Source organism: Streptomyces sp. JLYT201 (assembly GCF_059448825.1).
Map to the genome: position 1 here is coordinate 9,036,811 of NZ_CM182551.1, position 57,671 is coordinate 9,094,481.

General features: G+C 76.4%; 9 protein-coding genes (2 of these 9 only partly in view). 8 read left to right on the plus strand and 1 reads right to left on the minus strand.

All coding sequences use genetic code 11. From position 1 onward, the window contains the following. Positions 1-201, plus strand: partial view of a thioesterase II family protein gene (locus AC5WAM_RS38185; RefSeq protein WP_495520421.1) — the end only. The gene continues 558 nt to the left of window position 1, outside the view; the window shows 201 of its 759 coding nt (coding positions 559-759); its start codon lies beyond the left edge, outside the window; its stop codon occupies positions 199-201. Between the two features lie 78 nt (positions 202-279). On the opposite strand, the gene AC5WAM_RS38190 is transcribed toward AC5WAM_RS38185, so the two are convergent. After that, positions 280-906: a helix-turn-helix transcriptional regulator gene (locus AC5WAM_RS38190; protein ID WP_495520422.1), complete on the minus strand. Its 627-nt coding sequence runs from the start codon at positions 904-906 to the stop codon at positions 280-282. Positions 907-1,780: 874 nt separating this feature from the next. Between AC5WAM_RS38190 and AC5WAM_RS38195 the strand changes: the two genes are divergently transcribed. The 7 genes from AC5WAM_RS38195 to AC5WAM_RS38225 all read left to right on the plus strand — a co-directional run. Continuing rightward, the gene (locus tag AC5WAM_RS38195; protein ID WP_495520423.1) at positions 1,781-2,752 is read left to right on the plus strand and encodes an ACP S-malonyltransferase; all 972 of its coding nucleotides are present in this window, start codon (positions 1,781-1,783) and stop codon (positions 2,750-2,752) included. An 88-nt stretch (positions 2,753-2,840) separates the two neighbouring features. Then, positions 2,841-3,860: a class I adenylate-forming enzyme family protein gene (locus AC5WAM_RS38200; RefSeq protein ID WP_495523739.1), complete on the plus strand. Its 1,020-nt coding sequence runs from the start codon at positions 2,841-2,843 to the stop codon at positions 3,858-3,860. Positions 3,861-4,061: 201 nt separating this feature from the next. After that, positions 4,062-18,329, plus strand: coding sequence for a type I polyketide synthase (locus AC5WAM_RS38205; protein WP_495520424.1), 14,268 nt, complete (start codon positions 4,062-4,064; stop codon positions 18,327-18,329). Positions 18,330-18,348: 19 nt separating this feature from the next. Then, positions 18,349-33,249, plus strand: a complete 14,901-nt coding sequence (locus tag AC5WAM_RS38210) for a type I polyketide synthase (protein WP_495520425.1) — start codon at positions 18,349-18,351, stop codon at positions 33,247-33,249. 165 nt (positions 33,250-33,414) lie between these two features. Further along, positions 33,415-45,060 (plus strand): SDR family NAD(P)-dependent oxidoreductase, encoded by an 11,646-nt coding sequence (locus AC5WAM_RS38215; protein ID WP_495523740.1) that lies wholly within the window; start codon positions 33,415-33,417, stop codon positions 45,058-45,060. Further along, complete coding sequence (locus AC5WAM_RS38220) at positions 45,057-55,241, plus strand: SDR family NAD(P)-dependent oxidoreductase (RefSeq protein ID WP_495520426.1); 10,185 nt, start codon at positions 45,057-45,059, stop codon at positions 55,239-55,241. Before AC5WAM_RS38215 ends, AC5WAM_RS38220 begins: the two co-directional genes overlap by 4 nt. Before the next feature lie 46 nt (positions 55,242-55,287). After that, positions 55,288-57,671, plus strand: partial view of a type I polyketide synthase gene (locus AC5WAM_RS38225; protein ID WP_495523741.1) — the beginning only. The gene runs 3,745 nt beyond the window's last position; only the first 2,384 of its 6,129 coding nucleotides appear in the window; it begins with the start codon at positions 55,288-55,290; its stop codon lies beyond the right edge, outside the window.

Below are 57,671 nucleotides of genomic sequence, written 5' to 3' on the forward strand. Positions count from 1 at the left end.
CTCGGCTGCCCGATCACCGCCCTGGTGGGCGACGACGACCCGAAGTCGACGGTCGGGGAAGCCGACGCGTGGCGCGCCCACACCACGGCCGCGTTCCGGCTGCGGGAGTTCCGCGGCGGCCACTTCTACCTCAGCTCGCGCGCGCCGGAGGTGATCGCGGTGGTGGGCGAGGCGCTGCGCGGGGCCGTGGCCGTCGGCTAGCGGAGCGGGGGAACGGGAGCGGGGGCCGGACGAGCGAGTCGTCCGGCCCCCGTTCGGCCTCGGGCGCGGACCGGGGCCTCAGATGTAGCCCGCGCGCAGCGCGTAGGCCACCGCGTGGGTCCGGTTGCGCAGCCCCAGTCGCGAGGTCAGATTCTGCAGGTCGTTCTTCACGGTCCGCTCGGAGTACGCGAGTTCGGCGGCGACCTCGGCGGTGTCGAGGCCGTCCGCCACCAGGCGGAGGATGTCGACCTCCCGCGGTGTCATCTCCGCCGGGGTGAGGTGCGCGGGGCCCTGCGCGGTGCTCTGGAGCCGTCCCATCTGGGCGATGAGCCTGCCTAACAGATCGGGCGGCAAGTGACCGTGGCCGCGGTGGGCCGCGAGGACCGCCCGCAGCAGCCGCGCCGGTGTGGCCTCCCGCCGCCGCACGATCGAGGTGACACCGCAGCCCGCGACGTCCAGCACGTCCGCCCCGCGCATCCGGTCCACCACCAGGACCACCCGGGCGCTCTGCGCGTGCACGAGTCTGCGCAGACTCACCAGCGTCGCTTCGTCCACGGCGCCGACGACGAGCAGGGCGACGTGGCCCCGGTCGTGCTGCGTGCCGTCCGTCAACGCGATCTCCGTGCACTGCCGGAGCTGGCTCACCACCCCGGCCTGGGAGATCGGGTCCGACGCGTGCACGGTGACCAGCACCGGCCGTGTCATGGGAACGCTCTCAACGGGTGGCTGCATGGGCTAGAGCACCTCCAGGTTCCACGGTGGTCCAGAGGTGCGACGGTGGCGGGAGCCACCTGCGTCCACCGCTCGCTCCTCCGCTGTCAGGTAAGCAGCTGCCGCGTTCGCGCACCAAGCGGCGCCACGTGGTGTCGCCCACCAGGTTGGAGCCCGCCGCTCACGTCCGGCTGATGTTCCGCTGACGCCCCTGGCACCACGATGTGAGCGCGTCGACGATGCGGCCCCCTGTTCGAAGGCGAGGGTGGGTGCGGACGTCCCGCCGGGCCGGGGGCAAGTGGCTTTGCGTCACCTCGCGAAGACGGTGGGTATAGACCAGCGGTCTCGATGGGCGTCGCGAGGCACACTCGGCAACTGTGCGCAGCACATGCCAGAGGCGGGTTTCGGCCTCCCGGACGAGGGCCCCGAATGCCGCGGAGCCCGGTGTTTCAGCGGCGGGTGAGTGCGCGCGGTGGCGTGTGGAACGCGGGGCGCTGGCTTGTTTGTCGCATCGCATTGCCGAGAGGCGTCAAAAGCACGCTGTGGCCGGATCTGAAAGGCACCCTTTCGACGCCGTGGCCCCGGTGTTAAAGTCGCTGCCTCAAACGTTAATCGCGATCCTGTGAAACCAGCCCCCGTCGGGGCGGCCCTCGATTTCTTGGTAAGGGCTTTCAACCCGCCCGTCTCCAAAGTGGTTCGTTTCTCAAATTTTGAAGATCAAGCCACTTGATGGTGGCGTGTGCCTTATTTCTTGGGTGTTGTGGATTTCCTCCCCCGGGTCTGCGAGGGTCATGGCGACGGAGGAAGTCGGTGCTGATTTCGTGCGGCACCTGCGGCAAGAGATGTTCAAAGCGCAACAGGAGTGAGCATGGCTCTGGGGTACTTATTCGGTGGCGGTGTGGGTTCCGAACCGCAGGGGATCGAGCTGTATGAGTCGTCAGCTCCTGTGCGGACGTTGTACGAAGAGATATCCGAGTGGACCGGACTGACCCCCGAGCAGATCCTGCGCGCGGAACTGCCCGAGGGGCGCGAGCGGCGGCAGAGCGCGGGGACGATCCGCGAAGCGGCGCTCGCCGTCGCCGTGCACGATCTGCTCGCGGCGGCCGGACTGCGCCCGGACGTGGTCGGAGGCCTGAGCCTGGGAGCCATGACGGCCAGCTGCCTGGCCGGGGGCCTGGACCGCAGGTCCCTGTTCACGATGCTGGCCCGGACGGCGAACGCCCCAGGTCCACGTCCCTCGGACCCCGAAGAGGGCATGGCTCTCGCCTTCGTGCCCACCGAGGACGCGGAGTCCGCGCGGCCCTGGCACGGGCGCGCCCACCTCCACCTCGCCGGTGACTTCGGCCCCGTCGCCGACGGGTCGCAGCGCATCATGATGCTCGCCGGGCACCGCACGGCCATCGAGGAACTGGCCGCCGACGCTCCGCCCGGCACGATCGTGCCGCTGCCCGACCGCGCCATCGGCGTGCACTCCCCGCTGCGCCGGCCGTTCCGCGACTTCATCGCGCCCTATCTGGCGGAGCTGCCGTTCACCGCCCCCAGAATTCCCCTGCTCTCCTGTCTGGAGCGCCGGGAGCTGAGAACAGCGGACGACGTGCGGCACATGTTCGAGCGGAATTCCACGGACCCGATCAGCCTCGTCGACGTCTACGAGGGTATGCGGGAGCGCGATGTGCGCCTGGGCATCGTAGTGGGCCCGTCCATTCCTGAAGGCATCCTCGCCTTCCCGTTCCCTGTCGTTCACGTGGATTCAACGGAGCACATTCGACTCGCCGTCAGCCAGGCCTACGACTTGGGGATCGACTTCTCCTTCGCCGACTCCGGCATGCAGGGAGTCTGATATGTGGACGGCCGTACAAGGAGGCGTGCGGGAACAACCGTGCGAAGTCGACCCCGACTTAGTCGTCCAGGAGTGGCTCGGCATCGACATGGACGAATGGACCCGCAGGGTCGTCCGGCGAACCTTCCACCCCGACCACGGCAGCCCGTACTGGCTGCGCCGCCGTGAGCGGCTCGACTTCGAGCCGCTCGACATCACGCGCTACGCGGACCTCACGGCCTTCGGCCCCTTCCCGCTGGCGGAACTGCGCACCCTGGACCCCGCGGACCTCGTGCCGCGGTCCGTGCCCCGGCCGCTCGCCGGGCGCGTCTGGGACACCGGCGGCACCACCGGCACACCCTGCCGCGTCTTCTACACCCCCGCCATGATCCGCCACCGCGCGCTCTGGCGCCGCTGGTCCTTCGTCCACGAAGGCTTCGCGCCCGGCCGCGCCTGGCTCCAGGCGACACCCACCGGGCCGCACCTCATCGGGCACGGCGTCTGGGAGGTCGCCGACCTGTACGCGGGCCGGGTGTACGCCATCGACATGGACCCCCGCTGGGTGAAACGCCTCATCCGCGAAGGCCGCATGGCCGACGTCCAGCAGTACACCGACCACCTCCTCGACCAGGTCGTGGACGCCCTGGACCAAGGCGCCGTCGACTACGTGAACACCACCCCCGCACTCTTCGCGGCCCTGTGCCGGCGCGCCCCTGAGCGCGTCGGCGCCCTCGCCGGAGTGCGTCTGAGCGGCACCCAGATCAACACCGCCATGTACCGCGACTTCCGCACCGCCCTCAACGGCGGCCTCTGCGGCATCAGTTACGGCAACACCCTCGGCAACGCCGCCTGCCTCGGCGTGCCGGACGACGGCGGCACGATCCCGTACATGCCGAACTACCCGCAGGTGACGATGGCCGTCGTGCGCAAGGACGACTGGCGGGCCGTCGTCGCACCCGGTGCGGGCGGACAGGTCCGCCTGACCGTCCTGCACGACGACCTCTTCCTGCCGAACGTCCTGGAACGCGACCAGGCCGTCCGGCACATCGACAGCCAGTGGCCCTGCGACGGCGTCGCCGACGTCCGTCCGCTCCAGGTCACCAACTCCGCCCCCGAGGGCCTGTACTGACGCAGCGCCCCGACCGACCCCCACCCCGTCACCCCGCCCGGGTCCACTGAGGTGCCCGCGCGCCGTGCCCGTACCCGCGTGCGGATCCACCGCGCCCCGGCGGGCCCTGCACGGCCGTGCCGCACCGGCGCGCGCCCTCCTTCCCCGTCCCGTACGTCCTGACCCGCCGTCCCTGTCCCGTACGTCCTGAGGAGCCATGGCGTGAACGTGCCCGAGTCCCCTGCCGGGACCCCCCTCCTGTGGACCCTGTCCGCCGCACGGCGGGGCGCCCTGACGGCACAGGCGCGGCGGTTGCGCGACCACCTGCGCGCCCTGCCGGAGTGGAGCCCGGCGGACGTCGGCCTCACCCTCGCCCGCGCCGCGACCGCCACCGGGCATCGCGCCGCCCTGGTGGCGGGTGACCGCGACGCGCTCCTGGAGCGCCTCGACGCCCTCGCCGACGGGCGCGGCGCCCCCGGCCTCACCGAAGGGCCCGCCGGACCCGGCGGCGGCATCGCCTTCGTCTTCCCCGGACAGGGCTCCCAGTGGCCCGCCATGGCCGCACGGCTCCTCGACTCCGCACCCCGGTTCAGAGCGCGCGTGGACGCCTGCGCGCAGGCCCTCGAACCCTTCGTCGACTGGTCCCTCATGGACGTGCTGCGCGCGGCCGACGGCGCGCCCCCGCTGGAGCGGCCCGACGTCGTCCAGCCCGCCCTGTTCGCCGTCGGCGTCGGCCTGGCCGGACTCTGGCGCGACCACGGCGTGGAGCCCACCGCGGTGCTCGGCCACAGCTGCGGCGAGATCTCCGCGGCCGTCGTCGGCGGCGCCCTCTCCCTGGACGACGGCGCCCGAGTCGTCGCCCTGTGGAGCCAGGCCCAGGCGACCCTGTCCGGGCACGGCGACATGGTCTCCGTGATGGCACCCCTCGCCGACGTGGAAGCCCAACTAGGCCACCATGAAGGGAAGTTGGGGGTCGCCGCCGTCAACGGCCCGCGCTCCGTGATCGTGTCCGGCGACACCGACGCCGCCACCGAGCTGACCGCCCGGCTCACCGCCGCGGGCCTGCACGCGCGCCGCATCGCCGTCGGGCTCGCCGCCCACTCCCCGCACATCGACGCCATCGTGCCCCGCCTCCACGCCGACCTCGCCCCCGTCCGGCCGCTCACCGCCCACCTGCCGTACTACTCGGGCCTGACCGGCGACCTCCTCCCCGAACCGGCCCTGGACGCCGCCTACTGGGCCCGCAACCTGCGCCGCACCGTCCGGTTCGACCGGGCCGCGGCCGCCCTGCTCAGGGACGGCCACCACACCCTCCTGGAGATCAGCCCGCACCCGGTCCTCACCACCGCGCTCCAGGCGATCGCCGCCGAGCACGGCGTCACCGCCCACGTCGGCGCCACCCTCCGCCGCGACCACGGCGACCGCACCCAATTCCTCACCGCACTCGCCGAGGCGTACGTCCACGGCGGCGCGACCCCCGGCCCCGAAGCCCTCTACGAAGGGCTCGACGCCCAGCCCACGGACCTCCCCGCGGAACTGCTGGAGGCGGACGACGACACCGGCACCGAGGACCCGCGCACGGCCCTCCGCGACGAACTGGCCCCCCTCACCGCGCCGGGGCAGCGCGAACGGCTGCTGCGTCTGGTGGGCCACGAGGTCGCCGCCGTGCTCGGCGAACCGGGCCCCGTCGACCCCGACGCCACCTTCACCGGCCTCGGCCTGGACTCCGTCACCGCCGTGGAGATCCGCAACCGCGTCGCCACCGCCACGGGCGCCGCGTCGCTGCCCGTGACGGCCGTCTTCGACCATCCGACGCCGCGCGCGCTCGCCGAGGCGCTGCGGGACGAACTCCTCGGCGACACCCTGCAGGAAGCACCCGCCGAGGCGCCCGCGACGGCCGCGTACGAAGACCCCGTGGCGATCGTCGCGATGGGCTGCCGCTTTCCCGGCGGCGCCGACACCCCCGAGCGGCTGTGGCGCCTCCTCGCCGACGGCACCGACGCCGTGACGGACTTCCCCGGCGACCGGGGCTGGAGCACCGCGGGCGCCTGCACGCCCGAGGACACCGGGCCGGGCCGCCACTACCAGCGGGAGGCGGGCTTCCTGCACGACGCCGACCGCTTCGACGCCGAGTTCTTCGGCATCTCGCCCCGTGAGGCGCTCGTCATGGACCCGCAGCAGCGGCTCCTCCTGGAGACCTCCTGGGAGACCCTTGAGCGCGCGGGGCTCGACCCGCACACGCTGCGGGGCAGCCGCACTGCTGTCTACGTCGGCGCGATGACCATGGACTACGGCCCCCGCCTGCACGAGGCGACGGACGGCAACGGCCACCTCCTCACCGGCAACACCGGCAGCGTCGCCTCCGGCCGCATCGCCTACGCCCTCGGCCTGGAGGGTGCCGCGGTCACCGTCGACACGGCCTGCTCCTCCTCCCTGGTGGCCCTGCACCTCGCCGTGCAGGCACTGCGGCGCGGCGAGTGCGCGCTCGCGCTCGCGGGCGGAGCGACGGTGATGCCGACGCCCGGCATGTTCGTGGAGTTCAGCAGCCAGGGCGGCCTGGCCCCCGACGGCCGCTGCAAGGCGTTCTCGGCACAGGCCGACGGCTTCGGCCTCGCCGAGGGCGTCGGCGTACTGCTCCTGGAGCGTCTGTCGGATGCCCGGCGCAACGGTCATCCGGTGCTTGCGGTGGTGCGGGGCAGTGCGGTGAATCAGGACGGTGCGAGCAATGGTCTGACGGCTCCGAACGGTCCTTCGCAGCAGCGGGTGATTCGTGCGGCTCTCGCGGATGCGGGGTTGTCGGCGAAGGACGTGGACGCGGTGGAGGCGCACGGCACGGGCACGCGTCTGGGTGATCCGATCGAGGCGCAGGCGTTGCTGGCGACGTACGGTCAGGGACGTGTGGAGGAGCGGCCGTTGTGGCTGGGCTCCCTCAAGTCCAACATCGGCCACACTCAGGCCGCCGCAGGTGTCGGCGGCGTCATGAAGATGGTCCTGGCGATGCGCCACGGCCTGCTGCCCCGGACCCTCCACCTCACCGAGCCGACACCGTACGTGGACTGGAACGCGGGCGACATCCGCCTCCTCGCCGAACCGACACCCTGGCCCGAGAGCGACCGGCCGCGGCGGGCCGGAGTGTCCGGCTTCGGCATCAGCGGGACGAACGCGCATGTGATCGTGGAGGAGGTGCCGCGGGAGTCTGTGGTCGCGGGGGTTTCCGGGGTGGTTGGGCCGGTGGTGTGGGTGGTGTCGGCGCGGTCGCCGCAGGGGTTGCGGGCGCAGGCGGAGCGGCTTCTTGAGGTGTGCGGCAAGCAGGACGTGCGGGTCGGTGATGTCGCGCTGTCGCTGGCCATGACCCGCTCGCGGTTCGAGAGCAGAGCCGTTGTGGTGGCTGGTGGTCGTGAGCAACTCCGTGCGGGGTTGCGGGCGTTGGTGGTGGGTGAGCCGTTGTCGTGTGTGGTGTCGGGTGGGGTGTCGGTAGGTGGGGGGACGGTGTTTGTGTTCCCGGGGCAGGGGGCGCAGTGGGTGGGGATGGCGCGTGAGCTGTTGGATGAGTCGTCGGTGTTTGCGGGGTTGATGGGGGAGTGCGAGGCGGCGTTGGGGCCGTATGTGGAGTGGTCGTTGGTGGAGGTGGTGCGTTCGGGTGTGGGGCTTGAGCGGGTGGATGTGGTGCAGCCGGTGTTGTTTGCGGTGATGGTGTCGTTGGCGCGGTTGTGGCGGGTGTTTGGTGTGGTGGCGGATGCGGTGGTGGGGCATTCGCAGGGGGAGATCGCGGCGGCGGTGGTGGCGGGTGGGTTGTCTCTTGCGGATGGTGCGCGGGTGGTGGCGTTGCGGAGCCGGGCGATTGTGGGGCTTGCGGGCAGTGGCGGGATGGTGTCACTCGCTCTGTCTTCGGATGAGGTGGCGGAGCGGCTGGCTGTGTGGGGTGGCCGGTTATCGGTCGCGGCTGTCAATGGTCCCTCTGCGGTGGTGGTGTCGGGTGATATCGATGCTCTGGATGAGTTGGTGGAGGGTTGTGAGGCGCAGGGGGTGCGGGCGCGTCGTATCGACGTGGACTATGCCTCGCACTCGGCTCATGTGGAGCGCATCGAGACAGAGCTCCTGGAGGCCTTGAAGGGGATCTCACCGTCCTCGTCAGAGGTGCCGCTGTTCTCCACGGTGACGGGTGAGTGGCTGGACACGTCGGTGATGGATGCCGGGTACTGGTACGCCAACCTCCGTCGCACGGTGGCCTTCGAGCCCGCTATCCGTGCCCTGGCGGAGGAGGGTTTCGGTGCGTATGTGGAGGTCAGTCCGCATCCGGTGTTGACGATGGCGGTCGAGGCGACCTTGGAGTCGGCCGAGAGCACCGCGGTGGTGCTGGGCACCCTGCGCCGGGACGAGGGTGGCTTGGAGCGCATGCTCCTTGCGCTCGGGCAGGCGCATGTGCAGGGGTTGCCCGTGGACTGGTCGCCGCTGTTCGAGGGCACCGGTGCCACCCGCGTCGAGCTGCCCACCTACCCCTTCCAGCGCGAACGCTACTGGCTGGGCCCTCAGGAAAGTGCGGCCCCGGCGCCCGACACGGACGGCCTCTGGGAAGCCCTCGTACGCGAGGAGCCCGCCCGGCTCGCGGAGACGTTGAAGGTGACCCCGCAGGCCCTGGACGAGGTGTTGCCCGCGCTCTCGGCGTGGCGTGCCGAGCGTGCGCGGGAGCGGAGCGTCGACGCGTGGCGCCACCGTGTCGCGTGGCAGCCGCTCGAACTGCCGCCCGGCTCGGTGCCCGAGGGGCGGTGGCTCGCGGTGTGCCCCGAAGCCGTGTGCCCCGAAGCCGTGCGCCCCGAAGGTGTGCGTCCCGAAGCCGTGCTCCCCGAAGAGGCCGCCTACGCGGAAGGAGCGGCAGCCTCCGAAGCAGGGGCCGCCGACGCCGTCGTGCGCGGGCTCCGCGCGCTCGGGCTCGACCTCGCCGTGGTCACCGCCCAAGGGCCCGGGGAGGACCGCGCGGGGCTGGCCGCCGCGCTCGCGGACGCCGTGGCGGAGCGGCCCGTCGCCGGAGTCCTGTCTCTGCTCGCGGACGAGCACCGCCCGCACCCCGACCATGCCGACCTGCCCGGCGGGCTCGCCCTGACCCTCGCGCTCGTGCAGGCCCTCGGCGACACCGGGATCGACGCGCCGCTGTGGTGCGTGACCCGGGGCGCGGCCGTGGTCGGCGCGGGGGAGCGCCCTGGGCCGTCCGTCCACGCGGCCGTCGCCGGTCTCGGCCGGTGCGTCGCCCTCGAACACCCCGACCGCTGGGGCGGGTCGGCCGACCTGCCCGCCGAGCCGGACGAGCGGGCCCTGCTACGGCTGTGCGCGGTCCTGGCATCGGTGACCGACGAGGACCAGGTCGCGGTCCGCTCGACCGGGGTGCTCGGCCGTCGGCTGGTGCCCGCGCCCGTCACGCGCGGCGGCACCCCCGCCGTCGAGGAGGGCTTCGGGACCGGCACCGTACTGATCACCGGAGGCACCGGAGGCGTCGGCGCCCATGTGGCGCGCTGGCTGGCCGCACAGGGCGCCGGACAGCTGCTGCTCGTCAGCAGGCGCGGGCCGCGGGCGCCCGGGGCCGCCGCACTGCGGGCCGAACTGGCCGACGCGGGCGCCGCGGTGACGGTCGCGGCGTGCGACGTCGCGGACCCCGGCCAGGTGGCGGCGCTGCTCGACGCGCTGCCGCGGGACCGCCCGCTGACCGCGGTCGTGCACGCGGCGGGCGTCCTCGACGACGGCACGGTCGACGCCCTCACCCCGGCGCGGCTCGCCGTGTCGCTGCGCGCCAAGACGACCGCCGCCCGCGTCCTGCACGAGGCGACCGCGGGCCTGGACCTCTCCGCCTTCGTCGTCTTCACCTCCGTCATGGGCGTCGTCGGCAACGCCGGGCAGGGCAACTACGCGGCGGCGAACGCGGCGTTGGAGTCCCTCGTCGCCGCCCGGCGCGCCGCCGGACTGCCCGGCACGGCCCTCGCCTGGGGCGCCTGGGCCGCGGGCGAGGGCATGCTCGACGACGACGTCGCCGGACGCCTGCGCGACCGGGGCCTGCCCTCCATGGACCCCGCGGCGGCCGTGACGGCCATCGGCCGCGCCCTCGCCGAGGGCGACGGGCACGTGGTCGTCGCCGACGCGGACTGGCGGCGCTTCGCCGCCGCCACGGGGCCGCGTGCGACCGCGCTGCTCGCCGCGTACACCGGCCGGGACGGCGACGGCGGCGAGCGCGCGCCCGGCTCACCGGAAGGGACGCTGCGCGACCGGCTCGCCGCCGTGCCCGCCGCGGAGCGCGAGAGGTTCGTCACCGACCTCGTCCGTACGCATGCCGCGGCGGTCCTGCGGCACCCCACCCCCGACGCCGTACGGCCCGAACGGGCCTTCAACGACATGGGGTTCGACTCCCTCACGGCGGTCGAGCTGCGCAACCGCCTGGCGGCCGCCACCGGTGTGCGCCTGCCCGCCACCGTGCTCTTCGACCGGCCGACGCCGGCGGTCCTCGCCGCCCACCTCCTGGGCGAACTCGGCGAGGCGGACGCGGGAAGCGGGGCCGACGGCGCCCGGGAGCCGGGCTCCGCGCCGTCCGCGTACGACGCGGAGCCCATCGCGGTCGTCGGCATGGGCTGCCGGTTCCCCGGCGGTGTCGAGCGCCCCGCCGATCTGTGGCGGCTGCTCGCCGAGGGCCGGGACGCGGTCACGGACTGGCCCGCGGACCGGGGCTGGGACGCCGCCGGGCTCTACGACCCGGACCCGGACCGGGCGGGCACCACCTACTGCACGCGGGGCGCGTTCGTCACGGACGCCGCCGGGTTCGACGCCGAGTTCTTCGGGATCTCGCCGCGCGAGGCCCTCGCCATGGACCCGCAGCAGCGCCTCCTCCTGGAGACCTCCTGGGAGGCCCTGGAGCGCGCGGGACAGGACCCCGAGGCGCTCCGGGGCCGCCGCGTCGGCGTGTTCGTGGGCACCAACGGGCAGGACTACATGGCCCTCGCCGGAGCCGACCCCGAGGTGTCCGAGGGCCACCTCCTCACAGGGAACACGGCCAGCGTGCTGTCCGGCCGCGTCGCCTACGTCCTCGGCCTCGAAGGCCCCGCCCTCACCGTGGACACGGCCTGCTCCTCGTCGCTCGTCGCCGTGCACCTCGCCGCGCAGGCGCTGCGGCGCGGCGACTGCGACCAGGCCTTCGCGGGCGGCGTCACGGTGATGAGCACGCCCCGGCTCTTCGTCGAGTTCAGCCGTCAGCGCGGCCTCGCCCGCGACGGCCGCTGCAAGGCCTTCGGGGCGGGCGCCGACGGCACCTCCTGGGGCGAGGGCGCCGGAGTCCTGCTCCTGGAACGCCTCTCCGACGCCCGCCGCAACGGCCACCCCGTCCACGCCGTGCTGCGCGGCTCCGCCGTCAACCAGGACGGCGCCAGCAACGGCCTGACCGCCCCGAACGGCCCCGCCCAGCAGGACGTCATCCGGGCCGCGCTCGCCGACGCGGGGCTCCGCGCCGACCAGGTGGACGCCGTGGAGGCACACGGCACAGGCACCGTGCTCGGCGACCCGATCGAGGCCCAGGCGCTCCAGGCCGTCCACGCGGGGCGGCCCGCCGAACGGCCGCTGTGGCTCGGCTCGGTCAAGTCCAACATCGGGCACACCCAGGCCGCCGCCGGAGTGGCCGGGCTGATGAAGATGGTGCTCGCCCTCCAGGCCGGGGAACTGCCCGGCACGCTCCATGCCGAGGAGCCCAACCCGCACGTCGACTGGGCCACGGGCGACGTGCGCCTCCTGACCGGGCGCACCCCGTGGCCGGAGACGGGCGAGCCGCGCCGGGCCGGGGTCTCCTCGTTCGGCATCAGCGGCACCAACGCCCACGTGATCGTGGAACAGGCACCGCCCGCCGACACCCCGGAGGCGGCGGGCACGCCGGACGTCCCCGCCGCCCAAGCCTCCCGCGCCGACCTGCCCGGCCCCGCCGCCGAAGCCTCCCGCCCGGAGCCGCCCGGCCCCGGCGCCGAAGCCTCGCCCTCCGACGCCTCCCGCACCGGAATCGCCGTCCCGCTGCTCCTTTCCGCCCGTACGCCGGACGCCCTGCGCGCGCAGGGCGCACAGCTGCGTACGTATCTCGGCGGCCACCAGACGGGCCACCGGCCGCCGGACGACGGGCCCGCCCCCGGCGCCCTCGCCGACACGGCCCACGCCCTCGCCACCCGGCGCGCCGCGCTCGACCACCGCGCCGCCGTCCTCGGCCGGGACCCCGACGCCGTGCTCGCCGCCCTCGCCGCGCTGGCCGAGGGGAACTCCTCCGGGCGCCTCGTCACCGGTCACGCGGGCGCGGCAGGGCGCACGGCCTTCCTCTTCCCGGGGCAGGGCAGCCAGCGGGCGGGCGCGGGCGCCGAGCTGTACCGGTGCGAACCGGTCTTCGCCGACGCGCTCGACGCCGTCCTCACGCACCTGGCCCCCCACCTCTCGCCGGATCTGGAACGGCCGCTGCGCGACGTCATGTTCGCCGCGCCCGGCACCGACGCGGCGGCGCTCCTCGACCGCACCGGCTGCACCCAGCCCGCGCTGTTCGCCCTCCAGGTCGCGCTGTTCCGGCTCACGGAGCACTGGGGCGTACGGCCCGACCTGCTGCTCGGCCACTCCATCGGCGAACTCGCCGCCGCGCACGTGGCCGGGGTCCTCGACCTGCCCGACGCCTGCGCCCTGGTCGCCGCGCGCGGCCGGCTCATGGACGCGCTGCCCGGCGGCGGCGCCATGGCCGCCGTGGAGGCCGACGAGGACGAGGTGCGCGCCCTGCTCGCCGAAGCCGGGGAGCCGGGCGTCTGCGTCGCGGCCGTCAACGGGCCGCGCGCCACCGTCCTGTCCGGCGACCGCGCCCCCGTGCTGCGCCTGGCCGAGGCCTTCCGGGCGCGCGGCCGCCGCACCAAGGAGCTCGCCGTCAGCCACGCCTTCCACTCGGCGCGCGTGGACGGCATGCTCGACGCCTTCCGGGCCGTGGCCCGGCAGATGACGTACGCGCCGCCGCGCATCCCCGTGATCTCGAACCTCACCGGGGCGCGCGCCACCGCCGACGAACTGTGCGACCCGGAGTACTGGGTGCGGCACGTGCGCGGCACCGTCCGCTTCCTCGACGGCGCCCGCACCCTGCTCGCCGAGTCCGCCACCAGCTGCCTCGAACTCGGCACGGGCGGCGTCCTGTCCGGCCTCGTCGAGGCGTGCGGGACCGACGGCGACGCCTGCCGCGCGGTGCCGCTGCTGCGCGACGGCAGGACCGAGACAGAGGCGTTCACGGGCGCCCTCGCCGCGCTGCACGTGCGGGGCACGGCCGTCGACTGGTCCGTGGGCTGCCCTGACCGGCTGCCCCGCATCGACGACCTGCCCACCTACCCGTTCCGGCACCGCAGGTACTGGCCGACGCCGCGCCCCGCCGAGGCCGTCGACGCGGCGGACGCCCGGACCTACCGCGTGGCCTGGCGCGCCCTGCCCGAACCGGCCGCCACGCCCACGCTCACCGGCACCTGGCTGCTCGTCGTGCCCGAGGCCGCCGCGAGCACGGCGCTCGCCGACGCCTGCCGGACCGCGCTCGCCGAGCACGGCGCCGCCGTGTCCGTCCTCACCGTCCCCCACGGCACGGACCGGGCCGGGCTCGCCGCGCTCGTACCGCCGGGAGCGAGCGGCGTCCTGTCGCTGCTCGCCACCGCTCCCGCCGGTGGCACCGAGGCCACCCTGCTGCTCGTCCAGGCCCTCGGCGACGCGGGCGGTGACGCCCCGCTGTGGTGCGTCACCACCGGCGCCGTCGCCGTGGGCGGCCGGGGCCCGGTCCGCCCCGAGCAGGCCCAGGTGTGGGGGCTCGGCCGGGTCGCGGCGCTCGAACACCCGGGCCGCTGGGGCGGGCTGGCGGACCTGGCGGAGCGGCCCGACGCCGCGTCGCTGCGCCGCCTGTGCGCCCTGCTGTCCGGATCCGTACGGACCGATGGCGGCTGCGCCGAGGACCAGGTCGCCCTCCGCGCGGACGGCCTGTACGGACGCCGCCTCCTGAGGGCCGCGCCGACACCGGCGTACGGCTCTCGTACGGCAGCCGATGACACTCGTACGACAGGAAGCGGCGAGCCCGGGTGGTCCGCACGCGGCACCGTCCTCGTCACCGGCGGCACCGGCGGACTCGGCGCCCACGTGGCGCGGCGGCTCGCCCGCGACGGCGCCGAACACCTCGTCCTGACGAGCCGCCGCGGCCCGGACGCGCCCGGCGCCACCGAACTCGCCGCGGAACTCCAGGCCTTGGGGGCCCGGGTCACCGTGGCGGCCTGCGACGTGGCCGACCGGGACGCGCTCGCGGCGCTCCTCGACCGGCTCGCCGCCGACGGCGACGCCGTACGGGCCGTCTTCCACGCCGCGGGCGTCACCTCCGACACCCGCGTCGCGGACTGCACGCCCGCGCTGCTCGCCGAGGAGACGGCGGCCAAGGTGCGCGGCGCCGACCACCTGGACGGCCTCCTGGGCGAAGGGCCTGACGCGTTCGTGCTGTTCTCGTCGGTCTCCGCCACCTGGGGCAGTGCGGGCCAGGCCACCTACGCCGCCGCCAACGCCCACCTGGACGCCCTCGCCGAGCGGCGCCGCGCCGACGGCCGCGCGGCGGTCTGCGTGGCCTGGGGACCCTGGGCGGGGGCGGGCATGGCGCACGGGGCGACCGGCGCGGGCCTGCGCCGCCTCGGCCTGGTCCCGATGGCGCCTGAAGTGGCGCTCGACGCGCTGTGGCGGGCCCTGGAGGGCGACGACAGCGGCACCGTCGTCGCGGACATGGACTGGCCGCGCTTCGCCCCGGCCTTCCGCTCGGGGCGCGACAGCGCGCTGCTCGCCGAACTCCCCGACGCCGCCGCGGACCCGGACCGGGAACCGGACGACGCGGCGTCCGGCGCCGCGGCCCGCTGGCGCGACCGGCTCGCCGCGCTGCCCCGCGCCGAGCGACCGCGGGCCCTCACCGACCTCGTGCGCGCCGAGGCCGCCGCCGTCCTCGGCCACGACTCGGCGGTCGCCGTCGAAGCCGCCCGGCCCTTCCACGACATCGGCTTCGACTCGCTCACCGCTGTCGAACTGCGCAACCGGCTGGCCGCCGCCACCGGTCTGACCCTGCCCGCGAGCACCGTCTTCGACCATCCCACGGCCACCGCGCTCGGCGGCCATCTGCACGCCGAACTGACCGGCGCCACCCCCGCACCGCAGGACGGGCCCACGCGGCCCGCCACCACCGACGAGCCGTTGGCGGTCGTCGGGATGGCGTGCCGCTTCCCGGGCGGCGTCCGCGGCCCGGAGGACCTGTGGGACCTCGTCGCGGGCGAGCGCGACGCCGTCGGCCCGCTGCCCGCCGACCGGGGCTGGCCGCTGGAGGACCTCTACGACCCGGACCCCGAGCGCGAGGGCACCTTCTACACGACCGGCGGCGGTTTCCTCGACGGCGCCGGGGACTTCGACGCGGACTTCTTCGGCATCTCGCCGCGCGAGGCCCTCGCCATGGACCCGCAGCAGCGCCTCCTCCTGGAGACCGCCTGGGAGGCCCTGGAGCGCGCGGGCATCGACCCGGGCTCGGTCCGCGGCAGCCAGGGCGGCGTCTACCTCGGCGTGGCCGCCCAGGGGTACGGCACCGGGCCGCAGGACCCGGCCGCCGCCGTCGAGGGGCATCTGCTCAGCGGCACGGTCACGAGCGTCGCCTCCGGCCGCATCGCCTACACCCTCGGCACCGAGGGCCCGGCCGTCACCGTCGAGACCGCCTGCTCCTCGTCCCTGGTCGCCCTGCACCTGGCCGGGCAGGCGCTGCGCGCGGGGGAGTGCTCCTTCGCGCTCGTCGGCGGCGCGGCCGTGATGGCGTCGCCCGACGTGTTCGTGGAGTTCAGCCGCCAGCGCGGCCTCGCGCCCGACGGCCGCTGCAAGTCCTTCGCCGCCGCCGCCGACGGCACCGGCTGGGGCGAGGGCGTGGGCATGCTCGTGGTCGAGCGGCTCTCGGAGGCCCGCCGCCGGGGCCACCCCGTGCTCGCCGTGGTCCGGGGCTCGGCGGTCAACCAGGACGGCGCGAGCAACGGCCTGACCGCGCCGAGCGGACCCGCGCAGGAGCGCGTCCTGCGGCGGGCGCTCGCCGCCGCCGGTCTCACCGGAGCCGATGTCGACCTCGTCGAGGCGCACGGCACCGGCACCGTCCTCGGCGACCCCATCGAGGCGCAGTCCCTGATCGCCGTCTACGGCCAGGACCGGCCCACCGAACGGCCGTTGTGGCTCGGCTCGCTCAAGTCCAACATCGGCCACACCCAGGCCGCCGCGGGCGTCGCCGGGGTCATCAAGGCGGTCATGGCCCTGCGCCACGGCCTGCTGCCCCGCACCCTCCACGTGGACACGCCCACCACCGAGGCCGACTGGTCCAAGGGAGCGGTGCGCCTGCTCACCGAGGCCCGCCCGTGGGACGACACCGGCCGCCCCCGCCGCGCGGGCGTGTCCTCCTTCGGCATGAGCGGCACCAACGCCCACGCGGTGCTCGAACAGGCCCCGGACGAGCCGCCGGCGCCGCAGCCCGCCGCCCCGGCCCCCGCCGTCGACCCGATCGCCACGGACACCGTCGCGCTGCCCCTGTCGGCCGCCTCCGCGCCCGCCCTGCGCGCCCAGGCCCGCCGCCTGCGCGAGCACGCCGAAGCCGCCCAGGACCTGCCCCTCGCGGACCTCGCCCACGCGCTCGCCACCACGCGCACCGCGTTCCCGCACCGCGCCGCCGTGACCGGGCGCACCCGGGACGAACTCCTCGCCGCGCTCGCGGCACTGGCCGACGGGGAACCCGCGCCCGGCGCCGCCACCGGCCGCGCCGGAGAGGCCAGGACCGTGTTCGTCTTCCCCGGCCAGGGCTCGCAGTGGCCGGGGATGGCGCGTGAACTCCTGGACGGTTCGCCGGAGTTCGCCGCGCGGCTCGCCGCGTGTGCCGAGGCGCTGGCCCCGCACACGGACTGGTCGTTGCTGGATGTGCTGCGGGAGGTTCCTGAGGCGCCGTCGCTGGAGCGCGTGGACGTGGTGCAGCCGGTGTTGTTCGCGGTGATGGTGTCGCTGGCGGAGGTGTGGCGTTCGTACGGCGTCGAGCCCGTGGCCGTGGTGGGGCACTCCCAGGGCGAGATCGCCGCGGCCTGCGTGGCCGGGGCGCTCACCCTGGAGGACGCCGCCCTGGTCGTCGCCCTGCGCAGCCGGGAGCTGCGGCGGCTCGCCGGCCGCGGCGGCATGGTCTCGCTCGCCGCCCCCGAAGAGCACGTACGGGAACTGCTGCTGCCCTACGACGGGCGGATCGGCGTGGCCGCCGTCAACGGACCGGGGGCCGTCGTCGTCGCGGGCGCGCCCGACGCGCTGACCGGCCTCCAGGCCGACTGCGAGCGGGCGGGCGTACGGGCCCGACGGCTGCCCGTCGACTACGCGGCGCACTCCGCCCAGGTCTCCGACGTGGGCGACGCGCTGCGCACCGCCCTCGCCGGAGTGCGGCCCCGGCCCTCGCGCGTTCCGCTCTACTCCACCGTGACCGGCGACGTCATCGACGGCACCGCCCTCGACGCCTCCTACTGGTACCGCAATCTGCGCGAGCCGGTCGAGTTCGCCCGCACCACCGAGGCCCTGCTCGCCGCGGGCCACGACCTGTTCGTCGAGACGAGCCCGCACCCCGTCCTGACCGCCGCCCTCAGCGGGACCGCCGAGCGCGCGGAGCGGCCCGTCGCCGCCGTCGGCACCCTGCGCCGCGACGACGGCGGCACCGACCGGCTGCTCACCGCGCTCGCCGAGGCCTGGACCCACGGCGCGCCCCTGGACTGGGCCACCGCCCTGCCCCGGCCCGCCCACACCCACGTGCCCCTGCCCACCTACGCCTTCCAGCACGAGCGCTACTGGCTGGCGACACCGGGCCGGACCGCCGCCGCTGCCGTCGCCGCCACCGCACCCGCGCAGGCCCCCGCGCCCGTGCCGAACGGCGACCCCGCGGCCGAACTCGCGGCCCGGCTCGCCCCCTTGACCGGGGCCGACCGGCGCCGCGCCGTCCTCGACCTGGTCACCGCGCACGCCGCCGCCGTGCTCGGCCACTCCGGCGGCGCGGCCGTGGAGGCACGGCGGCCGTTCACCGCCGCGGGGTTCGACTCGATGCTCGCCGTGACGTTCCGCAACCGGCTCGGGGAGGCGACCGGGCTGCGGATCTCGCCCACCGCGGTCTTCGACCACCCCACGCCCGCCGCGCTCGCCGACCACCTGCACGAGCGGCTGTGCGCGGCCTCCGCGCCGGACCGGCCGGACCGCCCCGTCCACGAACACCTGGACGGGCTCGCCGCCGCGCTGGCCGCCACCGGGCCCGACACACCGGGAGCCGACACGATCGGCGCCCGGCTGCGGGACCTGCTGCGCGCCTGGAACGACCGGGTGCCGCAGGACGGTGGCGGTGTCGACGGCGCACCCGCCGTCGACACCGCCACGGCCGACGAACTCTTCGAACTGCTCGACAACAACTACGGGGCCTGAGGGAGAAGCGAGAACACCCATGCCGGACAACGACAAGCTCCTCGAATACCTCAGGCGCGCCACCGCCGACCTGGGAGACGCCCGCCGCCGACTGCGCGAGGCGGAGGACGCCCGCCACGACCCCGTGGCCATCGTCTCCATGAGCTGCCGCTACCCCGGCGGCGCCGACACCCCCGAAGCCCTGTGGGACCTCGTCGACAGCGGCACCGACGCCATCACCGAGTGGCCCGCGGGGCGCGGCTGGGACACCGAGGCGCTCTACCACCCCGACCCCGACCACCCCGGCACCTCCTTCACGCGGCACGGCGGATTCCTGCACCGGGCCGGGGACTTCGACGCGGGCTTCTTCGGGATCTCGCCGCGCGAGGCCCTCGCCATGGACCCCCAGCAGCGCCTCGTCCTTGAGACCGCCTGGGAGGCCGTCGAGCGCGCCGCCATCGACCCGGACGCGCTGCGCGCCACCAGGACCGGCGTGTTCGTCGGCGCGATGCGCAACGACTACGGCAGCACCTCGCGGCACGTCCCCGAACTCCAGGGGCTCCTCGACACCGGCACGGCCGCCAGCGTCGTCTCCGGGCGCGTCGCCTACACCCTCGGCCTCGAAGGGCCCGCGCTCACCGTCGACACCGCCTGCTCCTCGTCCCTGGTGGCCGTGCACCTCGCGGTGCGCTCGCTGCGTTCGGGAGAGTGCTCCCTCGCCCTCGCGGGCGGCGTCGCCGTGATGGCGACGCCGGACGCGTTCGTCGCCTTCAGCCGCCAGCGCGCCCTGTCCGCCGACGGGCGCTGCAAGGCCTTCGCGGCCGCCGCCGACGGCACCGGCTGGTCCGAAGGCGTCGGCGTCCTCGTCCTGGAGCGCCTCGCCGACGCCCGCCGCAACGACCACCAGGTCCTCGCCGTCATCCGCGGCTCCGCCGTCAACCAGGACGGGGCCAGCAACGGCCTGACCGCGCCCAACGGTCCCGCGCAGGAGCGCGTCATCACCGACGCCCTCGCCGACGCCAGGATCGCCCCCGGCGACGTGGACGCCGTGGAGGCCCACGGCACCGGCACCCGCCTCGGCGACCCCATCGAGGCCCAGGCCCTGCTCGCCACGTACGGCAAGCACCGGCCCGCCGAACGGCCGCTGTGGATCGGCTCGTTGAAGTCGAACATCGGCCACACCTCCGGCGCCGCCGGTGTCGGCGGCGTCATCAAGACGGTCATGGCGCTGCGCCACGGGCGGCTGCCCCGCACCCTCCACGTCGACGAGCCGACGCCGTTCGTCGACTGGTCGGAGGGTGCCGTACGGGTCCTGGCCGAGCCCCGCCCCTGGGAGGCGCCGGGGCGCCCGCGCCGGGCCGGGGTGTCGGCCTTCGGCGTGAGCGGCACGAACGCGCACCTAGTCCTGGAGGAGGACACCCCGCAGGACCTCACCGACCCGGCGCCGGAGGCCACCGCGCCCGAGCCCGCCGCGGGCCCGCTGCCCTGGGTGCTCTCCGCCCGCGACGAGGACGCCCTGCGGGCCCAGGCCACGCGCCTGCTTGCGCACATCGAGGAAACCGGCACCGGCGAGGACACCGACACCGGCATCGGCACCGGCGAGAACACCACGGCCGGTGCGATCGGCCGGGCCCTGGCCACCACCCGTACCGCCTTCGAGCACCGCGCCGCCGTCGTCGCCGACGACCGGGCGGGCTTCGTCGACGGCCTGACCGCGCTCGCCTCCGGCGGCGCCGCACCGCACCTCGTCCGGGGCACCACGGGACCCGACGGCAAGACCGCGTTCGTCTTCCCCGGACAGGGCTCCCAGTGGCCCGGCATGGCGGTGGGGCTCCTGGACGCGGAGCCGGTGTTCGCCGCGCGCGCCGCCGCGTGCGAGCGGGCCCTCGCCCCGTACGTGGACTGGTCGTTGGAGTCCGTGCTGCGCGGCGCCGACGGCGCGCCGTCCCTGGACCGCGTCGACGTGGTCCAGCCCGCCCTGTTCGCGGTGATGGTGTCCCTGGCGGAGCTGTGGCGGTCGTACGGCATCGAGCCGGACGCCGTGGTCGGGCACTCCCAGGGCGAGATCGCGGCCGCCTGCGTCGCGGGCGCGCTGTCCCTGGACGACGCGGCCAAGGTCGTCGCCCTGCGCAGCCGGGCCCTCGCGGACCTGGCCGGGCGCGGCGGCATGGCGTCCGTGCCGCTGCCCGCCGCGGACCTCGGCCCGCACCTGGAGCCCTGGGGCGACCGGCTGTCCGTCGCGGCCGTCAACGGGCCCGCGACCACGGTCCTGTCGGGCGACCCCGAGGCCGTCCAGGGCGTCGTCGCCGCCCTCGTCGCCCAGGACGTGCGGGCCCGCGTCATCCCCGTCGACTACGCCTCGCACTCCGCCCACGTCGAGGAGATCGAGGAGCGCCTCCTGACCGCGCTCGCGGACCTCGCGCCCCGCCCCGCCGACGTGCCCTTCTACTCCACCGTCGACGCCGCCTGGCTGGACGGCGAAGCCGCCCTCGACGCCGCGTACTGGTACCGCAACCTGCGGCGGACCGTGTGTTTCGAAGAGGCCGTACGCGGCCTCCTCGACCAGGGCTACGCCCACTTCGTCGAGGCCAGCGCCCACCCGGTGCTCACCCTCGGCGTGGAGCAGACCGCCGAGGCCGCCGACCTGGAGCGGCCCGTCGCCGTGCTCGGCACCCTCCGCCGCGACGAGGGCGGCCGCGCGCGCTTCCTGCTCGCCCTCGCCCAGGCCCACACCCGGGGCCTGTCCCCGGACTGGTCCCGGGTGTTCGCCGGGCACACGGCCGCGACCGGCCTGCCCACCTACGCCTTCCGGCGCCGCCCGTACTGGCTGGAGCTGGAGTCCGCCCCCGCCCCCGCGGCCGCGCCGCCCGCCGACCCCGTGGCGGACCGCTTCTGGGAGGCCGTGCGCGCCGGTGACCTGCCGGAGCTGACCGCCACCCTCGGCGTCGGGCCCGAGGAGCCGCTCAGCGCCGTCCTGCCCGCGCTCGCCGCCTGGCGCGAACGGCGCGCCGCGCTCGCCACCGTCGAGTCCTGGCGCTACCGGCCCGACTGGCAGCCGCTGCCCGAGCCCGCCGCCGCCCGGCTCCGCGGCACCTGGCTCGTGCTGCTGCCCGCGCCGCTCGCCCTCGACCCGCAGCCCCTCGCCTGCGTCCGCGCCCTCCAGGACGCCGGGGCCACCGTGGTGTGCGCCGCCCTGGACGTGGCCGACCCCGAGCGGGGCCCGCTCCGCGACCGGCTCGCCGACGTCCTCCGCGACGCCCTCGCCGACGCCGGGGAGGCGCCCGCGGGGGTCCTGTCCCTGCTCGCCACCGACGAACGGCCGCACCCGCGCCACCCCGCCGTGTCCGTCGGCACCGCCCTGAGCCTCGCCCTCGTACAGGCCCTCGGCGACGCGGGCGTCGACGCGCCGCTGTGGTGGGCCACGCGCGGCGCCGTCGCCGTCGGCCCCGCCGACCCGCCCGTGCGGCCCGCGCAGCACGCGGTCTGGGGCCTCGGCCGGTGTGCCGCCCTGGAGCACCCGCGCCGCTGGGGCGGGCTCGTCGACCTGCCGCCCGAGCTCGACGCCCGCGCCGCGTCCCGGCTGTGCGCGGTGCTCGCCGCGCCCGGCGACGAGGACCAGCTCGCCGTGCGCGGCACGGGAGTCCACGGCCGCAGGCTCGTCCGGGCCCCGCTCGGCGGCGCCGCGCCCCGCCGCGCCTGGACCCCGCGCGGCACCACGCTGATCACCGGCGGCACCGGCGGCCTCGGCGCGTACATCGCCCGCTGGCTCGCCCGCGAGGGCGCCGAACACCTCGTCCTGATCAGCCGCCGCGGCGTCGACGCCCCCGGCGCGGCCGAACTCGCCGCCGAGCTGACGGAGTTGGGTGCCCGCACCACCGTCGTCGCGTGCGACATCACCGACCGGGACGCCCTCGCCGCCCTCGTCGCGGGCCTGGTGGCCGACGGCTGCGAGATCCGGTCGGTGCTGCACGCCGCCGCCGGGGGCTCCCTCGTGGCGCTCGACGACACGGACGCGGGCGAGTTCGCCGACACGCTGCACGCCAAGGCCCTCGGCGCGGACCACCTGGACGCCCTGTTCGACCGGGACACGCTCGACGCCTTCGTGCTGTTCTCCTCCATCTCCGGCGTCTGGGGCAGCGCGATCCACGGTGCCTACGCCGCCGCCAACGCCCACCTGGACGCGCTCGCCGAGAACCGCAGAGCCCGGGGCCTGGCCGCCACCTCCGTGGTGTGGGGCATCTGGAGCCCCGAGGACGGCGGCGGCATGGCCGCGAACCTCGCCGAGGACCAACTCCGCGCCCAGGGCGTGCTCTTCATGCCGCCCGCCACCTGCGTCACCGCCCTGAAGCAGGTGCTCGACCACGACGAGACCCTCGTCCTGGTCGCCGACATCGACTGGGACCGCTTCGCCACCGTCTTCACCACCAGCAGGCCCAGCCCCCTCATCGGCACCGTCCCCGAGGCCCGCGCCGCCCTCGCACCGGACCCCTCCGCCAGCGACACCGCCGAGGACCCGTCCGGCGGCCTGCGCGCCCTGCTGCGCGACCTGACCGGACCCGAGCGCGAACGCGCCCTGTCCGACCTGGTGCTCACCGAGGCCGCCGCCGTGCTCGGCCACGACGCGCCCGAGGCGATCGCGCCCGAACGCGCCTTCCGCGACCTCGGCTTCGACTCGCTGACCGCCGTGGAGATGCGCAACCGGCTCGCCGCGGCCACCGGTCTGCGCCTGCCCGTCACCCTCGTCTTCGACTACTCGTCGCCCGGCGCGCTCGCCCGTCACCTGCGCGCCGAACTCCTCGGCGACCGGGCCCCGGCGGCCACCGCGCCGGTGGTGCGCGCCGCCCCGGCCGACGACGACCCGATCGTCATCGTCTCCATGAGCTGCCGCTACCCGGGCGGCGTCGACACCCCCGACGAGCTGTGGCAGCTCGTCGCCGAGGGCCGCGACGCGGTCGCCGGACTCCCCGCCGACCGGGGCTGGGACCTCGACGCGCTCTACGACGCCGACCCCGACCGGCCCGGCACCAGCTACGCGGCGGCGGGCGGCTTCGTCTACGACGCGGGCCGCTTCGACGCGGACTTCTTCGGCATCTCGCCGCGCGAGGCCCTCGCCATGGACCCGCAGCAGCGCCTGCTCCTGGAGACCTCCTGGGAGGCCCTGGAGCGCGCCGGGATCGACCCGCACACCCTGCGCGGCAGCCGCACCGGCGTCTTCGCGGGCGCCGCCTACCAGGGCTACGGCGGCAGCATGGACGACGTACCGGAAGAGCTGGAGGGCCTCTTCGTCGCGGGCATCTCCACGAGCGTCCTGTCCGGCCGCGTCGCCTACACGCTCGGCCTCGAAGGGCCCGCCGTGACCGTCGACACGGCCTGCTCCTCCTCCCTCGTCGCCGTCCACACCGCCGCGCAGGCCCTGCGCAACGGCGACTGCTCGCTCGCCCTCGCGGGCGGCGCCACCGTCATCGGCTCCCCGCTCACCTTCACCGGCTTCAGCCGCCAGCGGGGCCTCGCCGCCGACGGCCGCTGCAAGTCCTTCGCGGCCGCCGCCGACGGCTTCGGCATGGCCGAGGGCGTCGGCCTGCTCCTCCTGGAGCGCCTGTCCGACGCCCGCCGCCACGGCCATCCGGTCCTCGCCGTCCTGCGCGGCTCGGCCGTCAACCAGGACGGCGCGAGCAACGGCCTCACCGCCCCCAGCGGCCTGGCCCAGCAGCGCGTGATCACCGAGGCGCTCGCCGACGCGGGCCTGTCCGCCGCCGACGTCGACGCCGTGGAGGCCCACGGCACCGGCACCACCCTCGGCGACCCCATCGAGGCCGACGCGCTGCTCGCCACCTACGGCCAGGAGCGCGAAAAGCCCCTGCTCCTGGGCTCGTTGAAGTCCAACATCGGGCACAGTCAGGCCGCCGCCGGAGTCGCGGGCATCATGAAGATGGTCCTCGCCCTGCACCACGAGGTGCTCCCCGCGACCCTGCACGTCGACGCGCCGTCCCCCAACGTCGACTGGTCCGCGGGCGCCGTCTCGCTGCTCACCGAAGCCGCGCCCTGGCCCGCGAACGGCCACCCCCGGCGCGCCGGAATCTCCTCCTTCGGACTCAGCGGCACCAACGCCCACGTCGTCGTCGAGCAGCCGCCCGCCGACGAGGAACCGGCCGGGACCGAAGGCGAGCGCCCCGACACGGCCGTGCCGTGGGTGCTCTCCGCGCGCAGCCCCGAAGCCCTGCACGAGCAGGCCGTACGCTTGCGCGCCCACGTGGCGGCCCGGCCCGGCCTGCGCCCCGCCGACGTCGGACACTCCCTGGCCACCACGCGCGCCGCCTTCGAGCACCGCGCCGCCGCCGTCGGGCGCGACCGGGACACCCTCCTCGCCGCGCTCGACACCCTGATCGACGGCCGCACCGGACCCGGAGCCGTGCGCGGCACCGCCGCCCAGGACCGGCGCGCCGTGTTCGTCTTCCCCGGCCAGGGCTCGCAGTGGCCGGGGATGGCGCGTGAACTCCTGGACGGTTCGCCGGAGTTCGCCGCGCGGATCGCCGCGTGTGCCGAGGCGCTGGCCCCGCACACGGACTGGTCGTTGCTGGACGTCCTGCGGGAGGTTCCTGAGGCGCCGTCGCTGGAGCGCGTCGACGTGGTGCAGCCGGTCCTGTTCGCCGTCATGGTGTCGCTGGCCGAGGTGTGGCGTTCGTACGGTGTCGAGCCCGCGGCCGTGGTGGGGCACTCCCAGGGCGAGATCGCCGCGGCCTGCGTGGCCGGGGCGCTCACCCTGGAGGACGCCGCCCGCGTGGTGGCCCTGCGCAGCAAGGCCCTGCGCGCGCTCACCGGCCGCGGCGGCATGCTGTACATCCCGCTGCCCCCGGAGCGCGTCGAGGCCCGACTCGCGCCCTGGACGGACCGGTTGAGCGTCGCCGCCGTCAACGGGCCCACCACGGTGACCGTCTCGGGCGACCCCGACGCCCTGGGCGAGCTGCACGCCGCGCTCGCCGACGACGGCGTGCTGTGCTGGCCGCTGCCCGGCGTCGACTTCGCCGGGCACTCGCCGCAGGTCGAGGAGATCCACGACGAACTGCGCACCCTGCTCGCCGGGATCGCCCCGCGCCCGTCCCGCGTGCCCTTCTACTCCACCGTCACCGGCGCCGCCCTCGACACCACCGCCCTGGACGCCGCGTACTGGTACCGCAACCTGCGCGAGCCCGTCGACTTCCACCGGGCCCTGGGCGCCCTGATCGCCGACGGACACCGCCTGTTCGTCGAGACCAGCACCCACCCCGCCCTCACCGTCTGGCTCCAGGAGGCCCTGGAGGCCGCGGGCGGCAGCGGCGGTGCCGTCGGCACCCTGCACCGGGGCGAGGGCGGGCGGGACCGCGTGCTCGCCTCGCTCGCCGAACTCCACGTCCTGGGCCACCCCGTGGACTGGGACGCCGTCTTCGACGGCACCGGAGCCCGCCGCGTCGACCTGCCCACCTACGCGTTCCAGCGGCGCCACTACTGGATGCGGCCCGCACCCCGGGACGCCGCCACCGCCTCCGCCGGCACGGACCCCGTCGACCGGGGCTTCTGGGACGCCGTGGCCGGGCAGGACCCCGACGCCCTCGCCCGGCACCTGCGCATCGAGGACGACGACGTACGCGCGGCCATGAGCACCGTCGTGCCCGCGCTCTCCCGGTGGCTGCACGGCCGCCGGGGCCGGACCACCCTCGACTCCTGGCGCCACCGCGTCACCTGGAAGCCCCTGCCCCAGGAGCGCACGGCGGACCTCGGCGGCACCTGGTGGGTGGCCGTGCCCGAGGCCGCCGCCGCGGACCCGGCCGTCGCCGCCTGCGTCCAGACCCTGTGTGAGCGCGGCGCGCACCCCGTCGTCGTGGAACTCGGCGCGGACGACGCCGGGGAGACCGGACGCGGCCCGCTCGCCGGGCGCCTGCGCGCCCTCGCCCAGGAGTTCCCGGCCGACGGCGTCCTGTCCCTGCTCGCTCTCGCCGACGCCCCGTACGCCGACGGCACCGCCCTGCCCGTCGGCCTCGCGCTCACCACCGTGCTGCTCCAGGCGCTCGGCGACGCCGAGGTGAGGGCACCGCTGTGGTGCGCGACCCGCGGGGCCGTCGCCGTGGGCCGCTCCGACCGCCTCGACGCGCCCCTGGGCGCCCTGCACTGGGGCCTCGGCGGGGTGGCCGCCGTCGAGCACCCCGAGCGCTGGGGCGGCCTCGTCGATCTGCCCGAGCGCCTCGACGCACGGGCCCGCGCCCGGCTCGCCGCGGTCCTCGCGGCCCCGGACGGCGAGGACCAGCTCGCGATCCGCGCCTCCGGCGTGTTCGGCCGCCGCCTCGCCCACGCCGCGCCCAGGGCCGAGCCCGAAGGGCCCGGCTGGACGCCCGACGGCACCGTCCTGATCACCGGCGGCACCGGCGGCCTCGGCGCCCAGCTCGCCCGCAGGCTCGCCCGGAGCGGCACCGCGCATCTGCTCCTGACCGGCCGCCGCGGCCCGGACGCCCCGGGCGCCGCCGCGCTGGCCACCGAACTCACCGCCCTGGGCGCCGAGTTCACCATCGCGGCCTGCGACGCCGCCGACCGCGACGACCTCGCCGCGCTCCTCGGCGCCGTCCCGGCCGAACGCCCGCTGCGCGCCGTGTTCCACGCCGCGGGCGTCCTGGACGACGGCGTCCTCGACACGCTCACCCCCGAGCGCGCCGCCGGGGTCCTGCGCCCCAAGGCGGACGCCGCGCTCCACCTCCACGCACTCACCCGGGACGCGGACCTGACGGCCTTCGTGCTCTTCTCCTCCCTCGCCGGCACCCTCGGCGGCACCGGACAGGGCAGCTACGCCGCCGCCAACGCCTTCCTCGACGCCCTCGCGCAGTCACGCCGCGACCACGGCCTGCCCGCCACCTCCGTGGCCTGGGGCCTGTGGGGCGGCGACAGCCTGGCCGCGGGCGCCACCGGCGAACGCCTGGTCCGCAACGGCCTGCCCGCCATGGACCCCGAACTCGCCGTCGAGGCCCTCTGGCAGGCCCTGGCCGACGACGAGACCCGGCTGATCGTCGCCGACTTCGCCTGGGACCGCTTCGTACGCGCCTACACCGCGCTGCGGCCCAGCGCCCTGATCGCCGACCTGCCCGAGGCGCGCGGCGCCCTCGCCGAGCGCGCCGCCGCACCGGGCGCCGCGGAGAACGCCCTCGTGGCACGGCTCGCCGGCCTCGGCGATGCCGAACGCACCCAGGAACTCGCGGACCTGGTGCGCGCCCTGGCAGCCGACGTGCTCGGGCACGACGACCCCACCGCGATCGCACCGGAGCGCGCCTTCAAGGACCTCGGCTTCGACTCGCTGACCGCCGTGGAGCTGCGCAACCGCGTCGCCGAGGCCACCGGCCTGCGCCTGCCCGTCACGCTCGTCTTCGACCGGCCCACCACCACCGCGCTCGTCGACCACCTGCGCGAGGAACTGCTCGGCACGGCGACGCCCGCGCCCACGACGGCCCCCGCACCCGCCGCGGCGGCCGCGACCGACGACGACCCCGTCGCGATCGTCGCCATGAGCTGCCGCTTCCCCGGCGGCGTGCGCACCCCCGAGGACTTCTGGCGGCTCCTCGCCGACGGCACCGACGCCATCTCCGCGTTCCCCGCCGACCGCGGCTGGGACCTGGAGGGCCTCTACGACCCGGACCCGGAGAAGGTCGGCCGCACCTACGCCCGCGAGGGCGGATTCCTCTACGACGCCGACCACTTCGACCCCGCCTTCTTCGGCATCTCGCCGCGCGAGGCCCTCGCCGTCGACCCCCAGCAGCGGCTCCTCCTGGAGACCGCCTGGGAGGCCTTCGAGCGGGCGGGCATCGACCCGCGGACCCTCAAGGGCAGCGACGGCGGCGTCTTCGTCGGCTCCAGCTACCGCGACTACGGCTCCCGGGTCACCGAGCCGTCCGAGGAGTTCGAGGGCTACCTCGGCATCGGCAGCGCGGGCAGCGTGGCCTCCGGGCGCATCGCGTACACCTTCGGCCTGGAGGGACCGGCCGTGACCGTGGACACGGCCTGCTCCTCCTCGCTGGTCGCCGTCCACATGGCGGCGCAGGCGCTGCGCTCCGGCGAGTGCTCCCTCGCGCTCGCGGGCGGCGTCACGGTGATGGCCACGCCCGGTGCGTTCGTCGAGTTCTCCCGCCAGCGCGGGCTCGCCGCCGACGGCCGCTGCAAGCCGTTCGCGGCAGCCGCCGACGGCACCGCCTGGGCCGAGGGCGCGGGCATGGTGCTCCTGGAGCGCCTGTCCGACGCCCGCCGCCACGGCCACCCCGTGCTCGCCCTGGTCCGCGGCTCGGCCGTCAACCAGGACGGCGCCAGCAACGGCCTCACCGCCCCCAACGGCCCCTCCCAGCAGCGCGTCATCCGCCAGGCCCTCGCGGGCGCGGGCCTCGCCCCCGGCGACGTGGACGCCGTCGAGGCCCACGGCACCGGCACCCGCCTCGGCGACCCCATCGAGGCCCAGGCCCTGCTCGCCACGTACGGACAGGAGCGCGAAACACCGCTGTACCTGGGCTCGTTGAAGTCCAACATCGGCCACGCCCAGGCCGCCGCGGGCATCGCGGGCATCATCAAGATGGTCCTGGCCATGCGGCACGGCGCGCTCCCCGCCACCCTCCACGTGGACGAGCCGACGCCCTACGTGGACTGGTCCGCGGGCCGTGTACGCGTGGTCACCGAGCACACCGCCTGGCCCGAGGGGGACCGCCCGCGCCGCGCCGGCGTGTCGTCCTTCGGCGTGAGCGGGACCAACGCGCACACCATCCTGGAGCACGTCCCCGACCCCGCGCCGCCCGTCGCGGCGCCACCGTCGGGCCGCCGTCTGCCCTGGCTGCTCTCCGCCCGCGGCGAGGACGCCCTGCGCGCCCAGGCCCGGCGCCTGCTCGACCGTGTCAGCGCCGCGCCGGAGCAGCACCCCGACGCCGTCGGCAAGGCCCTCGCCACCGGCCGCACCGCCTTCGAGCACCGGGCCGTCCTCGTCGCCGCCGACCGCGAAGGCCTCCTGGCCGCGCTGACCGCGCTCGCCGACGGCACTCCCTCGACGGACGTCGTCCAAGGCGCCACCGGCCGGGCGGGCAGGACCGCCTTCCTCTTCCCCGGGCAGGGCAGCCAGCGCCTGCGCATGGGCACGGAACTGTACGAGCGCTTCGAGGCGTTCGCCGACGCCTTCGACGCGGTGTGCGCGGAACTCGACCCGCTCCTCGACCGCCCGCTGCGCGACGTGATCGCCGCGCCGGAGGGCAGCGCGGACGCGGCCCTGCTCCACACCACGGCCTACACCCAGCCCGCCCTGTTCGCCGTCGGCGTCGCCCTGCACCGGCTCCTGGAGTCGTTCGGGGTGCGCCCCGACCTCGTCACCGGGCACTCCGTGGGACAGCTCGCCGCCGCGCACGTCGCCGGGGTGCTCGCGCTGCCGGACGCCGCCGCCCTCGTGGCCGCGCGCGGCCGCCTGATGCAGGCCATGCCCGGCGGCGGCGCGATGGTCTCCCTCACCGTCCCCGAACCGGACCTGCTGCCCCGCCTCGCGGGCCGCGAGGGCGAGATCGCGGTGGCCGCCGTCAACGGGCCCGCCGCCACCGTCCTGTCCGGCGACGCGGCGGCCGTCGAGGAGATCGCCGCCCACTGGCGGGAGAAGGGCCACAAGACCCGGCGCCTCACCGTCAGCCACGCCTTCCACTCCCCGCACATGGACGGCATGCTGGACGACTTCCGCGCCGTCGCCGAACAGATCACCTACCACGAGCCGCGCATCCCCGTCGTCTCCGACCTGACCGGCACTGTCGCCACCGCCGACGAGCTGCGCGACCCCGGCCACTGGGTCCGCCACGTCCGCTCCACCGTCCGCTTCCTCGACGCCGTACGGACCCTGGAGGCCGAAGGCGCCACCGCGTACGTGGAACTCGGCCCCGACGGCTCCCTGACCGCGCTCGGCCAGGAGTGCCTGACCGGCCCCGCCGACGGCATCGCCGCGGTGCCGCTGCTGCGCAAGGACGCGCCGGAGGAGGCCGCGTTCACCGCGGCGCTGGCCCACCTGCACGTCCACGGCGTGCGCGTCGACTGGGCGCCGCTGTTCGCGCGGGTCCCGGCCGGGCACGTCGAGCTGCCCACGTACGCCTTCCAGCGCGCCCGCTACTGGCTCCCGCCCACCCCGCCCACCGGCGACATGCCCGCCGCGGGGCTGCTTCCCGCCGGACACCCGCTGCTCGGCGCGGGCGCCCCGCTCGCCGACACCGGCGGCCACCTCTTCACCGGCCGCCTCTCCGTGGCCGACCACCCCTGGCTCGCCGACCACGCCGTCCTCGGCGGTGCGCTGTTCCCCGCCACGGCCTTCCTCGAACTCGCCGTCCACGCGGGCGACGAGCTGGGCTGCGCCGAGGTCGACGAACTCACCCTGGAAGCGCCCCTGACCCTGCCGGAGCGGGGCGCTGTCACCCTCCAGCTCACCGTCCAGGCCCCCGACGCGGGCGGCGGCCGCGTCTTCGCCTTCCACGCCAGGCCCGCACACGCCGCGCCGGACGAGCCCTGGACCCGGCACGCCACGGGCCGCCTGAGCCCGGGCGGGCCCACACCGCCCGAGGACCTCACGGCCTGGCCGCCCGCCGGAGCCGAACCCCTCGACGTCGACGGCCTCTACGCCCGCCTCGCCGACGGCGGCTTCGCCTACGGCCCCGCCTTCCAGGGCCTGCGCGCCGCCTGGCGCCTGGGCGACGCCGTCTACGCCGAGGCCCGCCTCCCCGAGGCGCAGGCACCCGACGCCGGACGCTACGGCCTCCACCCCGCGCTCCTCGACAGCGTGCTGCACTCGCTGGCCTTCGGCGTCCTCGAAGGCAGCGACCAGGGCTGGCTGCCGTTCTCCTGGAGCGGGGTACGGCTGCACGCCGCGGGCGCGACCGCGCTGCGCCTGCGCATGACACCGGCCGGGCGCGACGCCGTCGCGTGGACGGTGGCCGACCCCACGGGCGCCCCGGTCGCCTCGGCCCGCTCCCTGGTGCTCAGGCCCGTGACGGCCGACCGCATCCAGGAGTCCCGCGCCGGCACCCACGAGGACATGTTCCGCCTGGAGTGGCCCGCCCTCGCGGTGGCCGGCACCGCCCCCGCGTCCTGCGCCGTGCTCGGCACCGCCCTGCCCGGCCTCCCGCCCGCCCACGCGGACCTCGCCGCCCTGGGAGCGGCGATCGAGGCGGGCACCGAGGTACCGGCCCTCGTCGTGACCGCGCTGCCGCCGACGACCGGGGAGCTCGCCGCGTCCGTCCACCGGCTCACCGAACGCGTCCTGGAACTGGTGCGGGCCTGGCTCGCCGACGAGCGGTACGCGGGCGCCAGGCTGGCCCTCGTCACCACCGGGGCCGTGCCCGTCGGCCCCGACGACGACGTGACCGACCCCGCGCAGGCCGCCGTCTGGGGCCTGGTCCGCTCCGCGCAGACCGAGAACCCCGACCGGTTCGTCCTGCTCGACACGGACGGCGCACCGGCCTCGGACGCCGCCCTCGCCGCGGTGCTCGCCACGGCGCTCGGCACGGGGGAGCCCCAACTCGCCCTGCGCGCCGGGCAGCCGCACACCGCGCGCCTCGCCCGGGTGCCCGGCTCCACACCCACCCGCGCACCCGGCTGGGACCCCGAGGGCACCGTCCTGATCACCGGCGGCACCGGCTCCATCGGCGCCCTGATCGCCCGTCACCTCGCGGGCGAGCACGGCGTACGGCACCTGCTGCTCACCAGCCGCAGCGGACCCGCCGCCGACGGCGCGGACGCGCTCCGCGCCGAACTTGCCGCCCTCGGCGCCGACGCCGAGATCGTCGCCTGCGACGCCGCCGACCGGGAGGCCCTGGCGAAGGTCCTGGGCGCCCTGGAGCACCCGCTGCGCGGCGTCGTGCACACCGCGGGCGTCATCGACGACGGCGTCGTCGCCGACATGACCCCGCACCAGCTCCACCGGGTGCTGCGCCCCAAGGTGGACGCCGTCGTCCACCTGCACGAGCTGACCGCGGACCTCGACCTGTCCGCGTTCGTCGTCTTCTCCTCCATCGCCGGTGTCTTCGGCGGCATGGGCCAGGCCAACTACGCCGCGGCCAATGCCTTCCTGGACGCCCTCGCCCACCGGCGCCGCGCCCGGGGCCTGCCCGCCGCCTCGCTCGGCTGGGGCCTGTGGGCCACCGGCGGCGGCATGACCGGACACCTCGGCGAGGCCGACCTCGCCCGCATCGCCCGCGGCGGCATCGTCGCCTTCACCCCTGCCGACGGCGTCGCCCTCTTCGACACGGCCACCGGCCTCGACGCGCCCGCGCTGCTGCCCCTGCGCCTGGACACCGGGGCGCTGGCGGCCCAGGCCGCCGCCGGTGGCGTGCCGGCCTTCCTGCGCGGCCTCGTCCGCACCCCGGCGCGCCGGGGTGCGGCGGGCGTCGGGCCGGGGCCCGACGCCGCGGACGCCCTGCGCGGACGCCTGGCGGGACTGCCCCCGGCGCAGCGCGCCCGGGTCCTCGTCGACGTGGTCCGCACCCACGCCGCCCTGGTCCTCGGCTTCCCCGACCCGGCGGCCCTCAGCACCGAACAGCCCCTGCTCGACCTCGGCTTCGACTCGCTGACCGCAGTGGAGCTGCGCAACCGGCTGCGCGCCGCCACCGGCCTGCACCTGCCCGCGACCCTGCTCTTCGACCACCCGACGGCCGCCGCGGTGGCCCGCCACCTGGCCGACGAGATCGCCCCCGAGGACGGCACGGCCGGGACCGGCCCCGCCGCCCTCGCCGAACTCGAACGCCTGGAGGCCGCGGTCCGCGACGGCATGCCCGACGACGGCGCCCGCACCGCCCTCACGGCCCGCCTCCAGGACCTCCTGGAGACGCTCCGCCCCGGCACCGGACCGGACGCGGACGCCGTGGAGGACCGCATGGGCTCCACCGACGACGACCTCTTCGCCTTCATCGACAACGAACTCGGCAGGCCATGACGGCACCCCGCCGCCCCACGCCCTCCCTCCGACCGCCCCGCGTACCGAAGGTGACGATGCACGGTGAATGACGACAAGCTGCGCGACTATCTCAAGCGGGTGGCCGCCGACCTGCACCGGACCAAGCAGCGCCTCGGCGAGGCCGAGGCGAGGGACCGGGAACCGATCGCCGTCGTCGCGATGGGCTGCCGCTACCCCGGCGGCGTCCGCACCCCCGAGGACCTGTGGCGGCTCGTCTCCACGGGCACCGACGCGATCACGCCCTTCCCCGCCGACCGCGGCTGGGACCTGGCCGCCCTGCACGACCCGACGGGGGAGCGGCCCGGCAGCACCTACAGCGCCGAGGGCGGCTTCCTCGACGACGCCGCCGCGTTCGACCCCGGCTTCTTCGGCATATCTCCGCGCGAGGCCCTCGCCATGGACCCGCAGCAACGGCTCCTCCTGGAGACCACCTGGGAGACCTTCGAGCGCGCCGGGATCGACCCGCACTCCCTGCGCGGCAGCCGCACCGGCGTCTTCGCCGGGGTGATGTACCAGGACTACGCGGTGCGCCTGCGCCAGGTGCCCGACGACGTCCGGGGCTACCTCGGCAACGGCAGCTCCGACAGCGTCGCCTCCGGCCGCATCGCCTACACCTTCGGCCTCGAAGGCCCCGCCGTCTCCGTCGACACCGCCTGCTCCTCCTCGCTCGTCGCCCTCCACCTGGCCTGCCAGGCGCTGCGCCAGGGCGACTGCGCGCTCGCCCTCGCGGGCGGCGCCATGGTGATGTCCACGCCGGTGCCGTTCGTCGAGATGAGCCGGCAGAACGGCCTCGCGGCGGACGGCCGGTGCAAGTCCTTCGCCGCGGCCGCCGACGGCACCGGCTGGGGCGAGGGCGTCGGCATGCTCCTCCTGGAGCGCCTGTCGGACGCCCGCCGCCACGGCCACCCCGTGCTCGCCCTGGTCCGCGGCTCGGCCGTCAACCAGGACGGCGCCAGCAGCCGCCTCACCGCCCCCAACGGCCCCTCCCAGCAGCGCGTCATCCGCCAGGCCCTCGCGAACGCCCGGCTCGCCCCGGCCGACGTCGACGTCGTCGAGGCCCACGGCACCGGCACCCCCCTCGGCGACCCCATCGAGGCCCAGGCCCTGCTCGCCACGTACGGGCGCGAGCACACCCCCGAACAGCCGCTGCTGCTCGGCTCGCTGAAGTCCAACATCGGCCACACCCAGGCCGCCGCCGGGGTCGGCGGCGTCATCAAGATGATCCTCGCCCTGCGGCACGGCGAGGTGCCGCCGTCCCTGCACGGCGGCGACCTCACCCCCCAGGTCGACTGGTCGCCGGGGACGCTGCGGCTCGTCACCGAGGCCACGCCGTGGCCCGCCACGGGGCGCCCGCGCCGTGCCGCCGTCTCCTCCTTCGGCGTCAGCGGCACCAACGGCCACGTCGTCCTCGAACAGGCCGAGCCCGCCGCCGGGCCCGCCGCCGCGGGGGACCGCACCGGACCCGTGCCCTGGCTGGTCTCCGCACGCGACCCCCAGGCCCTGCGCGCCCAGGCCGCCGCGCTGCACGCCCATCTGACGCGGCACCCCGCGCTGCACCCGGCGGACGTCGCCCACACCCTGGCGACCGGCCGCGCCGCCCTCGAAGAGCGCGCCGCACTCGTCGCCGACGACCGGACGGCGCTGCTCGACGCCCTGGACGCGCTCGCCCGCGACACGGACCCGCTGCCGCCGGGCTGCCCGCGCGGCACGGCCCGCACCGGCGAGGCGGTCGCCTTCGTCTTCCCCGGGCAGGGCACCCAGTGGCCCGGCATGGCCCGCGAACTCCTCGACGCCTCACCGGTGTTCGCCGCCCGCCTGGCCGAGTGCGCCGAAGCCCTCGCCCCGCACACCGACTGGTCGCTCCTCGACGTCCTGCGCGAAGCCCCCGGCGCGCCCTCCCTCGACCGCGTGGACGTCGTCCAGCCCGCCCTGTTCGCGGTGATGGTCTCGCTGGCACAGGTGTGGCGCGCCCACGGCGTCGAGCCCGCCGCCGTCGTCGGGCACAGCCAGGGCGAGATGGCCGCCGCGTGCGTGGCCGGGGCACTCGGCCTCGCCGACGCCGCGAAGGTCGTCGCCGTACGCGCCAGGGCACTGCGCGCCCTCGCCGGGCGCGGCGGCATGGCATCGGTGTCGCTCCCCGCCGACCGGGTCCGCGAGCGCATCGCGCCCTGGGGCGGGCGGATCGCCGTCGCCGCCGTGAACGGCCCCTCCTCCGTCGCCGTCTCCGGCGACCCCGAGGCCCTGACCGAACTCCTCGCCGCCCTCGACGCCGACGGCGTACGGGCCCGCTCCATCCCCGTCGACTACGCCTCGCACGGCCCCCATGTCGAGGAGATCCAGGACGAGTTGACCCAGGCGCTCGCGGGCATCGCGCCCCGCACCGCCGACGTCCCCTTCTACTCGACCGTCACCGGCGGCCTCCTCGACACCGCACGCCTCGACGCCTCCTACTGGTACGAGAACCTGCGCCGCACCGTGCGCTTCGACGAGGCCGCGCGCGCCCTGCTCGCCGACGGACACCGCGTCCTCGTCGAGGTCAGCGCGCACCCCGTGCTCACCGCCGGGCTCCAGGACACCGCCGACGCCGCCGGCACCGACGCGCTCGCCCTCGGCACGCTGCGCCGCGACGACGGCGGCCCGCGACGGCTGCTCACCGCGCTCGCGGAACTGCACGTACGGGGCGTGTCCGTCGACTGGGACGCGGCCCTCGCCGGGCACCGGCCGCACCGCGTCGACCTGCCCACCTACGCCTTCCAGCGGGAGCGCTACTGGCTGGAGGACTCCGGCGCGCCCGCGGGCGACCCCGCCTCGGTCGGGCTCACCCCCTCCGGGCATCCGCTCCTCGGCGCCGTCGTCGCCCTCGCCGACAGCGAAGGACTGCTGCTCACCGGCAGGCTCTCGCTGCGCACCTACCCCTGGCTCGCCGACCACGCCGTGCAGGGCACCGCCCTGCTGCCCGGCACCGCCTTCCTGGAACTCGCCGTCCTCGCGGGCGACCACACCGGCTGCCCCCGCGTCGACGACCTCACCCTCGAAGCGCCCCTGACGCTTCCCCAGGACGGCGGTGTGGTCCTGCGCCTCTCCGTCGGCGCGCCCGCCCCCGACGGCACCCGCGGCCTCGCCCTGCACGCCAGGCCCGACGACCCCGACACGGACGAGGAGTGGACCCGCCACGCCACCGGCGTCCTCGCCCCGCGCGCTCCCGCCCCGGCCCCCGCCGCCCCCACCGCCTGGCCCCCGCCCGGCGCCACCCCCCTCGACCTCGACGGCATGTACGCCCGCTACGCCGAGGGCGGCTTCGCCTACGGCCCCGCCTTCCAGGGCCTCACGGCGGCGTGGCGGCTCGGCGACGACCTGTACGCCGAGGCCGAGCTCCCGGCCCGGCTCCGCCAGGACGCCGCGCGGTTCGCCCTGCACCCGGCGCTGCTCGACGCCGCCCTGCACGCCACCGGGCTCACCGCCGCCGCCGTCGACGGCGGCCGGATGCCGTTCGCCTGGTCCGGGGCCGCCCTGCACGCCTCGGGCGCCACCGCCCTGCGCGTGCGCCTGACCGCGACCGGCGCCGACACCCTCGCCCTCGACGTCACCGACGCCGCGGGCAGCCCCCTCGCCGCCGTGGAGTGCCTGACCCTGCGCCCGGCCGCGCCCGCACCCGGCGCGGGCCGCGCCCACCACGACGCGCTGTTCCGCGTGGAGTGGCCCCCCGTCGCCCGTCCGCAAACCGGGACGGACACCCGCCCCGTGGCCGTCGGCCCGCACTCCTTCGGCCTGGCGCACACGCACCCCGACCTGCCCGCGTTCCTCGCCGCCCTCGACGCGGGCGCCCCCGCCCCCGGCACGGTCCTGCTGGCGGAACTCCCCGGCGGCGAGGGCGGGACGGGCAGCGCCGACACGGGCGCGGCGCGCCACGCCCTCCACCGGACCCTGGCGGCCCTGCGGACCTGGCTCACCGACGAGCGCCTCGCCGGCACCCGCCTCGCCGTCGTCACCCGCGGCGCGGTCGCCGCCCCCGGCGAGGCCCCCGCCGACCCGGCCCGCGCCGCCGTGTGGGGCCTGGTGCGCTCCGCCCAGTCCGAACACCCCGGCCGCTTCGTCCTGCTGGACCTGGACGCGGCGGCGGACACGGAAGCCGTGCTCGCGGCCGTTGCTGCCGACGAGCCGCAGCTGGCCCTGCGCGGCGACGCCGTCCTCGCCCCGCGCCTCGGCAAGGTCCCCGCCGACGCCCCGGCACCGGTCGCCCTCGACCCGGACGGCACCGTCCTGATCACCGGCGGCACCGGCCTGCTCGGCTCCCGCGTGGCCCGCCACCTCGTGGCCCGCCACGGCGTGCGCCACCTCCTGCTCGCGGGCCGCTCGGGACCGGACGCGCCGGGCGCCGCCGAGGCCGTCACGGAACTCGGTGCGCTCGGCGCCCAGGTCACCGTCGCCGCCTGCGATGCCGCCGACCGGGACGCGCTCGCCGCCCTCCTCGACGGCGTTCCCGCCGACCACCCCCTGACGGCCGTGGTGCACGCCGCGGGCGCCCTCGACGACGGCGTCGTCACCTCCCTCACGCCCGACCGCCTCGACGCGGTCCTGCGCCCCAAGGCCGACGCCGCGTTCCACCTCCACGAACTCACCCAGGACCTCGACCTGCAGGCCTTCGTCGTCTTCTCCTCGGCCGCGGGCACCTTCGGCGGCCCCGGACAGGGCAACTACGCCGCCGCCAACGCCTACGTCGACGCCCTCGCCCAGTGGCGCCACGCCCGCGGCCTGCCCGCGCAGTCCCTCGCCTGGACCCTGTGGGAACAGCGCTCCGCCCTCACCGGGCACCTCGACGACGCCGACGTGCGCCGCCTGGCCCGCTCCGGCATGCCCGCGCTCACCACCGAACAGGGGCTCGCCCTCTTCGACGCGGCCCTCACCGTCGACGCGCCCGCGCTCGTACCGCTCCGGCTCGACCGCCGTGCCCTGCGCGCCCGGGCCGCGGAGGGCGAACCGGTGCCGCCGCTCCTGCGCGCGCTCGTCCGCGTCCCCGTGCGCAGGGCCGCGGCCGCCGCGCCCACCGCGGACACGGACACCTCCCTGGCCGAACGCCTCGCCGCGCTGCCGGAGGCCGAACAGCGGCGCACCCTCGTCCAACTGGTGTGCGCGCAGGCCGCCGCGGTCCTCGGGCACACCTCCGGCAGCGCGGTGGCCCCCGCCCGGGCCTTCCGCGACCTCGGCTTCGACTCCCTCGCCTCCGTGGAGCTCCGCAACCGCCTGGGCGCCGCCACCGGGCTGCGCCTGCCCGCCACGCTGGTCTTCGACCACCCGTCCCCGGAAGCCCTCGCCGGGCTCCTGCGGGACGAACTGGCCGGGACGGCCACCGGGGCGAGCGCACCCGTGCCCGTGGCGTCCGCCGCGGACGAGCCGGTCGCCGTCGTCGCGATGGGCTGCCGCTTCCCCGGCTCGGTCCGCACCCCGGACGACCTGTGGCGCCTCGTCGCCTCCGGCGCCGACGGCATCGGTGACTTCCCCACGGACCGGGGCTGGGACCTCGACGCCCTCTACGACCCCGACCCCGGCCACACCGGCACCTCGTACGTGCGCGAAGGCGGGTTCCTCACCGGCGCCGGAGACTTCGACGCCGACTTCTTCGGGATCTCGCCCCGCGAGGCCATCGCCATGGACCCGCAGCAGCGCCTGCTGCTCACCATCACCTGGGAGGCCTTCGAACGCGCGGGCATCGACCCGGCCGCGCTGCGCGGAACCCCCACGGGCGTCTTCGTCGGCCTGATGCAGCAGGACTACGCGGTACGGCTCCTGCCGCACATCCCCGAGGACGTCGAGGGCTTCCTCGGCACCGGCAACTCCGGCAGCGTCGTCTCCGGCCGCATCGCCTACGCCTTCGGCCTCGAAGGCCCGGCCCTCACCATCGACACGGCCTGCTCCTCCTCCCTCGTCGCCCTGCACACCGCGGTGCAGTCGCTGCGCCGCGGAGAGTGCGCCCTCGCCGTCGCGGGCGGTGTCACCGTGATGTCGAGCCCCGAACTCTTCGTGGAGTTCAGCCGCCAGGGAGGCCTCGCCGCCGACGGCCGCTGCAAGTCCTTCGCGGCCGCCGCGGACGGCACCAGCTTCGGCGAAGGCGCCGGAATCCTCGTCCTGGAGCGTCTGTCGGATGCCCGGCGCAACGGTCATCCGGTGCTTGCGGTGGTGCGGGGCAGTGCGGTGAATCAGGACGGTGCGAGCAATGGTCTGACGGCTCCGAACGGTCCTTCGCAGCAGCGGGTGATTCGTGCGGCTCTCGCGGATGCGGGGTTGTCGGCGAAGGACGTGGACGCGGTGGAGGCGCACGGCACGGGCACGCGTCTGGGTGATCCGATCGAGGCGCAGGCGTTGCTGGCGACGTACGGTCAGGAGCGGGTGGAGGAGCGGCCGTTGTGGCTGGGCTCCCTCAAGTCCAACATCGGCCACACCTCCGCGGCGGCCGGTGTCGCCGGTGTCATGAAGATGGTCCTGGCGATGCGCCACGGCCTGCTGCCGCAGACCCTCCACGTCGACGCACCCACCCCGCAAGTCGACTGGTCGACCGGCGACGTACGGCTCCTCACCGAGGCGCGCCCCTGGGAGACCGGGGGCGGGCCGCGACGAGCCGGTGTCTCGTCGTTCGGCGTGAGCGGGACGAACGCGCATGTGATCGTGGAGGAGGTGCCGCGGGAGTCTGTGGTCGCCGGGGTTTCCGGGGTGGTTGGGCCGGTGGTGTGGGTGGTGTCGGCGCGGTCGCCGCAGGGGTTGTGGGCGCAGGCGGAGCGGCTTCTTGAGGTGTGCGGAGCGGAGGACGTGCGGGTCGGTGATGTCGCGCTGTCGCTGGTCGAGACCCGGGCACTCCATGAGCACCGGGCTGTGGTGGTGGGTGGTCGTGAGCAGTTGCTTGCGGGGTTGCGGGCGTTGGTGGTGGGTGAGCCGTCGGGGTGTGTGGTGTCGGGTGGGGGGTTGGTGGGTGGGGGGACGGTGTTTGTGTTCCCGGGGCAGGGGGCGCAGTGGGTGGGGATGGCGCGTGAGCTGTTGGATGAGTCGTCGGTGTTTGCGGGGTTGATGGGGGAGTGCGAGGCGGCGTTGGGGCGGTATGTGGAGTGGTCGTTGGTGGAGGTGGTGCGTTCGGGTGTGGGACTTGAGCGGGTGGATGTGGTGCAGCCGGTGTTGTTTGCGGTGATGGTGTCGTTGGCGCGGTTGTGGCGGGTGTTTGGTGTGGTGGCGGATGCGGTGGTGGGGCATTCGCAGGGGGAGATCGCGGCGGCGGTGGTGGCGGGTGGGTTGTCTCTTGCGGATGGTGCGCGGGTGGTGGCGTTGCGGAGCCGGGCGATTGTGGGGCTTGCGGGGAGCGGCGGGATGGTGTCGCTGGCTTTGTCGTCGGGGGAGGTGGCGGAGCTGCTTTCCGCTTGGGGTGGGCGGTTGTCGGTTGCTGCGGTCAATGGTCCCTCTGCGGTGGTGGTGTCGGGTGATATCGACGCTCTGGATGAGTTGGTGGAGGGGTGTGAGGCGCAGGGGGTGCGGGCGCGTCGTATCGACGTGGACTATGCCTCGCACTCGGCTCATGTGGAGCGCATCGAGACAGAGCTCCTGGAGACACTGGACACGATCCAGCCGGTTTCCGGTGACATCCCCCTGTACTCCACGGTGACGGGTGAGTGGCTGGACACGTCGGTGATGGATGCCGGGTACTGGTACGCCAACCTCCGTCGCACGGTGGCCTTCGAGCCCGCCATCCGTGCCCTGGCCGGTGAGGGCTTCGGCGCGTATGTGGAGGTCAGTCCGCACCCGGTGTTGACGATGGCGGTCGAGGCGACCTTGGAGTCGGCCGAGAGCACCGCGGTGGTGCTGGGCACCCTGCGCCGGGACGAGGGCGGCTTGGAGCGCATGCTCCTCGCCCTCGGGCAGGCGCATGTGCAGGGGTTGTCCGTGGACTGGTCGCCGCTGTTCGAGGGCACCGGTGCCACCCGCGTCGAGCTGCCCACCTACCCCTTCCAGGAGCGGCGCCTCTGGCTGGACGTTCCGACGACGAGCTGGGACGTCGCCTCGGCGGGCCTGGGGACGACCGGGCACCCGCTGCTCGGTGCCGCCGTGGAGATTGCCGACACGGGCGAACTCCTGTGCACCGGACGGCTTTCACGGCGTACGCACCCGTGGCTCGCCGAGCACGCCGTCCAGGGTGTCGCCCTGCTGCCCGGCACCGCCTTGCTGGAACTCGCCCTGCGCGCCGCCGCCGAGGCCGCATGCGCCTCGGTGGACGAACTCACCCTGGGCGCGCCGCTCGTACTGCCGGAGGAGGGCGCCGTCCTCGTACAGGTGCGGCTAGGCGCGCCCGACGCGGACGGGCGGCGCGCGCTCGACCTCTACGCGCGGGCCGAGCGCGGAGCCGAGCACTCAGCCGAGGGCGGGCAGCCGTCGTGGACGCCCCACGCCTCCGGCACCGTCGCCCCCACCGGGCGGCCCGCGGGGCCCGCGCTCATCGCCTGGCCGCCGCCCGGCGCCGAGGCCGTGGACGTCGAGGGCCTGTACGAGCGGTTCGCCGCCGCCGGATACGCGTACGGGCCCACGTTCCAAGGCATCCGCGCCGCCTGGGCGCGGGACGGCGAGGTGTGCGCCGAACTCGTCCTGGACGAGCGGCAGCACGCCGACGCGCCCGCCTACGCCGTGCACCCGGCGCTGCTCGACGCCGCCCTCCAGACGGCCGCGCTGCTGCCGGGCCGCGACGACACCGCGCGCCTCCCCTTCAGCTGGAGCGACGTCACCGCGCACGCCACGGGAGCCACGGCCGTCCGGGTGCGGCTCACCGCCGACGGGCCCGACGCCGTCGCCCTCGCCGTGTACGACCTCGCGGGGCAGGAGGTCCTCTCGGCCGGTTCGCTCGCGCTGCGGCCCCTGGCCGCGGGCGGGCTGCGGCGGGCCGGACAGGACAGGGACGGGCTGCACCGCGTGGAGTGGGGGCCCGCGCCTGACACGGATGTCACGCTGGGGGAGGGAAGTTGGGCCCTCCTGGAGGACCTGCGCGCCGACCCGGACGCCGCCGTGCCCGCCGTGGTCGTCGCGGACTGCCCGTGGCCCGACGGCGCCGAAGGCCCCGGGGACGAGGTCGCTTCGCTGCACGCCGCCACCGCCCACGGCCTCGCCCTGGTGCAGGAGTGGCTGGCCGACGAGCGGTTCGCCGACGCCACCCTCGCCGTCGTCACCCGGGGCGCGGTGCGCACCGGGCCCGGCGACCGCGCGGCCGCCCTGGCCCAGTCCGGAGTGTGGGGGCTGCTGCGGACCGCACAGACCGAGCACCCCGGTCGGTTCGTGCTCGTGGACCTCGACGGGCTGCCGGAGTCCCGCGCCGCCCTGCCCACCGTGCTCGCCGGGGCCGAGCCGCAGACGGCCGTACGGCACGGCGAAGCGCTCGTGCCGCGCCTCACCGCGGGACCCGGCCGGGACACCCTCGTGCCGCCCGCGGGCGACGAGACCGCCTGGACGGTCGGGCTCGCCGGTGACGGCGCGGTCGACTCACTCGCGGCCGTCCCCGCCCCCGCCGCGCTCGCGCCCCTCGGCGCGGGCCAGGTCCGGATCGCCGTACGGGCCGCCGGCCTCAACTTCCACGACGTGGTGGTGTCGCTCGGCCTCGACCCCGACCAGGCGGTCCTCGGCAGCGAGGGCGCGGGCGTCGTCCTGGAGGTGGGCGCGGACGTCGCCGACCTCGCGCCCGGCGACCGCGTCCTCGGCGTCTTCGGCGGGGCCTTCGGGCCCACGGCGGTCGCCGACCGGCGCACCCTCGCCCGCATCCCCGCGGGCTGGACCTTCGCGCAGGCCGCTTCGGTACCGATCGTCTTCCTCACCGCGTACTACGGCCTGTTCGACCTCGGCGGCCTGCGCGACGGCCAGTCGGTCCTGGTGCACGCGGCGGCCGGCGGCGTCGGCATGGCCGCCGTGCAGCTCGCCCGGCACGCAGGGGCCGAGGTGTACGGCACGGCGAGCCCCGCCAAGTGGGACGTGCTGCGCGGCTCGGGCCTGGACGACGCGCACATCGCCTCCACGCGCACCCTGGACTTCGCCGAGCGGTTCCTCGACGCCAGCGGCGGCCGCGGCGTGGACGTCGTACTGGACTGCCTGGCACGGGAGTTCGTGGACGCCTCCCTGCGGCTCCTGCCGCGCGGCGGACGCTTCGTGGAGATGGGCAAGACCGACGTACGCGACGCCGACGAGGTGGCCCGCGACCACCCCGGCGTGCGCTACCGGGCCTTCGACCTGATGGAGGCGGGCGCGGAACGGGTGGGCGCCATGCTCGCCGAGGTCCTGTCCCTGTTCGAGCGGGGCGTCCTCACGCCGCTGCCCGTCACCTGCTGGGACCTGCGGCAGGCCCCGCAGGCCTTCCGGCACCTGAGCCAGGCCCGGCACATCGGCAAGAACGTCCTGACCCTGCCCGCGCCCCTCGACCCCGACGGCACCGTCCTGATCACCGGCGGCACCGGCACCCTCGGCGGCCGCGTCGCCCGCCACCTGGCCACCGCCCACGGCGTCCGCCATCTGCTCCTGACGGGGCGCCGCGGCATGGCGGCCCACGGCGCCGAGGACCTGGTGCGCGACCTCACCGACGCGGGCGCCGAGGTGACCGTCGCCGCCTGCGACGTGGGCGACCGCGCCGCGCTGGCCGCGCTCCTCGCGGACGTCCCCGGCGCCCACCCCCTGACCGGGGTCGTCCACGCCGCCGGAGTCCTCGACGACGCCACCGTCGCCGCGCTCACCCCCGAGCGGCTCGACCGCGTCCTCGCGCCCAAGGCGGACGCCGCACTCGCCCTGCACGAGCTGACCCGCGACCACGACCTGGCCGCGTTCGTGCTGTTCTCGTCCGGTGCCGCGCTGCTCGGCGGCGCCGGACAGGCCAACTACGCCGCCGCCAACGCCGCCCTCGACGCCCTGGCCGCCGCCCGCCGCGCGGAAGGCCTGCCCGCCGTGTCCGTCGCCTGGGGCATGTGGCGGGAGCGCAGCGCCCTGACCGCGCACCTCAGCGACGCCGACGTACGCAAGATGGCGCGCAGCGGCGTCGGGGCCCTCACCACCGACGCGGCGCTCGCCCTCTTCGACGCCGCCCTCACCGCGGCACAGCCGCACGTCCTGGCCGCCGCCGTCGACACCGCGGCCCTGCGCGCGGCGGCCGCCACCGGAACCCCGCTGCCGCCGCTGCTCAGCGCACTCCTGCCGGCCGTCCGGCGCGCCCCCGCCCCGCGCGCGGCCGCCGCACCGGCCGGGCCCTCGCTCGCCGCGCAGCTGGCGGACCTGGCCCCCGCCGAGGCACACCGCGTCCTGCTCGACCTGGTGCGCGGCCACGCCGCCGCCGTGCTCGGCCACGCCTCCACCGAACTGATCGGCGGGGAGCGGCCGTTCAAGGACCTGGGCTTCGACTCGCTCACCGGCGTCGAGCTCCGCAACCGGCTGGCCTCCGGCACCGGGACGCGGCTGCCCGCCGCGCTCGTCTTCGACCACCCCACGCCCGACGCGCTCGCCCGCCACCTCGCCGAACGGCTCCTCGCCGGCACCGGCGGCCCCGAGGGCGGCCCCCCGGGGACGGCCGAACTCGACCGCCTGGACGCCCTCGTCGGCGAACTGGCCGCCGCCGGACCCGACGGCGACCGACGGCGCACGGACCTCGCGCGGCGGCTGCGCGGCGCCCTCGCCCGCCTCGAACCGGCCGCCGCCGACGGCACGGAGCGGGACGGACCGGACGCGGCCGACGCCATCGAGTCCGCCACCAACGAAGAGATCTTCGACCTGATCGACAAGGAGCTGGGCATCTCGTGAGTCCCGTCCAGGGCCCGCAGGGCGAGCAGAAGCTGCGCGACTACCTCAACCGCGTCACCATCGACCTGCGCGACACCCGCCGACGGCTGCGCGAGGCCGAGGCCAGGAGCCACGAGCCGATCGCCGTCGTCTCGATGAGCTGCCGCTTCCCCGGCGGCGTCCGCACCCCCGAGGAGCTGTGGGACCTCCTCGTCGCGGGCCGCGACACCGTGACGACCGTGCCCGGCGACCGCGGCTGGGACACCGAGCTGCTCACGGCGGACGGCGTGCCCTGCCGGGGCGCGTTCCTCGACGGCGCCGCCGACTTCGACGCCGAGTTCTTCGCCGTGTCCCCGCACGAGGCCGTGGCCATGGACCCGCAGCAGCGGCTGCTGCTCCAGGCCGCCTGGGAGGCGATCGAACGCGCGGGCATCGACCCGGCGTCCCTGCGCGCAAGCCGCACCGGAGTGTTCGCCGCCGCCATCGACCAGGGCTACGCCCAGCTGGGCACGGGCGCACCCGACACCGTGCGGGGCTTCTTGATGACCGGCAACTCGATGAGCGTCATGTCGGGGCGCGTCGCCTACGCGCTCGGCCTCGAAGGGCCCGCCGTCACCGTCGACACCGCCTGCTCCGCCTCGCTCGTCGCCCTGCACCAGGCGGCCCGGGCCCTGCGCGCCGACGAGTGCTCGCTGGCCCTGACCGGCGGCGTCACGGTGATGTCGCGGCCCTCCGTGTTCACCGAGTTCAGCCGCCAGGGCGCGATGTCCGGGGACGGCCGCTGCAAGCCGTTCTCCGCCGCCGCCGACGGCACCGGCTGGGGCGAGGGCGTCGGCGTGCTCCTCCTGGAACGCCTCTCCGACGCCCGCCGCAACGGACACCCCGTCCTCGCCGTCCTGCGCGGCTCCGCCGTCAACCAGGACGGCGCCAGCAACGGCCTGACCGCCCCCAACGGACCCTCCCAGCAGCGCGTCATCCAGGCCGCGCTCGCCGACGCCGGACTCGCGGCACAGGACGTCGACGCCGTCGAGGCCCACGGCACCGGCACCACCCTCGGCGACCCCATCGAGGCCGACGCGCTGCTCGCCACCTACGGCCGGGGGCGGCCCGCCGAACGGCCCCTGTGGCTCGGCTCGCTCAAGTCCAACATCGGCCACACCCAGGCCGCCGCCGGAGTCGCGGGCGTCATCAAGACCGTCCTGGCCCTGCGCCACGGCCTCCTGCCCCGCTCCCTGCACATCACCGAGCCCACGCCGCACGCCGACTGGGCCGCGGGCGCCGTCGCCCTCCTGACCGAGGCACGGCAGTGGCCCGCCACGGACAGACCGCGGCGCGCGGGCGTCTCGTCCTTCGGCATGAGCGGCACCAACGCCCACGTCATCCTGGAACAGGCCCCCGAGCCCCGCGAACAGGACCCCGAGCCCCGGCCCACGCGGGAGGCTCCCCCCGCCGTCCCGTGCCTGCTCTCGGGGCGCACCGCCGCCGCCCTGCGCGACCAGGCCGTACGCCTCAAGGCGCGCGTCGCCGCCGACCCGCGGGCCCGCCCCGTCGACATCGGCCACGCGCTCGCCACCACGCGCACGGCCTTCACGCACCGGGCCGCCGTGACGGCCGCCGACCGCGACGAACTCCTCTCCCTCCTCACGGAGGTGGCCCGGGACCCGGAGAACGCCCCGGCCGCCGTCACCGGCGTCGCCGAACCCGCGCCCGGCCGGATCGCCCTGGTCTTCCCCGGGCAGGGCTCCCAATGGCCCGGCATGGGCCGCGAACTCCTCGCCACCGCACCTGAGTTCGCGCGCTCCATGGCCGCCTGCGAGGACGCGCTCGCCCCGCACGTGGACTGGTCGCTGCGGGACGTCGTCCGCGCCGCGCCGGGCGCGGCGCCGCTGGACCGGGTCGACGTCGTCCAGCCCGCGCTGTTCGCCACGATGGTGTCCCTGGCCGCGCTCTGGCGCTCCTGGGGCGTCGTGCCGGACGCCGTGGTGGGGCACTCCCAGGGCGAGATCGCGGCGGCCGTGGTCGCCGGTGCGCTGTCCCTGGAGGACGGGGCGAAGGTCGTCGCCCTGCGCAGCCGCGCCATCGCCGCGCTCGCGGGCGGCGGCGGCATGGTCTCCCTCGCCGTACCGCGCGAACGGGCCGACGCACTGATCGCCCCGTGGGCCGGACGCCTGTCCGTCGCCGCCCTCAACGGGCCCGCCGCCGTCGTGGTCTCCGGCGACGCGGCCGCCCTCGCCGAACTGACGGCCCACTGTGCGGAACACGCCGTGCGCGCCCGCACGATCCCCGTCGACTACGCCTCGCACTCGGCCCACGTGGAGCGCGTCGAGGACGAGGTCCTGACGGCCCTCGCCGGGATCACCCCGGCCGCCGCGCGGGTCCCCCTCCTCTCCACCGTCACGGGGGAGTGGCTGGACACCACGACGATGGACGCCGCCTACTGGTACCGCAACCTCCGCGGGACCGTGCGCTTCGCCCCCGCCGTCCGCGCCCTCGCCGAGCAGGGCCACGGCGTGTTCCTCGAAGCGTCGCCGCACCCGGTCCTCACCGGGCCCGTCCAGGACACCGCCGAGGACGCGGGCGCCGTCGCCCCCGTCGTCACCGGCACCCTCCGCCGCGACGAGGGCGGGCTGCGCCGCGCCCTCAGCTCCGCGGCCGAACTGTGGGTCCGGGGCGTCCCCGTGGACTGGCCCCGCGTGTACGAGGGCCGCGGCGCCCGCCGCGTCGACCTGCCCACCTACCCCTTCCAGCAGCGCCGCCACTGGCTCACGCCCGCCGCGCCCGCCGCCGACACCGAGCGCCGCACCGCCGAGGACCCGTACGACGGCTGGCGCTACCGCGTGGACTGGCAGCCCGTCCCCGACCCGGCGGCCCCCGCGCTCGACGGGACGTGGCTGGTCCTGACCCCCGAGGGGCACGAGGCGAACGACACGGCACGCGCCCTGCGCGAGCACGGGGCGGAGGTCCTCACGGCCGAGGTCACCGCGACCGGCGACGGCGGCAGCGACCGCGTCCGGCTCGCCGGGGTCCTGACGGCCGCCGCCGACGGACGCCCCCTCGCCGGAGTCCTCTCCCTGCTCGGGCTCGACGACCGGCCGCACCCCCGCCGCCCGGGGCTCCCCACCGGCACCGCCCTCACCCTCGCCCTCGTCCAGGCGCTCGGGGACCTCGGGGACCTCGGGGGTCTCGGGGCCGCGGTGCCGCTGTGGTGTGCCACCCGAGGAGCCGTCTCCACGGGGGCGGGCGACCCGCTCACCGCGCCCGCGCAAGCGCAGGTGTGGGGCACCGGCATGGTCGCCGCCCTCGAACACCCGCGCCGCTGGGGCGGGTTGATCGACCTGCCCGAGGCGCTCGACGCCCGCGCCGGAGAACGGCTGTGCGCCGCGCTCGGCGGCGTCGGCGGCGAGGACCAGCTCGCCGTGCGCGCGAGCGGCCTGTACGCCCGGCGGCTTGTCCGCGCGCCCCGCCCCACGGCCCGCCCCGGCCGCACCTGGCGGCCCCGAGGCACGGTCCTGCTCACCGGCGGCACCGGTGCCCTCGGCCCCCACCTCGCCCGCTGGCTCGCGCGCGCCGGCGCCGACCGCCTCGTCCTGCCCGGGCGCCGCGGCGCGGACGCCCCCGGGGCCGCCGAGCTCACCGCCGAGCTGGCCGCGCTCGGCACGACGGTCACGATGCCCGGCTGCGACCTGGCCGACCGCGCCCAGGTCGAGCGGCTCCTCGCCGAACTCGACGCCCAGGGCACGCCCGTCACCGCCGTCGTGCACGCCGCCGCGTACATCGCGCTCGCCCCGCTGGACACCATCCCCGTCGAGGCGTACGAGCGCGTCGTCGCCGCCAAGGCCGCGGGCGCCGCCCACCTCGACGCGCTCCTCGACCGCGAGCTGGACGCGTTCGTCCTCTTCTCGTCCATCGCCGGCGTGTGGGGCAGCGGCGACCACGGCGCGTACTCCGCGGCCAACGCCCACCTCGACGCCCTGGCGCAGCACCGGCGCGGCCGCGGTCTGACCGCGACCACCGTCGACTGGGGCATCTGGCGGGCCGAGAACCCGTGGGCGCCGCCCGCCACCGGCGCGGACGCCGACCTGTTCAACCTGGAGGAACACGGACTGCCCCGGATCGACGCCGGGCGGGCCCTCGCCGCCCTCCAGCACATCCTCGACGACGACGAGACGCTCGTGACCGTCGCCGACGTCGACTGGGCCCAGTTCGCCCCGGTGTTCACCTCCGGCCGCCCCAGCCCGCTCCTGACGGGCGTCGCCGAGGCCCGCCGCGCCCTCGCGGGGCAGGACGGCGACGACCGGGCCCCGGCCGCCGCGGAGCTGCGCGGACGCCTCGCCGCGCTGCGGCGGCCCGCTGACCGGTCCCGGCTGCTCCTCGGCCTCGTCCGCGAGCACGCCGCCGCCGTGCTCGGCCACGACTCCGCCGACGCCGTGCCGCCCGGGAGGGCCTTCCAGGAGCTCGGCTTCGCGTCCCTGACCGCGGTCGAACTCCGCAACCGCCTCACCCGGGCGACCGGCCTGCGCCTCCCGTCGACCCTCGTCTTCGACCACCCCTCGGCCACCGCCCTCGCCGACCATCTGGGGACCCGTCTGCTCGGCGCGGAGGAAGCCGCGCGGGAGACCCAGGAGCCCGCCCCCGGGGCCGCCGACGAGCCGCTCGCCGTCGTCTCCATGGGCTGCCGCCTGCCCGGCGGCATCACCACGCCCGACGAGCTGTGGCGGTTCCTGGCCGATCGCGGCGACGCCGTCACCGGATTCCCCACAGGCCGCGGCTGGGACCTCGACGCGCTCTACGACCCCGACCCGGAGAACCCGGGCACCGTCACCACCCGGCACGGCGGATTCCTGCACGACGCCGCCGACTTCGACCCGGCGTTCTTCGGCATCTCGCCGCGCGAGGCCCTCGCCATGGACCCCCAGCAGCGCCTCCTCCTGGAGACCTCCTGGGAGGCCCTGGAGCGCGCGGGCCTCGACCCGCAGGCCCTGCGCGGCAGCCGCACCGGCGTCTTCACCGGCGTCAACTACAGCGACTACGCCTCCGCCGTGGCCCGCTCCACGGAAGGCGAGGGGCACCTGCTCACCGGCAGCGCGCCCAGCGTGGTCTCCGGCCGCGTCGCCTACACCCTGGGCCTGGAGGGGCCCGCGGTCACCGTCGACACCGCCTGCTCCTCCTCGCTGGTCGCCCTGCACCTGGCCGCCCGGGCGCTGCGCGCGGGGGACTGCTCGCTCGCCCTGGTCGGCGGAGTCGCCGTGATGGCGACGCCCGGCGCCCTCGTCAGCTTCTCGCGGCAGCGCGGCCTCGCCGCCGACGGCCGCTGCAAGGCGTTCGGGGACACCGCCGACGGCATGGGCATGAGCGAGGGCGCCGGAGTGCTCCTCGTCGAGCGCCTCTCCGACGCCCAGCGCAACGGCCACCCCGTCCTCGCCGTCCTGCGTGGCTCCGCCGTCAACCAGGACGGCGCCAGCAACGGCCTCTCGGCCCCCAACGGACCCAGCCAGCAGCGCGTCATCCGCGCCGCGCTCGCCGACGCGGGACTCTCCGGCGCGGACGTCGACGTGGTGGAGGCGCACGGCACCGGCACCACCCTGGGCGACCCCATCGAGGCACAGGCGCTCCTCGCCACCTACGGCCAGGGCCGCCCCGAGGGACGCCCCCTCCTCGTCGGCTCCCTGAAGTCCAACATCGGTCACACCCAGGCCCTTTCGGGCGTCGCGGGCGTCATGAAGACGGTCCTGGCCCTGCGCCACGCCACCGTCCCCGCCACGCTCCACGCCGAGAAGCCCACCACCCACGTGGACTGGAGCGCGGGCGACGTGGCGCTCGTCACCGAGGCCGAGGAGTGGCCCGACACGGGCAGGCCCCGCCGCGCGGGCGTCTCCTCCTTCGGGCTCAGCGGCACCAACGCCCACGTCGTCCTCGAACAGGCCCCGGAGCCCGCCGCGCCGGCGGCCGAGCGCACCCGCACCGCCCCCGCCCTGCCGTGGGTCCTGTCGGCCAGGTCGGCCGACGCCCTGCGAGACCAGGCCGGACGCCTGCTCCAGCACCTGACGGGCGGGGGCGGGCCGACAGCGGCGTACACCGTGACGGAGACGGAGACGGAGACGGAGACGGAGACGGACACGGGCGCGGGCACGGACACCGACACGGGCGCGGGCGCGCCAACGCCCGATCCGGTGGACGTCGCCCTGTCGCTCACCGGCCGCACCGCCTTCCCGCACCGCGCCGTCCTCGTCGGTGGCCACGACCGGCTCCTGCCCGTCCTGCGGGAGTGGGTCGCGGGCGCGGACCCCGATGTCAGCGGCCTCGCGGACACCGACGGGCGCACCGTCCTGATGTTCCCGGGGCAGGGCTCGCAGTGGACCGGCATGGCCCGCCAACTCCTCGATGAAGCGCCGGAGTTCGCCGAGGCCCTGCACGCGTGTGCGGACGCGCTCGCCCCGCACGTCGAGTGGTCCCTGCTCGACGTGGTGCGCGACGGCACCGGCCTGGACCGCGTCGACGTGGTGCAGCCCGTCCTGTTCGCCGTGATGGTGTCGCTGGCACGGCTGTGGCGCGCGTACGGCGTGGTCCCCGACGCCGTCGTCGGACACTCCCAGGGCGAGATCGCCGCCGCCGTGGTGGCCGGCGCGCTCACCCTGGAGGACGGGGCGAAGGTCGTCGCCCTGCGCAGCCGCGCCATCGCCAGGCTCGCCGGGCACGGCGGCATGGTCTCGCTCGCGCTGCCCGCGCCGCGGGCCGCCGACCGGATCGCCGCCTGGGCCGGACGCCTGTCCGTCGCGGCCGTCAACGGCCCGTCGGCCGTGGTGGTCTCAGGCGACGCCGACGCCTTGGACGAACTCCTCGCGGCCTGCGCGGCGGACGGCGTACGGGCCCGGCGCGTCGACGTCACGTACGCCTCGCACTGCGCCCACATGGACAGCCTCGAAGCCGAACTCCTCAGCGCGCTCAAGGACATCGAACCCGTCACCGCCGACGTCCCGCTGTACTCCACGGTGACGGACGAGTGGCTGGACACCTCCCGGATGGACGCCCGCTACTGGTACGCCAACCTCCGCCGCACGGTGGGCTTCGAGTCCGCGGTGCGCGCGCTCGCCGCTGCCGGACACCGCACGTACATCGAGGTCAGCCCGCACCCGGTGCTCACCCCCGCGGTAGCGGAGACCCTGGAGTCGGCCGGTGCCGACGCCGCCGTGCTCGGGACGCTGCGGCGCGGCGAGGGCGGCACCGAACGCCTGCTCCTCTCCCTCGGCGAGGCCTGGGCCCACGGCGTCCCCGTCGACTGGTCGCCGCTCTTCGCGGGCACCGGCGCCCGCCGCGTCGACCTGCCCACGTACGCCTTCCAGCACCAGGCGTACTGGGCGGTGCCCGGCCCGGAGAGCGGCGGCGACGTCACCGCCGCGGGCCTCGGCAGCACCGGGCACCCGCTGCTCGCGGCGGCCGTCGAACTCGCCGAGACCGGTGAGATCCTGCTCAGCGGCCGGATCTCGGTGCGCAGCCACCCCTGGCTCGCCGACCACGCCGTGTCCGGCGTGGTCCTGCTGCCCGGCGCCGCGTTCGTCGACCTCGCGGTGCGCGCGGGCGACGAGGCCGGGTGCCCCGTCGTGGAGGAACTCACCCTCCAGGCGCCGCTGGTCCTTCCCGCGTCGGGCGGCGTCCGCCTCCAGGTGCGGGTGGGCGCCCCGGACGCCACCGGCCGCCGGACCCTGGACGTGCACGCACGGCCGGAGGACGCCACCGACGCCCCGTGGACGGCGCACGCCACCGGAACCCTGGCCGAAGCGACCGGGCAGGACGCACCGGTGCCGGGCGGGAGCTGGCCCCCGGCCGGTGCCGAGCCCGTCGACGTCGGCGACCTGTACGCGCGCTTCGCCGCGTCCGGCTACGGCTACGGCCCGGCCTTCCAGGGGCTGCGTACCGCCTGGCGGCGCGGCGGCGACCTGTTCACCGAGGTGTCCCTCGGCCAGGACCAGCACCCGGCGGCCGCCGCCTTCGGCATCCACCCCGCCCTGCTCGACGCCGCGCTCCAGGGCCTGTGGCTCGCGCCCGGCACCGGAAGCGGCCCGGACCTCGAACCGGGCACCGCGCGGCTGCCGTTCGCGTGGACCGGCGTCACCCTGCACGCCTCCGGCGCCACCGAGCTGCGGGTGCGCCTGACCCAGGGCGGCGACGGCTCGGTGTCGCTCACCGCGAGCGACCCCTCCGGCCGCCCGGTGGCCACGGTCACCGGCCTCGCCGTGCGCCCCGTCGACGTCGCCGCCCTGCGCGGCGCCACCGCACCCGCGGCGCACGACTCCCTGTACCGCCTGGAGTGGACCGCCGTGCCCGCCCCGGCGCCCGCGGGCCCCGTGCCGCCCGCCCGCTGGGCCGCGCTCGGCCCCGGCACGGCGCTGCCCGACACCTACCCGGACCTAGCGGACCTCGCCGCGGCCGTCGACCGGGGCGCACCCGTGCCCGACGTGGTCCTCGTGCCCCGCGCCGAAGCCGCCGGGGACGACGCGGCCGCCGTCCACACCCTCGTACGCGACACCCTCACGCTCCTCCAGGACTGGCTCGCCGACGACCGGTTCGCGGACGCCCGCCTGGTGTTCCTCACCCGCGGGGCCGTGTGCGCCGGGCCGGACGACGCGGTGAGCGCCCCGGCCGCCGCCGCGCTGCGCGGCCTGGTGCGCTCGGCCCAGTCCGAGCACCCCGACCGCTTCGTCCTCGCCGACGCGCCGGACCACGACGCGCTGCTCGCCGTGCTGCCCGGCGCCCTGGACCTGGACGAGCCCCAGATCGCCGTACGCGGGGACGAGGTGCGCGTCGCCCGGCTCGCCCGGGTGGAAGCGCCGGACAGCGCCGACGAAGGCCCCGTGCCGCTCGACCCGGACGGCACCGTCCTGATCACCGGCGCGGGCGGGGCGCTCGGCGGGCTCGTGGCCCGGCACCTCGCGGCCCGGCACGGGGTGCGCCGCCTGCTCCTGGCCGGACGGCGCGGCGCCGGCACCCCCGGCGCCGAGGCGCTGCTCGCCGACCTGCGGGCCCTGGGCGCACAGGCGGAGTTCGCGGCCTGCGACGTCGCGGAGCCGGACGCCGTGGCGCGGCTCGTCGCGGGCGTGCCCGCCGCGCATCCGCTCACCGCGGTCGTGCACGCCGCGGGCGTCCTCGACGACGGGGTCCTCGCCTCGCTCACGCCCGAGCGCCTGGAGCGCGTCCTGCGGCCCAAGGTCGACGGGGCCCTCGCCCTGCACGAGGCGACCCGCGGCCTGCCGCTGTCCGCGTTCGTCCTCTTCTCCTCCGCCGCGGGCGTCATCGGCAACGCGGGCCAGGCCAACTACGCCGCCGCCAACGGCTACCTGGACGCCCTGGCCCAGCGCCGCCGCGCCGCCGGGCTCCCCGGCCAGTCCCTGGCCTGGGGCCTGTGGGAACAGGCCGGTGACATGACGGGCACGCTGGACGCCACCGGGCTGCGGCGGATGACCCGCGGCGGTGTCGCCGCGCTCACCGACGCCCAGGGACTCGCGCTGTTCGACGCGGCGCTGCGCCGCGCCGACGCCCTGCTCGTGCCCGTGCGCCTCGACGCCGCCCGGCTGCGGGCGGGCGCCGCGAGCGGCACCGTGCCCCCGCTCCTGCGCGGCCTCGTCCGCGCCGCCCGGCCCACGGCCGCGGGCGCCGACGCCGCCCAAGTGGCTACGCTGCGCGAGCAGTTGGCCGGGCTGGGCGCCGAGGAGCGCCGGGAGCGGATCGAGGAGGTGGTGCGGGCCCGCGTCGCCGACGTCCTCGGGCACGGCGGCCCCGACGCCATCGACCCGGAACAGGCCTTCAAGGACCTCGGGTTCGACTCCCTGACGGCCGTCGACCTGCGCAACCGCCTCAACGCGGCGACCGGTCTGCGCCTGCCCGCGACCCTCGTCTTCGACCACCCCACCCCGGCCGCCGCGGCCGCGTACGTGACCGCGCGCCTCGCCCCGGCCGCCGCGCCCGCCGCCCCCCGGCACCCGGACGGCGACCGGGAGCTCCAACGCCGCCTCGCTGCCGTCCCCGTGGCACGGCTGCGCGAGGCCGGGCTCCTGGACGCCCTGCTGCGCCTCACGGAACCCGGGGCGCAGGACCCGACCGGCGCGGGCGGCGGGGGAGCGGACCCGGCGGACGACCCCGCCGCGATCAGGGAGATGGAACTGGACGGCCTCGTGCGCATGGCACTGGGCGGCGGCGATCGTGCCTGATCCGGCGCGCAAGGAAAGGAAGAACATGTCCACCGACGACCAGGTGGTGGCGGCCCTGCGGGCCTCCCTCCTCGACAACCAGCGGCTGCGCCGGGAGATCCGCGGCCTCGCCGACGCCTCCCGCGAACCCGTCGCCGTCGTGGCGATGAGCTGCCGCTACCCCGGCGGCGTCGGCTCGCCCGAGGACCTGTGGGAGCTGCTCGTCAAGGAGCGCGACGCCGTCACCGCCTTCCCCGCCGACCGCGGCTGGGACCTCGACGGCGTGTACGACGACGACCCGGACGCGCCCGGCACCTCGTACACCCGCGAAGGAGGCTTCCTGCACGACGCCTGCGCGTTCGACCCGGGCTTCTTCGGGATCTCGCCGCGCGAGGCCCTCGCCATGGACCCCCAGCAGCGCCTCCTCCTGGAGACCTCCTGGGAGGCCGTCGAGCGCGCCGGGATCGACCCGCGCTCCCTCAAGGGCAGCCGCACCGGCGTCTACGCGGGCGTCATCTACAGCGAGTACGGCTCCCGCCTCGACCGGGTCCCCGACGAACTCGAGGCCTTCCTCGGCACCGGCTCCATCGCCAGCGTCGCCTCCGGCCGCGTCGCCTACACCCTGGGTCTCGAAGGCCCCGCGGTCACCCTCGACACCGCCTGCTCCTCCTCCCTGGTCGCCATCCACCTGGCCTGCCAGGCCCTGCGCTCCGGCGACGCCACGCTGGCCCTCGCGGGCGGCGTGACCGTGATGGCCACGCCCGGCCTCTACGTCGGTTTCAGCAGGCAGCGCGGCCTGGCGCCCGACGGGCGCAGCAAGTCCTTCTCCGCCGCCGCCGACGGCGCGGGCTTCGGCGAGGGCGCGGGCATGGTCCTCCTGGAGCGCCTCTCCGACGCCCGGCGGCACGGCCACCCCGTGCTCGCCGTCATCCGCGGCTCCGCCGTCAACCAGGACGGCGCGAGCAACGGCATGACCGCCCCCAACGGCCCCGCCCAGGAGCGCGTCATCCGGCAGGCCCTGGACAGCGCCGGACTCGCCCCCGCCGAGGTCGACGCCGTCGAGGCGCACGGCACCGGCACCGTCCTCGGCGACCCCATCGAGGCGCAGGCCCTGCTCGCCACCTACGGCCAGGACCGGCCCGCCGGGCGGCCCCTGTGGGTCGGCTCGCTCAAGTCCAACCTCAGCCACACCCAGGCCGCCGCCGGAGTCGGCGGCGTCATCAAGACGGTCCTCGCCCTGCGCCACGGCCTGCTGCCGCGCACGCTGCACGTCGACCGGCCCACCCCGCAGGTCGACTGGACCGAGGGCGCCGTCTCGCTGCTCACCGCCGCCACGCCGTGGCCCGCGACGGACCGCCCCCGCCGCGCCGGGGTCTCCTCCTTCGGGGCCAGCGGCACCAACGCCCACCTCGTCCTCGAACAGGCGCCCGAGGAATCGGCGGAGGAGCACGGCGAGCCCGCGGCGCCCGCGGGCCCCGTCGCCTGGCCGCTGTCCGCCAAGGGCCCGGCGGCCCTGCGCGGCCAGGCCGCCGCCCTGCACGCCCACGTCCTGGCCGACCCGGCCCTGCGCCCCGCCGACATCGGCCTCTCCCTGGCCACCGGGCGCTCCCGGTTCGCCGACCGCGCCGTCGTCGTGGGCGCCGACCGCGGCGCGCTCCTCGACGGGCTCGGCGCGCTGGCGCGCGGCGAGCCGCTCACCGACGGCGTGACGGGCACCGCCCCGCGCGGCGGCCGCAAAGCGGTGTTCGTCTTCCCCGGGCTCGGCGCCCAGTGGCCCGGCATGGCAGCTGAACTCCTGGACGCCTCCCCGGTGTTCGCCGCCCGCGTGGCGGAGTGCGAGCAGGCCTTCGCCCCCTACCTGGACTGGTCGCTCGGCGGGGTGCTGCGCGGCGAGGACGACGCGCCGTTCCTCGACGGCGTGGAAGTCCTCCAGCCCGCGCTGTTCGCCGTGATGGTCTCCCTCGCCGAGGTGTGGCGCTCGTACGGCGTCGAGCCCGCGGCGGTCGTCGGCCACAGCCAGGGCGAGGTCGCCGCGGCCTGTGTCGCCGGGGCCCTGACCCTCCAGGACGCCGCCCGGGTGGTCGCCCTGCGCAGCCGCGCCCTGGCCCGTGTCACCGGCGGGGGCGGCATGGCCACCCTGATGATGTCCGGCGACGAGGCCGAGGAACTGCTCGCCGCGCGCGGCGGCGAGGTGTCGGTCGCGGCCGTCAACGGCCCGCGCGTCGTGGTCGTCGCCGGTTCCGCGGCCGCCGTCCACGACCTCGTCGCCGACCTGACCGGACAGGGCCTCATGGCCTTCCACATCCCGGTCGACTACGCGTCCCACTCCGGTGCCGTCGACGCCGTGCGCGACGAACTGCACGCCGCGCTCGCGGACATCGCCCCGCGCACGCCCGCGATCCCGCTGCTCTCCGCCGTCGACGCCGACTGGCTCACCGCCGACGACCTCGA

Coding starts and splice junctions, on each gene's coding strand:
- AC5WAM_RS38190 (WP_495520422.1), bottom strand. CDS start 906: ATGACACGGCCGGTGCTGGTCACCGTGCACGCGTCGGACCCGATCTCC.
- AC5WAM_RS38195 (WP_495520423.1), top strand. CDS start 1,781: ATGGCTCTGGGGTACTTATTCGGTGGCGGTGTGGGTTCCGAACCGCAG.
- AC5WAM_RS38200 (WP_495523739.1), top strand. CDS start 2,841: ATGGACGAATGGACCCGCAGGGTCGTCCGGCGAACCTTCCACCCCGAC.
- AC5WAM_RS38210 (WP_495520425.1), top strand. CDS start 18,349: ATGCCGGACAACGACAAGCTCCTCGAATACCTCAGGCGCGCCACCGCC.